The 56,951-nt window shown below is 69.9% G+C and carries 46 protein-coding genes (2 of these 46 cut by a window edge); 21 read left to right on the forward strand and 25 right to left on the reverse strand.

Translation table 11 applies throughout. The features are described 5' to 3' along the window. The 5 genes from IAE24_RS02210 to IAE24_RS02230 form a co-directional block, all read left to right on the forward strand. Positions 1-292, forward strand: partial view of an SDR family NAD(P)-dependent oxidoreductase gene (locus IAE24_RS02210; protein WP_013800088.1) — the end only. It extends 626 nt beyond the left edge of the window; only the last 292 of its 918 coding nucleotides appear in the window; the start codon falls outside the window, past its left edge; the stop codon is at positions 290-292. A 13-nt stretch (positions 293-305) separates the two neighbouring features. Beyond that, entirely contained in the window at positions 306-1,199 is an 894-nt protein-coding gene (locus IAE24_RS02215; protein WP_199958833.1) for a MaoC family dehydratase, read from the forward strand. 212 nt (positions 1,200-1,411) lie between these two features. Further along, the gene (locus IAE24_RS02220) at positions 1,412-2,221 is read left to right on the forward strand and encodes an enoyl-CoA hydratase/isomerase family protein (RefSeq protein WP_013800086.1); all 810 of its coding nucleotides are present in this window, start codon (positions 1,412-1,414) and stop codon (positions 2,219-2,221) included. Then, the gene (locus IAE24_RS02225; RefSeq protein WP_199958832.1) at positions 2,218-3,519 is read left to right on the forward strand and encodes an acetyl-CoA hydrolase/transferase family protein; all 1,302 of its coding nucleotides are present in this window, start codon (positions 2,218-2,220) and stop codon (positions 3,517-3,519) included. The genes IAE24_RS02220 and IAE24_RS02225 overlap by 4 nt, the downstream gene beginning before the upstream one ends. Before the next feature lie 59 nt (positions 3,520-3,578). Beyond that, the gene (locus IAE24_RS02230) at positions 3,579-4,787 is read left to right on the forward strand and encodes an acetyl-CoA C-acetyltransferase (RefSeq protein ID WP_013800084.1); all 1,209 of its coding nucleotides are present in this window, start codon (positions 3,579-3,581) and stop codon (positions 4,785-4,787) included. A gap of 10 nt (positions 4,788-4,797) precedes the next feature. Here the strand turns inward: IAE24_RS02230 and IAE24_RS02235 are convergent, their stop codons facing one another. The 3 genes from IAE24_RS02235 to IAE24_RS02245 are packed head-to-tail and all read right to left on the reverse strand — an operon-like array spanning position 4,798 to position 8,089. Beyond that, positions 4,798-5,805, reverse strand: coding sequence for a Bug family tripartite tricarboxylate transporter substrate binding protein (locus IAE24_RS02235; protein ID WP_034397674.1), 1,008 nt, complete (start codon positions 5,803-5,805; stop codon positions 4,798-4,800). Continuing rightward, on the reverse strand, positions 5,802-6,821 hold the full coding sequence (locus IAE24_RS02240) for an NADPH:quinone oxidoreductase family protein (RefSeq protein WP_071957006.1): 1,020 nt from the start codon (positions 6,819-6,821) through the stop codon (positions 5,802-5,804). Before IAE24_RS02240 ends, IAE24_RS02235 begins: the two co-directional genes overlap by 4 nt. Before the next feature lie 44 nt (positions 6,822-6,865). Further along, the gene (locus IAE24_RS02245; protein ID WP_199958831.1) at positions 6,866-8,089 is read right to left on the reverse strand and encodes a CaiB/BaiF CoA transferase family protein; all 1,224 of its coding nucleotides are present in this window, start codon (positions 8,087-8,089) and stop codon (positions 6,866-6,868) included. Between the two features lie 99 nt (positions 8,090-8,188). Here IAE24_RS02245 and IAE24_RS02250 point away from each other — a divergent pair, with 99 nt between their 5' ends. From IAE24_RS02250 to IAE24_RS02275, 6 genes are all read left to right on the forward strand, one after another. Then, positions 8,189-9,184 carry a LysR family transcriptional regulator gene (locus IAE24_RS02250; RefSeq protein WP_013800081.1) on the forward strand — a complete coding sequence of 332 codons (996 nt, stop codon included), beginning with the start codon at positions 8,189-8,191 and terminating at the stop codon, positions 9,182-9,184. Between the two features lie 155 nt (positions 9,185-9,339). Continuing rightward, a complete protein-coding gene (locus IAE24_RS02255) occupies positions 9,340-10,347 on the forward strand; it encodes a Bug family tripartite tricarboxylate transporter substrate binding protein (RefSeq protein ID WP_088166689.1) in 1,008 nt (335 codons plus the stop codon). 14 nt (positions 10,348-10,361) lie between these two features. Beyond that, positions 10,362-11,873 carry a class I adenylate-forming enzyme family protein gene (locus tag IAE24_RS02260; RefSeq protein ID WP_199958830.1) on the forward strand — a complete coding sequence of 504 codons (1,512 nt, stop codon included), beginning with the start codon at positions 10,362-10,364 and terminating at the stop codon, positions 11,871-11,873. Positions 11,874-12,228: 355 nt separating this feature from the next. After that, positions 12,229-13,200: a tripartite tricarboxylate transporter substrate binding protein gene (locus IAE24_RS02265; protein ID WP_199958829.1), complete on the forward strand. Its 972-nt coding sequence runs from the start codon at positions 12,229-12,231 to the stop codon at positions 13,198-13,200. Beyond that, positions 13,178-13,438 (forward strand): hypothetical protein, encoded by a 261-nt coding sequence (locus tag IAE24_RS02270; RefSeq protein ID WP_013800077.1) that lies wholly within the window; start codon positions 13,178-13,180, stop codon positions 13,436-13,438. Before IAE24_RS02265 ends, IAE24_RS02270 begins: the two co-directional genes overlap by 23 nt. Then, positions 13,422-14,813 carry an amidase gene (locus IAE24_RS02275; RefSeq protein ID WP_199958827.1) on the forward strand — a complete coding sequence of 464 codons (1,392 nt, stop codon included), beginning with the start codon at positions 13,422-13,424 and terminating at the stop codon, positions 14,811-14,813. Before IAE24_RS02270 ends, IAE24_RS02275 begins: the two co-directional genes overlap by 17 nt. Positions 14,814-14,881: 68 nt before the next feature. Here the strand turns inward: IAE24_RS02275 and IAE24_RS02280 are convergent, their stop codons facing one another. From IAE24_RS02280 to fmdA, 5 genes are all read right to left on the reverse strand, one after another. Next, positions 14,882-16,012: a zinc-dependent alcohol dehydrogenase family protein gene (locus tag IAE24_RS02280; protein WP_199958825.1), complete on the reverse strand. Its 1,131-nt coding sequence runs from the start codon at positions 16,010-16,012 to the stop codon at positions 14,882-14,884. Beyond that, positions 16,009-17,250: an ABC transporter substrate-binding protein gene (locus IAE24_RS02285; RefSeq protein ID WP_199958823.1), complete on the reverse strand. Its 1,242-nt coding sequence runs from the start codon at positions 17,248-17,250 to the stop codon at positions 16,009-16,011. The genes IAE24_RS02280 and IAE24_RS02285 overlap by 4 nt, the downstream gene beginning before the upstream one ends. Before the next feature lie 146 nt (positions 17,251-17,396). After that, positions 17,397-18,422 (reverse strand): tripartite tricarboxylate transporter substrate binding protein, encoded by a 1,026-nt coding sequence (locus tag IAE24_RS02290; RefSeq protein WP_034397659.1) that lies wholly within the window; start codon positions 18,420-18,422, stop codon positions 17,397-17,399. Positions 18,423-18,568: 146 nt separating this feature from the next. After that, positions 18,569-18,922 (reverse strand): zinc ribbon domain-containing protein, encoded by a 354-nt coding sequence (locus IAE24_RS02295; protein WP_013800072.1) that lies wholly within the window; start codon positions 18,920-18,922, stop codon positions 18,569-18,571. Positions 18,923-18,939: 17 nt separating this feature from the next. After that, positions 18,940-20,172, reverse strand: a complete 1,233-nt coding sequence (gene fmdA / locus IAE24_RS02300; protein WP_013800071.1) for a formamidase — start codon at positions 20,170-20,172, stop codon at positions 18,940-18,942. A 364-nt stretch (positions 20,173-20,536) separates the two neighbouring features. Here fmdA and IAE24_RS02305 point away from each other — a divergent pair, with 364 nt between their 5' ends. From IAE24_RS02305 to IAE24_RS02320, 4 genes are read left to right on the forward strand one after another with little or no spacing between them, the layout of a single operon-like run. Beyond that, positions 20,537-20,941 (forward strand): Zn-ribbon domain-containing OB-fold protein, encoded by a 405-nt coding sequence (locus tag IAE24_RS02305; RefSeq protein ID WP_034365598.1) that lies wholly within the window; start codon positions 20,537-20,539, stop codon positions 20,939-20,941. Further along, a complete protein-coding gene (locus IAE24_RS02310) occupies positions 20,938-22,149 on the forward strand; it encodes a thiolase (protein WP_013800069.1) in 1,212 nt (403 codons plus the stop codon). The genes IAE24_RS02305 and IAE24_RS02310 overlap by 4 nt, the downstream gene beginning before the upstream one ends. Before the next feature lie 25 nt (positions 22,150-22,174). Beyond that, on the forward strand, positions 22,175-23,332 hold the full coding sequence (locus IAE24_RS02315; RefSeq protein WP_013800068.1) for an acyl-CoA dehydrogenase family protein: 1,158 nt from the start codon (positions 22,175-22,177) through the stop codon (positions 23,330-23,332). Between the two features lie 5 nt (positions 23,333-23,337). Continuing rightward, a complete protein-coding gene (locus IAE24_RS02320) occupies positions 23,338-23,766 on the forward strand; it encodes a PaaI family thioesterase (protein WP_012202114.1) in 429 nt (142 codons plus the stop codon). 36 nt (positions 23,767-23,802) lie between these two features. Here the strand turns inward: IAE24_RS02320 and IAE24_RS02325 are convergent, their stop codons facing one another. Then, on the reverse strand, positions 23,803-24,717 hold the full coding sequence (locus IAE24_RS02325) for a LysR family transcriptional regulator (RefSeq protein ID WP_012202113.1): 915 nt from the start codon (positions 24,715-24,717) through the stop codon (positions 23,803-23,805). Between the two features lie 162 nt (positions 24,718-24,879). Between IAE24_RS02325 and IAE24_RS02330 the strand changes: the two genes are divergently transcribed. Together IAE24_RS02330 and IAE24_RS02335 are read left to right on the forward strand one after the other, a co-directional pair. Beyond that, entirely contained in the window at positions 24,880-26,181 is a 1,302-nt protein-coding gene (locus tag IAE24_RS02330) for a CaiB/BaiF CoA transferase family protein (protein ID WP_088166499.1), read from the forward strand. A gap of 595 nt (positions 26,182-26,776) precedes the next feature. Then, a complete protein-coding gene (locus tag IAE24_RS02335; protein WP_071953894.1) occupies positions 26,777-28,429 on the forward strand; it encodes a methyl-accepting chemotaxis protein in 1,653 nt (550 codons plus the stop codon). On the opposite strand, the gene IAE24_RS02340 is transcribed toward IAE24_RS02335, so the two are convergent. From IAE24_RS02340 to IAE24_RS02380, 9 genes are all read right to left on the reverse strand, one after another. Continuing rightward, a complete protein-coding gene (locus IAE24_RS02340) occupies positions 28,430-29,428 on the reverse strand; it encodes a porin (RefSeq protein WP_012202110.1) in 999 nt (332 codons plus the stop codon). Positions 29,429-29,747: 319 nt separating this feature from the next. Further along, a complete protein-coding gene (locus IAE24_RS02345; RefSeq protein WP_199958821.1) occupies positions 29,748-31,130 on the reverse strand; it encodes a Fe-S oxidoreductase in 1,383 nt (460 codons plus the stop codon). Positions 31,131-31,152: 22 nt separating this feature from the next. Beyond that, complete coding sequence (locus IAE24_RS02350; RefSeq protein ID WP_034397648.1) at positions 31,153-32,217, reverse strand: homocysteine S-methyltransferase family protein; 1,065 nt, start codon at positions 32,215-32,217, stop codon at positions 31,153-31,155. Between the two features lie 233 nt (positions 32,218-32,450). Beyond that, positions 32,451-33,134 (reverse strand): helix-turn-helix domain-containing protein, encoded by a 684-nt coding sequence (locus IAE24_RS02355; RefSeq protein WP_185750967.1) that lies wholly within the window; start codon positions 33,132-33,134, stop codon positions 32,451-32,453. A gap of 53 nt (positions 33,135-33,187) precedes the next feature. After that, positions 33,188-34,273, reverse strand: a complete 1,086-nt coding sequence (locus IAE24_RS02360; protein WP_012202106.1) for a YkvI family membrane protein — start codon at positions 34,271-34,273, stop codon at positions 33,188-33,190. Positions 34,274-34,334: 61 nt separating this feature from the next. Then, entirely contained in the window at positions 34,335-35,489 is a 1,155-nt protein-coding gene (locus IAE24_RS02365) for an NAD(P)/FAD-dependent oxidoreductase (protein WP_013800060.1), read from the reverse strand. Positions 35,490-35,640: 151 nt separating this feature from the next. Next, complete coding sequence (locus IAE24_RS02370; protein WP_043823460.1) at positions 35,641-37,074, reverse strand: efflux transporter outer membrane subunit; 1,434 nt, start codon at positions 37,072-37,074, stop codon at positions 35,641-35,643. Continuing rightward, positions 37,067-40,261: an efflux RND transporter permease subunit gene (locus tag IAE24_RS02375; protein ID WP_034397640.1), complete on the reverse strand. Its 3,195-nt coding sequence runs from the start codon at positions 40,259-40,261 to the stop codon at positions 37,067-37,069. Before IAE24_RS02375 ends, IAE24_RS02370 begins: the two co-directional genes overlap by 8 nt. Positions 40,262-40,274: 13 nt before the next feature. After that, positions 40,275-41,489 carry an efflux RND transporter periplasmic adaptor subunit gene (locus IAE24_RS02380; protein WP_199958819.1) on the reverse strand — a complete coding sequence of 405 codons (1,215 nt, stop codon included), beginning with the start codon at positions 41,487-41,489 and terminating at the stop codon, positions 40,275-40,277. A 449-nt stretch (positions 41,490-41,938) separates the two neighbouring features. On the opposite strand from IAE24_RS02380, the gene IAE24_RS02385 reads away from it, so the two are divergent. The 3 genes from IAE24_RS02385 to IAE24_RS02395 all read left to right on the forward strand — a co-directional run bounded on the left by IAE24_RS02385 (position 41,939) and on the right by IAE24_RS02395 (position 49,122). Then, positions 41,939-45,082 (forward strand): hypothetical protein, encoded by a 3,144-nt coding sequence (locus IAE24_RS02385; RefSeq protein ID WP_199958817.1) that lies wholly within the window; start codon positions 41,939-41,941, stop codon positions 45,080-45,082. Between the two features lie 31 nt (positions 45,083-45,113). Further along, entirely contained in the window at positions 45,114-46,841 is a 1,728-nt protein-coding gene (locus IAE24_RS02390; RefSeq protein ID WP_199958816.1) for an SWIM zinc finger family protein, read from the forward strand. A 307-nt stretch (positions 46,842-47,148) separates the two neighbouring features. After that, positions 47,149-49,122, forward strand: a complete 1,974-nt coding sequence (locus IAE24_RS02395) for a reverse transcriptase family protein (RefSeq protein WP_199958814.1) — start codon at positions 47,149-47,151, stop codon at positions 49,120-49,122. A gap of 20 nt (positions 49,123-49,142) precedes the next feature. On the opposite strand, the gene IAE24_RS02400 is transcribed toward IAE24_RS02395, so the two are convergent. Both IAE24_RS02400 and IAE24_RS02405 read right to left on the reverse strand, forming a co-directional pair. Continuing rightward, positions 49,143-49,976: a helix-turn-helix domain-containing protein gene (locus IAE24_RS02400; RefSeq protein ID WP_013800053.1), complete on the reverse strand. Its 834-nt coding sequence runs from the start codon at positions 49,974-49,976 to the stop codon at positions 49,143-49,145. Between the two features lie 31 nt (positions 49,977-50,007). Continuing rightward, positions 50,008-50,391 carry a hypothetical protein gene (locus IAE24_RS02405; RefSeq protein ID WP_199958812.1) on the reverse strand — a complete coding sequence of 128 codons (384 nt, stop codon included), beginning with the start codon at positions 50,389-50,391 and terminating at the stop codon, positions 50,008-50,010. Positions 50,392-50,614: 223 nt separating this feature from the next. Between IAE24_RS02405 and soxR the strand changes: the two genes are divergently transcribed. Continuing rightward, the gene (soxR, locus tag IAE24_RS02410) at positions 50,615-51,118 is read left to right on the forward strand and encodes a redox-sensitive transcriptional activator SoxR (protein WP_088166487.1); all 504 of its coding nucleotides are present in this window, start codon (positions 50,615-50,617) and stop codon (positions 51,116-51,118) included. Here the strand turns inward: soxR and hutG are convergent, their stop codons facing one another. The 5 genes in view from hutG to hutI are tightly spaced (at most 14 nt apart) and all read right to left on the reverse strand, a layout consistent with a single transcriptional unit that may run on beyond the window. Then, entirely contained in the window at positions 51,119-51,982 is an 864-nt protein-coding gene (gene hutG / locus IAE24_RS02415; RefSeq protein WP_051941033.1) for an N-formylglutamate deformylase, read from the reverse strand. A 14-nt stretch (positions 51,983-51,996) separates the two neighbouring features. Further along, entirely contained in the window at positions 51,997-53,397 is a 1,401-nt protein-coding gene (locus IAE24_RS02420; protein WP_199958803.1) for a formimidoylglutamate deiminase, read from the reverse strand. Then, a complete protein-coding gene (locus IAE24_RS02425) occupies positions 53,394-54,539 on the reverse strand; it encodes a histidinol-phosphate transaminase (RefSeq protein WP_199958801.1) in 1,146 nt (381 codons plus the stop codon). Before IAE24_RS02425 ends, IAE24_RS02420 begins: the two co-directional genes overlap by 4 nt. Further along, a complete protein-coding gene (locus IAE24_RS02430) occupies positions 54,536-55,924 on the reverse strand; it encodes an FAD-binding oxidoreductase (protein WP_199958799.1) in 1,389 nt (462 codons plus the stop codon). Before IAE24_RS02430 ends, IAE24_RS02425 begins: the two co-directional genes overlap by 4 nt. Positions 55,925-55,935: 11 nt before the next feature. Next, positions 55,936-56,951: the 3' portion of an imidazolonepropionase gene (hutI, locus tag IAE24_RS02435; protein WP_199958797.1), read on the reverse strand. 280 nt of this gene lie beyond the right edge of the window; only the last 1,016 of its 1,296 coding nucleotides appear in the window; the start codon falls outside the window, past its right edge; its stop codon occupies positions 55,936-55,938.

Genomic DNA, 56,951 nt, shown 5'->3' on the forward strand with positions numbered 1-56,951 from the left:
CACGCCCGAGCAGCAGGCGCGCGTGGCCAAGATCCAGCAGATGACGCCCAACAAGATTGCCCCGCTGGCCGTCTACCTGCTGTCCGACGCGGCCCGCGACGTGAACGCCCAGGTCTTCGCCGTGCGCAACAACGAGATCTTCGTCATGAGCCAGCCGCGCCCGCTGCGCTCGGTGCACCGCAGCGAGGGCTGGTCGCCCCAGTTCATTGCCGAGCACGGCATGCCTGCGCTCAAGGCATCGTTCGTCCCCCTGGACCGCTCGGCAGATGTCTTCAGCTGGGACCCGATCTGACCGGAGCTGATTCATGGCCATCAGTTACCAGCACCTGAAACAGCGCCCCTTCGAGCCCGTGCGCCAGCACTATGGCGAACGCGACACCATGCTCTATGCATTGAGCCTGGGCCTGGGCAGCGACCCGCTGTGCGCCGACGCCCTGCCCTTTTTCTACGAAGGAGCGCCTGGCGGGCTGCGCGCCCTGCCCTCGCAGGCCGTGGTGCTGGGCTACCCGGGCTTCTGGGCGCGCGAGGCCGATACGGGCATCGACTGGGTGAAGCTGCTGCATGGCGAGCAGCGCATGCGGCTGCACCGCCCGCTGCCGGCCAGCGCCGACGTGGTGGGCCACAACCGCATCACGCACCTGACGGACAAGGGCGAAGGCAAGGGCGCCATCATGGTCACCGAGCGGCGCCTGGAGACCGCCGGCGGCGAGCTGCTGGCCACCGTGCAGCAGGTCAGCTTTCTGCGCGGCGATGGCGGCTACAGCCTGCTGGACGGCGGCCAGCCCAGCGACGCGCCCCTGGCGCCGCTGCGCCCCACGCCGGAGGACCGCGCACCCGACTTCACCGACACCCAGGCCATACGCCCCGAGGCCGCGCTGCTGTACCGCCTGATGGGCGACTACAACCCGCTGCATGCCGACCCGGCCGTGGCGCGCAAGGCCGGCTTCGAGCGGCCCATCCTGCATGGCCTGGCCAGCTACGGCCTGGTGGCCCATGCCGTGCTGCGCCAATGCGGCGACCGCAATCCCGCGCGCCTGAAGGCGCTGGATGTGCGCTTCACCTCGCCCGTCTATCCCGGCGAAACCCTGGTCACCGAGATCTGGCGCACGCCCGACCAGCCCTGCCAGCTGCAGTTGCGCGCCCGCGTGCTGGAGCGCGACAAGATCGTGCTGAGCCACGGCTACGCCGAACTCGCTTGAATGGATCACCCCCTGAGTCGCTGTGCGCCTTCCCCCTCTCTCGCTTCGCGGGAGGGGGACGACACCCTCGCTGCGGGGCGGCGCGGCCGGCCCAGGCCCTTGCTCGGTGTCCCTGGCTTGGGACATGCCGATTTGGACGCCTCGTCAAAGGTGCGCATAGGAGCAAGCAAGACATTCCAGCTTTTGACCTCAAAGAATCCAACCTCGGCACCATGACTACATCACCTGAAACCTCCCCCGTATTGACCTCCGTCCAGGACGGCATAGGCACGATCACGCTGAACCGGCCCGAGGCCCGCAACGCGCTCAACCAGGCCATGCGCCCGGCCCTGGCCGCCGCCGTGGCGCAGATGCGCGATGACGCGCAGGTGCACACCGTCATCCTCACGGGCGCGGGTGGCGCCTTCTGCTCGGGCGGCGATATCAGCCAGATGATGGATGCCAGCCAGGCCGGCCTGCCCTGGCGCCAGCGCATGCGCAGCCTGCACCAGTGGTTTCCCGAGTTGGTCAACCTCGAAAAGCCCGTGATCGCCGCCGTGGACGGCCCGGCCTTCGGCGCGGGCCTGAGCCTGGCGCTGGCCGCCGACTTCGTGCTGTGCACGCGGCGCGCGAAGTTCTGCGCCGTGTTCGGCCGCATCGGCCTGGTGCCCGACCTGGGCGCCATGCACATGCTGCCGCGCATCGTGGGCCTGCAAAAGGCCAAGGAGCTGGTCTTCACCGCGCGCACCGTGCAGGCCGAGGAAGCCAGGTCGCTGGGCATGGTCTACGAGATCGTGGAGGACGGCGAGGCCCTGCAGGCCGCCGCCGTGGCACTGGCGCGGCGCTTCGGCGAGGCATCCACGGCCGCCATCGGCATGGCCAAGACGGCCATGAACCAGGCCTTCGAGCTGGACGCACGCGCCATGGCCGAGCTGGAAGCCTATGCCCAGACGATGTGCCGTGGCTCCGACTACCACCAGGAGGCGGTGCAGCGCTTCAAGGACAAGCAGCCCACGCGCTTCGACTGGGACCGCGCGCCATGAGCGTGCTGTCGCCGGACACCCTGCAAGAAAGGCTGCAGGCCCTGATCCGCCCCGGCGACACCCTGTGGTGGGGCCAGGCCACGGCCGAGCCGCTGACGCTCACGCGCGCCGTGGTCGCGCAGCGCCATGCACTGGCCCGGCACGGTGGCCAGGGCCGGCTGCGCGTCTTCGTGGGCATGGGCGCATCGGACACGCTGCAACCGGCGCATGCCGACGCCATCGACTTCTTCGGTTACGCGGCCGGCGGCCCCCACCGCGCGCTGGCCCAGGCGGGCGTGCTGGACATCCTGCCCAGCCACTACTCCCACCTGCCCGGCCTGATCGACGAGGGCCTGCTGCCTGCCGACGTGGTGCTGCTCCAGGTCTCGCCACCCGATGCACAAGGCCGCTACAGCCTGGGCCTGGTCCATGAATACCTGCCGGCCGCCATACGCAAGGCGCGCGTGCTGATCGGCGAAGTCAACCCCGCCATTCCGTGGACGCACGGCAGCCTGCACCTGCAGGCCGGCGACTTCGCCCTGCTGGTCGATGCCGAACACCCTCCGCTGGACCAGGCGCGCAGCGCGCCCGGCCCTGCCGAACAGGCCATTGCCGGCCATGTGGCCGCCCTCATCGAAGACGGCGCCACGCTGCAGGTGGGCGTGGGCAACCTGCCCGAGGCCGTGCTCGCCGCCCTGCACGGCCACCGCGACCTGGGCCTGCACAGCGGCGCCGTGGGCGACGGCATTGCAGCCCTGGCCGAAGCCGGCGTGCTGACCCACGCGCGCAAGAGCCAGGACCGCGGCGTGGGCATCGGCGGCATCCTCATGGGCGGCGAATCGCTCAGGCGCTGGGCCCACCGCAACCCCGCCCTGCAACTGCGCGAGACGCGCTACACGCACGACCCCGAGGTGCTGGCCGCCAGCCACAGGCTGGCCGCCATCAATTCGGCGGTGGAAGTGGACCTCACGGGCCAGATCAATTCCGAAGTGGCGGGCGGCGTCTACGTGGGCGCCGTGGGGGGCGCCGTGGACTTTCTGCGCGGCGCGGCACGCAGCCGCGGCGGCCTGCCCATCATCGCCCTGCCCGCCACGGCCAGGGGGGCCACGCGCATCGTTGCGCGGCTGTCCGGCCCCGTCAGCACGCCGCGCAGCGATGCCGGCCTCATCGTCACCGAACACGGCGTGGCCGACCTGCGCGGCCAGACGCTGTCGCGCCGCGTGAAACGGCTGATCGACATCGCGGCACCGGAGCACCGCGCCGACCTGGAACAACAGGCACATACCCTGCTGCGCCAATGCGGCGCAGCCTTTTCCTGATCCACTGATCCACTGATCCACTGATCCACTGATCCACTGATTCCCAAGGAGACAACACCATGCGCAGAGCCGCCATCGTCACCCCCCTTCGCACGCCCGTGGGCACCTTCGGCGGCAGCCTGCGGCCGGTATCGGTCGAGGAGCTGGCCGCCACCACGGTGCGCGCCGTGGTCGAGAAAAGCGGCATCGACCCCGCACGCATCGACGACGTGGTCTTCGCCCAGTCCTACGCCAGCAGCGAGACGCCCTGCGTGGGCCGCTGGGCCGCGCTGCAGGCCGGCCTGCCGGTGACGGTGCCGGGCATGCAGCTGGACCGGCGCTGCGGCGGCGGCCTGCAGGCCGTGGCCACGGCGGCCATGATGGTGCAAAGCGGCGCCGCCGACGTGGTGATCGCAGGCGGCGTGGAGAGCATGAGCAACATCGAGTACTACAGCACCGACATGCGCTGGGGCGCGCGCTCGGGCAATGTGCGCTTCTACGACCGCCTGGACCGCGGCCGCGAGCGCTCCCAGCCCGTGGAGCGCTTCGGCAAGATCTCGGGAATGATCGAGACCGCCGAGAACCTGGCGCGTGACTACGGCATCAGCCGCGAGGCAGCCGACGCCTATGCCGTGCGCAGCCACCAGCGCGCCGCCGCCGCCTGGGAGGCGGGCCGCTTCGCCGACGAGATCGTCCCCGTCAAGGTGCCCCAGCGCAAGGGCGACCCCGTGCTGTTCACGCGCGACGAAGGCTTTCGCGCCGACGCCACCACCGACAGCATGGGCAAGCTGCGCGTGCTCATGCCCAATGGAACGGTCACGGCCGGCAACGCCAGCCAGCAGAATGACGCCAGCGCCGCCTGCCTGATCGTGGCCGAGGACCGGCTGGCCGAACTGGGCCTCACCCCCATGGCCACCCTGGTGGGCTGGGCCGCCGCAGGCTGCGAGCCCTCGCACATGGGCATAGGCCCCGTGCCCGCCGTCAAGAAACTGCTGGCGCGCCTGAACCTCACGCTGGACCAGATGGACCTGGTCGAACTCAACGAAGCCTTTGCCTGCCAGGTGCTGTCCGTGCTCAAGGGCTGGGAGTGGAACGACCAGGGCGCCATAGACCACAAGCTCAACGTCAACGGCTCCGGCATCTCCCTGGGCCACCCCATCGGCGCCACCGGCGTGCGCATCCTGGCCACCCTGCTGCACGAGCTGGAGCGCCGCAAGGGCCGCTATGGGCTGGAGACCATGTGCATAGGCGGCGGCCAGGGGATTGCGGCGGTGTTCGAGCGGGTGTGAGCTTCCCGCCTCAATCCGCCCGCGCTCCCGACGCCTTCACGATCTCTTCCCACTTGCGGGCTTCGGCCTGGATGTAGCGCGCGAACTCGGCGGGCGTGGAGCCCACGGGCTCGGCGCCCAGGCGGCGGTATTGCGCTGCGATCTGGGGTTCGGCAAGCACGCGGCGGGACTCGGTCCACAGTTTCTGCACCACGTCCTGGGGCGTGTTCTTCGGCGCCCACAGTCCGTACCAGGTGCTGGTGCGAAAGCCCGGCATGCCGGCCTCTTCCATGGTGGGCACATCGGGCAGGGAGGGTGAGCGACTGGCCGAGGTAACGGCCAGCGCACGCAGCCGGCCCGAGGCGATGAAGGGCATGGCCGAGGGCATGGAGTCGAACATGAGCTGGATCTGCCCGCCCATCAGGTCGGTCAGGGCCGGCGAGCTGCCCTTGTAGGGCACATGCTGCATCTGCGCGCCGGTCTTCAGGCGGAACAGCTCGCCCGACAGGTGCTGTGACGACGCATTGCCGGCAGAGCCGAAGTTCACCTGCCCGGGATGGGCCTTGGCCCAGGCGATCAGCTCCTGCACATTGCGCACCGGAAGCTGGCTGCCCACGACCAGCACCAGCGGCACATCGACCAGCTGCGTGACCGGCTCGAAATCGCGGAAGGCGTCATAGGGCGCGCTGGCATAGACGTAGGGGTTGATGACGTGGATGGAGGCATTGACCAGCAGCGTGTAGCCGTCGGCCGGCGCCTTGGCCACCAGGGCCGCGCCGACCATGCCGCTGGCGCCGGCCTTGTTGTCCACCACCAGCGGCTGGCCCAGCGCCTCGCCCAGCCGCGTGGTGACCACGCGCCCGACCACGTCGGTAGGCCCGCCGGGTGGATAGGGCACGACGACGCGGATGGGCGCCTTGGGATAGCCCTGGGCCCCGGCGGATGGCTGCGCGCCTGCGGTTCTCCATGCGGCCAGCGCCGCCGCGGCGCCCAGCAGGGTGCGGCGGGAAAGCGCGGGGCCTGTGCGTTGCGTTGTCATACCTTGTCTCCTTGAATGGCGAGTGCGAGCTTGCCGGTCACGTTGCGGCCGTGCAGCGCATCCAGCGCAGCCGGCAGTTCATGCATGGCGAAGACCTGGCTGACCTGGGGATGGATGCATCCCCGGGCAGCCCAGTCGAGCAGCTTGGCAATGACGGGCTGCAGCTGCGCCGCGAAGGCCTGGCGTTCGTCGGCCGGCGTCCAGCCGATGTAGCGGCCGTAGAAGAAGCCGTGCAGCGTGAGGTTCTTGACCAGGGCCAGGTTCATGGGCACGGCAGGGATGGTGCCGCTGGCAAAGCCCACGCTCAGCAGCTGCGCGTTCTGCGCGGCCGCGCGCAGTGCCTGCAGCAGCAGATCGCCGCCCACGGGGTCGAAGACGACGGAGGCGCCCCGGCCCTGCGTGGCCTGCTTGACCTGGGCGGCCAGGTCCTGCGGGGTGACTGCCTGGTGCGCGCCACGGCGCAGCGCATCGGCGCGCTTGGCCTCGGTGCTGGCGCAGGCGATGACCTGCACGCCGGGCGTCTGCCGGGCCACTTCCACCGCCGCGGCGCCCACGCCGGACCCGGCGCCCAGCACCAGCACCACATCGCCTTCCTGCAGGCGCGCGCGCCAGTGCAGGGCCGTGTAGGCCGTGCCGTAGGACAGGGGAATGGGCAGGGCCTGCAGCCAGGGCATGCCCGCAGGCAGGCGGTAGACGGTGGATGCATGCACCACCGTTTCCTGCGCAAAGGCACCCCAGTCGGCAATGAAGGCCACGGCATCGCCGGGCTGCAGGTGCTGCACCGCGCTGCCGCATTCCAGCACGCGCCCCACGCCTTCGGTGCCGGGCACGAAGGGCAGCGGCGGGCGCCGCTGGTAGCGGCCCTCGATCAGCAGGCCCGTGGCGTGGCTGACGTTGGCGTAGGCCACGGCAATCCGCGCCTGGTGCGCGCCCAGGGGTTGGCCGGGCCGGTCCATGGACTGCAGGCTGACCACCTCGTGCGGCGCGCCGAATTGATGGCAGACCAGGGCCTGCATGGAGGTGACCGGGGAGGTGGGTGTGAACGTGGATATGGAAGCGCTCATGCCATGACCTCCTGCGCGCACTGGTGCACCACGCCGCTGGCCATCCATTGCTCCATCTCCTGCGGCGTGCAGCCGGCCTCGGCCAGGATCTGGCGCGTGTGCTCGCCCGTGCGCGGCGCGGCGCCAAGGGATGCACCGGAGGCTGCTGCGTCTGCCGGCCAGGGTGAAGCCGCATACAGCAGCGGCCCGAACCCGGGCTGCGCCAGCGTGGCGAACGATGCGCGGTGCACGGCCTGGGGATGCGCCACCACATCGGCCAGCGTGCGCACGCCCGCATGCAGGGCGCCCTGCGCTGCCAGGCGCTGCTCCCAGTGGGCGCGCGGCTGCTGCGCCAGCAAGGCCTGCAGCCCGGCATGCAGGACATGGCGGTGGGCCATGCGGCCCGCATTGGAGGCAAAGCGCGCGTCCTGCAGCCAGTGCGGCAGGTCCAGCGCGCGGCACAGCCGCTCGAACTGGTCGTTGTTCAGGGCCAGCACGGTGATGAAGCCATCGGCCGTGGCGAACACGCCGTTGGGAGCGCTCACCCCTTCGGCGGGCAGGCCGCCGCGCAGCGTGTCTTCGGCCAGCACCGTGGATTGCAGGGCGCAGCAGACCTCGAACAGATTGAGCTCCACATGGCGCCCGCGCCCGCTGCGCGCCTTGCCCAGCAGGGCCGCCGTGCAGGCCTGTGCGGCATAGACGCCGGCCGCGATGTCGGCCAGCAGCAGGCCCACGCGCTGGGGCTGGCCCTGCGCGTCTCGGTTGCTGGTCATCAAGCCCGTGTCCGCCTGCATGACGGAGTCGGTGGCGGGCCGGTCCGCATACGGCCCCGTGGGTCCGTAGCCGCTGATGGAGACGTACACCGGGTCCAGGCCGGCCGCGCGCAGGCTGTCGTAGTCCACGCCCATGCGCTGCACGACCTGGGGGCGGAAGTTCTGCACCACGATGTCGGCCTCGCGCGCCAGCCGCAGCAGCAGCGCGCGCCCCTGGGCCTGGCGCGCATCGACGGCAATGCTGCGCTTGCCCGCGTTGTAGGTGGCCGACAGGCTGCTGTGCCCATCGCGCGAGATGCCCACGTGGCGCGCCCAGTCGCCTTCGGGCGGATCGACCTTGATCACCTCGGCGCCCTGGCGCGAAAGCAGGTGGGTGCAGTAGGGGCCGGCCACGCCCTGGCTCAGATCGAGCACACGGTAGTGCGCCAGGGGCACCGGCGGCGCGGTTTGCAAAGCTTCTTGGTTCACGGTCAGCGGCCTTTCGCCATGGTTTCCTCCATGCTAGGGAGGCAGGGCAGGCGCCACAATCCTCGCCAGCAGGCCAGGCCTGGTGACTCCCGATCAACAATGGCCGGCCCCGGCCCTGCAAAGAATGCCGAGATGGACCTGAACCTGTGCCGCGTCTTCATCGACATCGCCGAGGCCAAGAGCCTCACGCGGGCGGCCGAGCGCGGCGGCATGACGCGCTCCAACGTCTCGCGCCGGCTGCGTGCGCTGGAGACCGAGATGGGCGCGCAGCTGCTGCGCCGCACCACGCGCAATGTGGAGCTCACCCAGGCCGGCCAGCTGCTGTACCGGCGCTGCCTGGCCATGATGGAGGAGCTGCAGCGCGCCCGCGATGCCATCCACCAGTTGCGCTCCACCGTGAGCGGCGAGGTGGGCGTGCGCGTGCCCACCGGCTTCGGGCATTTCTATCTCAAGCCGCTGATCCTGGGCTTTTGCCGCGAGCATCCCGACATCCGCCTGCGCCTGCTGATCAACGACCAGATGGCCGACCTCGTGGCCTCCAAGGTCGATCTGGCGGTGCAGATCACCTCCGCGCCGCTGGACGATCTGGTGGCCACGCGGCTTTGCGATGTGCGCTGGAACTTCGTGGCCACGCCCGCCTGCCTGCAGGCGCTGGAGCAGTCGCTGGGCCGGCCCCTGCGCGCACCTGCCGACCTGCTGCAGGCCCGCCTCATCCTGCCGCTGGCCATGGGCGGCAGGCTGGCCTGGCTGGCCGGCAGCGGCGACGATGGCGTCGCCGCTGCCCTCGATGTGCTGCCCTCGCTGCAATCGGGCGACTACCGCCTGCTGTACGACGCCGTGCTGGACGGCCTGGGCCTGGCCCTGCTGCCCGACTACGTGACCTCGGCCGCGCTGGCCGGCGGCACGCTGGTGGCCGTGCTGGACCAGGTGGTGTTCTCCGGCCTGGGCAACGCCATGTACCTGGTGCGCATGCCCGACCGCCAGCCCACCATGGCGGCCCGCGCCTTCCAGCAGTTCCTGCGCGAGGCCATCGTCACCGCCGCGCCCAGCTGGCAGGCGGGCGCCGAGGAGGCGGGCGCGGACCTGTCTTCCTAGGACGTCCTAACAGCCGGCAAACCCCGGCTTAGGCAAAAGCAGATTCCCAAGAAGCGCCGGCGTGCGCACCATTGCCTGCATGTCCGGCGCAGACCGGGCGCGCCGCCGTGCAGGCCACGGCAGCGCTTCATTCATTTTTTGCAGGAGACATGCACATGCCCGCCCAACACCGCCGCAAGGCCCTGGCCACCCTGGCCCATGCCCCGCTTCTGGCGTCCCTGGTGACCGCCCTAGCCACCCTGACCGCCCTCCCCGCCGCCGCGCAGGACGCGCAGCCCGTGCGCCTCATCGTGGGCTACTCGGCCGGTGGCCCCGTGGACCAGGGCGCCCGCCTGCTCAGCGTGGCGCTGACCAAGGAGCTGGGCGCCTCGGTGGTGGTGGAGAACAAGCCCGGCGCCAACGCCACCATGGCCGGCAGCGAGGTCGTGCGCGCCAGGCCCGACGGCCTCACGCTGTGGTTCGCGGCCAGCCCCACCATCACCATCAGCCCCAACGTGATGAGCAAGATGTCCTTCGACCCGGCCCGTGACCTCACGCCCGTGGCGCCCGTGCTCAGCTACTACAACGTGCTGGTGGTCAACAACAACGAGCCCTACAAGACCACGGCCGAGCTCGTGGCCTATGCCAAGGCCCATCCGCAAAAGCTCAACTACGGCTCGGCCGGCGTCGGCGGCTCCAACCACCTGGGCGCGCTGCTGTTCGCGCGGCGCAGCGGCATCGAGATGAACCACATCCCCTACAAGGGCAACGCACCCGCCATGACCGACGTGATCGGCGGCCAGCTGAGCATGATGCTGGACATCATCAGCACCGCCAGCACCTACATCCAGAGCGGCAAGGTGCGCGCCGTGGCCGTGACTTCCCCACAGCGCAATGCCTCGCTGCCCGATGTGCCCACCTTTGCCGAGTCCGGCATCGAAGGCCTCAAGGGCTTCGACGTGGGCGGCTGGTATGGCGTCTACGGCCCCAAGGGCATGTCGCCTGAACTCGTGGCCCGCCTGAACAAGTCCATCAACGCCGCCCTGGCCCAGCCGGAGCTGCGCAAGCGCCTCAAGGAACTGGGCTACGAAGAGTGGACCGGCGCACCCCAGAAACTAGCCGAGCGCGGTGCAAAAGAACGCGCGATGTGGGCCACCGTCACCCAAGGCATTGTGGTGGACTGAGGGATAAGCGGAGCATGAATCAACGAATACACCATCTGCTGGACCGCTGGCTGGCCGAAGCGCCGCAGCGTCCCTTCATCCACCTGCCCGACGGCAGCAGCCTGAGCTTTGCCGACCTGGGCGCGCTGGCGGACACGGCCGAGGCCGAGCTGCGCGCGCTGCAGGTGCGGCCCGGCGACCGCGTGCTGGTCGTGGCCGAGAACTGCCCCGAGCATGCGGCGCTGATCCTGGCCTGCAGCCGCGTGGGCGCCTGGTCCTGCGGCGTGAATGCGCGCATGGCGCCCGGCGAGATCGATGCCTTTGCGGCCAAGGCCGATGCGCGCGTGGTGTATTTCACCTCGGCCGCATCGGACAGCGCCAGCGGCCACGCGCGGCGCTTTGGCGCAGGCGACTCGGCCCTGGCCGGCATGCAGCACAGCCCGGTGCGCGCAGAGGCGGTGGCCGAATCCGGCGCGCTGCAGGACGAGGTGGCGGCGCTGATCTTCACCTCGGGCACCACGGGCACGCCCAAGGGCGTGATGGTGGGGCATGACGCGCTGACGCTGTTCGCTCGCGTCTCGGCCGCATCGCGCGGCCTGGGTCCGCAGGACCGCAGCTATGCCTTCGTGCCCATGACCCATATCTTCGGGCTGGGCACGGTGCTGCTGGCCTCGCTGCATGCGGGCGCGCAGATGGTGATGCGCCCGCAGTTCGACCCCGCCGATCTTCTGGATGCGCTGGCCCGCCACGGCATCTCCCAGCTGCAGGGGCCGCCTGCGCTGTACGCACGCCTGCTGGCCTATCTGCAGGAGCAGGGCATTGCCCACCCGCAGGCGCCTGCGCTGCGCTATGTCTATACCGGCGCAGGCCCGCTGGACCTGACGCTGAAAAAGCGCGTGGAGGCCGCCTTCGGCCAGGCGCTGCACCATGGCTACGGCCTGTCGGAATACGCAGGGTCGGTCCACCTCACACGACAGGGCGAGCAGCGGCCCGACACCAGCGCGGGCTACGTGGTGGAAGGCGCCGAGGTGCGCGCCGTGGACCCGGCCACGGGCCGCAGCCTGCCGGTGGGCGAGCGCGGCGAGCTGTGGATACGCGGGCGCGGCCTGATGCACGGCTACTTCCGCGATGACCAGGCCACGGCCGCCGTGATGCGCGAGGGCGGCTGGTACGCCAGCGGCGACCTGGGCGAGCTGCATGCCGACGGCGCGCTCTTCGTGGTGGGGCGGCTCAAGGAAATGATCATCCGCTCAGGCTTCAACGTCTATCCGGCCGAGGTGGAACTGGCGCTCAACGAGCTGCCCGGCGTGCAGCGCAGCGCCGTGGTCGGGCGGCCCGAGGGCGATGGCAACGAGGAGGTCATCGCCTTTGTCGAGCTGCAGCCCGGCGCCACGCTGGACAGCGCCGCAGCGCGCTCCCACCTGCGCGAACGGCTGGCGCCCTACAAGCTGCCCGCCCGCATCGTGCCCCTGGCCGAGCTGCCCACCAGCCCCAACGGCAAGGTGCTCAAGCGCCTGCTGCAGGAACAGGCGCTGCGCGTTTCCTGAGCCCGGGCCGCACAGCAGTTGCGCCGGCCACCGCTGCCGGTGCAACCTTTGTCTTGCCTGCCCCTTCCCTGCCCCATGTCCGGATGTGCGCACGCGCCACTGCCTTCCGGAACCGGCCTCTGCAGCATGGACGCAACACCCCTACATTGCGCATCCGCAGGCCTTGCACCCCATCCTTCATGATGTAAAACTATGGCACTCAATGTTTCAATAGTTTTAACAAATTCATTATTTTTTCGCCTGCCTTGGCCTTGGCTGCAGTTACCGGATCCATCGTGAGATGCATCCCGGCGTGTCGGCCCGGATCTGCACAGGGCATGCATCCTCACCCCCCGCAACCACATGAATCAAGCCCATGAAAAGAATCCTCAGCCTGTTTCTCGGAGGTATTTTCCTGGTCGCTGCCAGCCTGGTTCATGCGGCCTGGCCAGACCGGCAGATAACGCTGGTTGTACCTTTCCCGGCAGGCGGTGGCACTGATGTCGTGGGGCGCATCATCGCCAAGGAGCTTGCACAACGCCTGCGCGTCAACGTGGTGGTGGAAAACCGCCCTGGCGCCTCGGGCAACATCGGGGCGCGCCAGGTCTCCAAGGCCAGTCCCGATGGATATACGCTGCTGATCTGCACCACGGCCCAGACCATCTCGGGCGCGCTGTACACGCAGGCCGGGTATGACGTGGCCAGCGACCTGGAAGCCATCTCCACCATCAACGACAGTCCTCTGGTGCTCATCACACGCCCGGGCCTGCAGCTGTCGTCGGTGCAGGAGCTGATCGAGCTGGCGCGGCGCAGCCCCGGCAAGCTGACCTATGCCACGCCGGGCTATGGCAGCGCGGGCCACATGGCGGCCGAGGCCCTGAGCCTGGCCGCCGACATACGCATGCTGCACATTCCCTACCAGGGCGCCGCGCCCATGATGGCCGACCTGGTCAGCGGCCAGGTCGATATCGCCTTCGACCTGCTGATCACGGCCAAGCAGTATGTGAACCAGGGCAAGGTCAATCGCGTGGGCGTGGCCACGCGCGAGCGCTCGCCCCTCATGCCCGACTGGCAGACGCTCAGCGAGCAAAGCCCGGCCCGGCTCGGCAATTTCAACGAGACCTCATGGAATGTGCTCATGGCACCCAAGGGCACGCCGGCCGCGATAGTGAACGCCATCAATGCACAGATGAAAAATATCCTGGCCGATGAAAAGGTGCAGCGCAAATTCATGGAGCTTGGCAGCATTCCCCTTTGGAAATCCGTGGACAGCACCAAGGCATTCGTATCCGACGACGCCAGAAAATGGAGAAAGGTGGTCAGTGATGCCGGCATCGCGAAAATCTGAAATACCCCCTTCGCCGCAGAAACTGGCAGGGCCCGATGTCAATGCGCTGCACGAATTGCTCAATGCGCTGAAAAAGCACGGCATCGACATCCCCTTCGAGCGGCTGGGACCCATCCTGGCGGAGCACCAGCTGCTGATGGAGCACCGCGGCCTCGTCAACGAACTGGCGCATGAGGCGGGTCCCTCGCACATCCACACCACCATTTCCCGTCAGAGCAACCATGCGCGGCAGTCCTGAACTTTCCATACGGCAGATGGCCAGCGCGCTGCGCGCCGGCAAGACCACCTCGGAGATGCTGACCCGGGCGGCGCTGGGACGCATCCGCGCCATGGACATCGACATCCATGCCTTCACCAATCTCGATGCCAGCGGTGCCATGGAGGCTGCGCGCGGCGCAGACATGGCGCGCGCCGAAAGCGCCGACCTGCCGCTGCTCCACGGCATTGCCGTGGCCATCAAGGACGTCTACGACGTGGCCGGCCTGCCGACCACCTGCCAGTCCTGGCTGAGCCTGGACTATGTGCCCGAGGAGGATTCCACGCCGGTGCGGCGCCTGCGCGATGCGGGCGCCATCATCCTGGGCAAGCTGGCCACGCACGAGTTCGCCATCGGCGCGCCCAGCCCCGACCTGCCGTTTCCCGCGGCCCGCAATCCCTGGGACCTGGCCCATATTCCGGGCGGATCGTCGTCGGGCTCGGGCGCCGCCATTGCGGCGGGCTTCACGCGGCTGGCCCTGGGCACCTGCACGGGCGGCTCCATCCTCATACCGGCCGCCTGGTGCGGTGCCGTGGGGCTGAAACCCACCTACGGCCGCGTCTCCAAGCACGGCGTGTTTCCGCTGGCCTGGACGCTGGACCACTGCGGCCCGCTGTCGCGCAGCGTGGAGGATGCGGCCATCGCGCTGCAGGTGCTGGCCGGTCATGACCCGCTGGACCCGGCCAGCTCCACCGAACCCGTGGACGACTACTGCACGGGGCTTGAGCAGGGCGTGAAGGGCCTGACCATCGGCGTGCCGCAGGACCACTTCCAGTCGTCGCCCCAGGCGTCGCCCACGTTCCTTTCGGCCTTCGATCGCACGGCCGCGCTGCTGGCCGAGGCCGGCGCCCGCCCCATCCACGTGAGCCTGCCCCACAGCCAGCAGTTCCTGGCGGCCGGCCGCGTCATCCTCAGTGCCGAGATGTTCACCATCCATGCGCAGGACCTGCGCTCGCGCCCGCTGGACTATGGCGAACTCACGGCGGCGCGGCTGCTGCTGGGCGCCACCGTGTCCTCGGAGGACTACCTGAACGCCCTGCGCGTGCGCCGCATGCTGGCGGCCCGCGTGGACGCGGCCCTGGACCGCTGCGACGTGCTGCTGACCGCCATCACCCTGGATACGGCGCCGCGCTTCGATCCCATGCCGCATTTCCGCCACTGGCCGGTGCAGACCCATGCCTTCAACGTGACCGGGCACCCGGCCATCAGCGTGCCGGTGGGCCTGTCGCCGCAAGGCCTGCCGCTGGCCGTGCAGGTGGTGGGACGCTACTTCGACGAGGCCCGCATCCTGCAGGTGGCCCGGGCCATCGAGCAGCTGACCGGCTGGGAAAACCAGCTGCTGCCCGACGGCACCTGACCGCCGTGCTTGGCTTGGGCTCAGCGGCAGCAGCAGCCCCGGTACTCGCTGATCAGCCTGACCTCCTATCAGGCCTCCATGCGGATGATCTGGCGTATGGCCTCGCCACGCGCCAGGCGGTCGAAGCCCTCGTTGATCTGGTCCAGCGTCAGGTGGCCGGTGACCAGGCGGTCCACCGGCAGCTTGCCGGCCGCATGCAGGGCCAGGTAGCGGTCGATGTCGCGGCGCGGCACGCAGCTGCCCATGTAGCAGCCCTTGAGCGTGCGCTCCTCTGCCACCAGGTGCCAGACCGGCAGGCTGATGGCCTGGGCGCTGGAGGGCAGGCCCGCCGTCACGGTCTGGCCGCCGCGCCGCGTGATGCGGTAGGCCATCTCCAGTGCCTTGGCCGATCCCACCATCTCGAAGGCATGGTCCACGCCGCCGCCCGTCAGCGCCCGCACCTGCTTGACGGCATCCTCGTCGCCGGCATTGACGGTGTCGGTGGCGCCGAAATCGCGCGCCATGGCCAGCTTGTCGGCATTGAGGTCCACGGCCACCACGCGGGCCGCACCCGCCGCCGCCGCGCCCATCACCGAGGACAGGCCCACGCCGCCCAGCCCCACCACGGCCACGCTCTGGCCGGGGCTCACTCTGGCGGTATTGGCCACCGCGCCCACGCCGGTAATCACGGCGCAGCCGAACAGCGCGGCCAGCTCCAGCGGCACCGACTTGTCGATGCGGTGCACGCCGCGGCGCGAGAGCACGGCATGCTCGGCAAAGGCCGAGACGCCGACGAAGTGCGAGATGGGCTGGCCATTGCGCGACAGCCGCCTGGCGCCCGACAGCAGGGTGCCCGCCACGCCGGGCTGGCCTGCGGGCTCGCACAGCACGGGCCGGCCTTCGGCGCAGGGCAGGCAGTTGCCGCAGCCGGGCACGAAGAGCATGACCACGTGGTCGCCCACCTCCAGGTCGGTCACGCCCTCGCCGAGGGCCTGGATCACGCCTGCGGCCTCATGGCCGAGCACGATGGGCGTATCGCGCGGACGGTCGCCGTTGATGATGGACAGGTCGGAGTGGCACACGCCTGCGGCGGCCACCTTGACCAGCACCTCGCCGGGGCCGGGCGGCGCCAGGTCCACCTCCCAGATCTCCAGCGGGCGGCTGTCGGCATAGGGCGCGGCTGCGCCCGTTCTCGTGAGTACAGCGGCGCGTGTCTTCATGATGTCTTCACCAGCTTGCAGCTGCTCTTGGACAGCGGGCGGAAGGCCTCGTCACCGGGAATGGTGGAGAGCACCTTGTAGTAGTCCCAGGGGTATCTGGATTCCTCGGGCTTCTTGATCTGCACCAGGTACATGTCGTGCACCATGCGGCCGTCCTCGCGCACCTTGCCGTTCTGGGCGAAGAAGTCCTCGATGGGCATCTGCTTGAGCTGGCGCGCCACCGCGTTGCCGTCGTCGCCCCTGGTGGCCTGCACGGCCTTGAGGTAGTTGGTGACGGCCGAGTAGGCGCCCGCATGGATCATGGAGGGCATCTTCTTCATCTTCTCGAAGAAGCGCCGTGACCAGGCGCGCGTGGCCTCGGTGCGGTCCCAGTAAAAGCCCGTGGTCAGCACCATGCCCTGCCCGTAGCGCAGGCCCAGCGCATGCACGTCGTTGATGAACAGCAGGCTGGGCACCAGGGTCTGCCTGGGCGCGATGCCGAACTCGTGCGCAGCCTTGATGGCGTTGACCGTGTCGCTGGTGGCATTGGCCAGGTTGATCACCGAGGCCTTGGACGCCTGGGCCTGCAGCAGGAAGGACGAGAAATCACTGGCGTTGAGCGGATGGAAGGTGGTGCCCACCAGCTTGCCGCCGCCGTCTTTCAGGAAGTCGGTCACATTGGCCGTCATGGCCTTGCCGAAGGCATAGTCCACGCCCAGGATGAACCAGTCCTTCTTGCCCTGGGCCAGGATGCCGCGCACCGCGCCATTGGCCAGCGCATAGCTGTCGTAGGTGTAGTGGATGGCCGTGGGCGCGCAGTGCTCGTTGGTGAGGATGTCCGAGGCGCCGCCGGTGTTGATCACCATCTTGCCGCGCTCGCGCGCCAGGTTGTTGACGGCGATGGCGACGGCCGTGTTGTTGATGTCCACGATCAGGTCCACGCCGTCGCGGTCGAACCAGGTGCGCGCATGGGTGGCGCCCACGTCGGCCTTGTTCTGGTGGTCGGCCCAGACCACCTCGATCTTCCTGCCCAGCACCTGGCCGCCGAAGTCGGCCACGGCCATCTTCGCGGCCTCGACGGAGCCGCGCCCCGCCGTGTCCGCATACAGGCCCGACATGTCGCTGAGCACGCCGATGCGCACCACATCGTCCGATATCTGCTGCGCCTGCGCCGCCGCCGTCCACAGCAGGCCGACGCCCAGCGCGCAGCCGGCAGCGCGCGCCTTGGTCAAGCCGCCTCGCATCAAGCCTTTCCGCATATCCGTCTCCTTGTCTCGGGGTTGTTTTTCTGGATACCGAAGGCAAGCCTAAGCAGGCCATGGCGGCCCGCCTATGCGCGATTGCGAAAGGCGGGGTTGCAGCGCTGCGAAGCCGGGTTTGTCCCGACTCCGGCCCGCCGCCGCGCTCAGTCCGCCTGGATGCCGGCCACCTTGACCACCTGGGCCCATTTGCGCAGCTCGCTGCTCAGGCGCTCGCGCATCTGCTGCTGGGTGCCGGGGTCGGCCTCGGCGCCCGCCGTCAGCAGGCGCTGGCGCACGGCGGCATCGCGCAGCGCGGTGTTGAAGTCGGCGTTGATGCGCGCCAGCACGGCGGGCGGCGTGCGGGCCGGCGCAAACAGCGCGGCCCAGGAATAGGCCTCGTATTCGGGCAGGCCCGACTCGGCAATGGTGGGCACCTCGGGCAGCATGGCCGAGCGCTGGCGGCTGGCCACGCCCAGCACCTTGATGCGGCCGGACTTGATGTGCTGCAGCGCGCTGGGCGCATCGGCAAACATCAGCTGCACCTGGCCGCCCAGCAGGTCGTTCATGGCCGGCGCGCTGCCCTTGTAGGGAATGTGCTGCAGCTTGATGCCTGCATGCATGTTGAACAGCTCGCCGGCCAGGTGCGTGCCGCCGCCATTGCCCGAGGAGCCGAAGCTCAGGCCGTTGCCGGACTTGGCCAGCGCGATCAGCTCGCGCACATTGCTGGCGGGCACCGAGGGATGGGCCACCAGGAAGACCGGGAACATGGCCGCAAAGCTCACGGGCGCGAAGTCGCGCTCTATGTCGTAGGTCATCTTCGGCTGCAGCGCCGGGTTCACCGCATGGTGGATGGAGCCCACGAACAGCGTGTAGCCGTCGGCAGGCTCCTTGGCCGCAAGGGCCGCGCCCACCATGCCGCCGGCGCCCGCGCGGTTGTCCACCAGGTTGGGCTGCTGCCAGATCTCGCCCAGCTTCTGGGTGAAGGCGCGCGCCGTGGTGTCCACGGGACCGCCGGGCGGAAAGGGCACGATGAAGCGCACGGGCCGCGTGGGCCAGGCATCGGCCGCATGGGCCACCCGGGCTGCGGGAAACAGGCTGCTGGCAGCCAGCGCGCCGCCGGCGGACAGCAGGCGGCGGCGCTGCGACGAAAAGGAAGACGGGCAAGAGGATGGGAGGGAAGACGGGGGCATGGCGAAACTCCGGGCAACGGGCGGCGGCTTGCCGCGCGGCCCATTCTGGGCAAGCCGGCCTGCGCCGTGTTTCGCGAATATGGAAGGCGCGCTTCCAGGGCTCCCAAGCGGTGGAAACCCTGGGAAGCGGTCCACTCCGATGCAGCCTAGTGGCTGATCATCCAGGGCCGCCGCGAGGGCGCGGACTTTGCGCCGTTGGGTGCCGTCACCGTGGCGCTGCGCCGCCCCGATCCGCAGCAGCCGCAGCCTGCCGGGTGCTTGAAGCGCGCATAGCCATGGTCATAGTCGCGCGAGCTGGCGGGCTCGTGGCGCGCGCGCTCGTTGGTGTCCATGGCGCGGCGCGTGCCGTCGGCCATCAGCGCCAGCCGGGGCGCGGCGGCCAGCACGCGCGCAGCAGCCGTGCCGCAGCCGGGGCAGGCCGCAGGCTCGTCGCGCAGGCGCAGCGGCCGCAGGGCCTCGAAGCCGCCGCATTGCACGCAGTCATAGTCGTAGGTGGGCATGGGCGGACTCCTTGGCGTCAGCGCAGGTCGGGGGACAGGGGCATGTCGATGCTGCCGTCGAACTGGACGACCGGCCCCGCCGCGTTGGGGTTGATGTCGAAGTCGAAGATGCCCGTGGGCAGCCACAGCGTGGCGCAGGAGTTGGGCACGTCCACCACGCCGCTGATATGGCCCTGCACGGGCGCCGTGCCCAGGATGGAATACGCCTGGGCGCCGCTGTAGCCGAATTTCTTCAGGTATTCGATGGCGTTCAGGCAGGCCTGGCGGTAGGCCACGTTGACATCCAGGTAGTGCTGCCTGCCGCTCTCGTCCACCGAGATTCCCTCGAAGATCAGGTAGTCGTCATAGCGCGGCGTGATGGGGCTGGGCTTGAAGATGGGGTTCTTGATGCCGTACTTGGCCATGCCGCCCTTGATCAGCGAGACCTTCATGTGCACCCAGCCGGCCATCTCGATGGCGCCGCAGAAGGTGATCTCGCCGTCGCCCTGGCTGAAGTGCAGGTCACCCACGCTCAGGCCGGCGCCGTCCACATAGACAGGGAAGAACACCTTGGCGCCGCGCGAGAGGTCCTTGATGTCGCAGTTGCCGCCATGCTCGCGCGGCGGCACGGTGCGTGCGCCTTCGGCGGCGGCCTTGTCGCGCGCTTCGCCGCGCATCTGGCCCATGTGGGCCGTGCCGGCCGACGGCGGGTTGGCCAGGCCGGGCACGCGTTCGGGGTCGGTGGCGATCAGGGCGCGCTCGCGCTCGTTCCACATCTCCAGCATGGGCCGGTCAGGCAGGCAGCCGATGAGGCCGGGATGGATGAGGCCGGGGAAGTTCACGCCCGGGATATGGCGCGAGCTGGTGAACATGCCCTTGAAGTCCCAGATCGATTTCTGGGCCGAGGGGAAATGGTCGGTCAGGAAGCCGCCGCCATTGTTTTTGGAGAAAAAGCCGTTGAAGCCCCAGAGGCTGTCGGGCTTGGCGCCGATGTCCAGCAGGTCCACCACCAGCAGGTCGCCGGGCTGGGCGCCCTTCACGCCCACGGGGCCGGACAGGTAGTGCACCGTGGTCAGGTCGATGTCGCGCACATCGTCGGCGCTGTCGTTGTTCTTGATGAAGCCGCCGGTCCAGTCGTAGGTCTCCAGGATGAAGTCGTCGCCGGGCTGGACCCAGCAGGCCATGGGAATGTCCGGGTGCCAGCGGTTGTGGACTCTTTCGTTGTCGGTGGGCGGGCGGTTCAGGTCAACCTTGATCAGCGTATCCGTCATGTGCAAAAACCTCCTGGGTGGGTGGGGATCGACAGCGGAGAACGGGCCGGGGTGCGGCGCGCCATTGCCGGCCTTCCTGTGGCGCCACGCTGTGCCAAAGCGGCGGCGCGCCCTCGGTGCGCCGGCAGGCGGCGCAGGGCGGGTATGAAGAAAAGGCCGGGAATGCATAAACGCCATAGCAGCCGCGCCCGCCGGCCCGCCTAGGCAGCAACCCTGGGTTGACAGCCGGGCGCCGGCACTGGTGAAGCCACCCTTCCAGATTGGCGAATTGAAGCGACCCCGCGATGCGGGCATGCTGGCGGACAGCCGCTGCGCCCGCGTGCCGGGTGCAGCGCCAAGAACACCGAGAACGGAAACACCGCCCATGCACCTGAGCGCACAGACCCACTACCAGGCCGAACTCGATGCCGGCCGCTTCTGCATACAGCAGTGCCCGCAATGCACGCGCCATGTCTTCACCCCGCGCGAGCTGTGCCCGCACTGCGGCGCAAGCCCGCTGCGCTGGGTGCGCGCCAGCGGCCAGGGCACGGTCTACTCCACCAGCACCGTCGCGCGCAAGAGCGATGCCGGTGGCGACTACAACGTGGCCCTGATCGACCTGGACGAAGGCGTGCGCATGATGGGCCGCGTCGAAGGCATTGCGCCGGCCGACGTGCGCATAGGCCAGCGCGTGAGCGCCCATGTGGCGAGCAAGGACGGACGCGGCCTGGTGCTTTTCCAGCCCGCGCTGCAACCGGCTCCACAGGCTTCCCATGGAGGTGCAGCATGAACACCCGCATCCCCCAATCCACCCTGGACGCCGCCGCCGTGAACCGCCCGCTGCGCGGGCGCGTGGCCATTGCCGGCGCCGCCACCTATGGCTGCGGCGAGGCACCCGGCATGGACGACATGACCCTGCTGGTGCGCGCCGCCCATGCGGCCGTGGCCGATGCGGGCCTGACCATGCAGGACATCGACGGCCTGGCCACCTGCAGCGTCAACGCCAGCATGTGGACCATGCCCGTGATCGAGCACCTGGGCATCAACCCGACCTATGTGGACGGCACGATGATCGGCGGCAGCAGCTTCATCGCCCACCTGCTGCCCGCCATCCGCGCGCTGGAGGCCGGCCAGTGCAAGGCCGTGCTGGTGTGCTACGGCAGCGCCCAGCGCTCGGCCACCTTCGGCCGCAAGGAAGGCCAGGCGGCGCGGCGTTTCCTGGACCCGCAGCCCTACGAGTTCCCCTACGAGCCCGTGCTGCCCGTGACCGCCTATGCGCTGGCGGCCGCGCGCCACATGCACGAGTTCGGCACCACGCGCGAGCAACTGGCCGAGGTGGCCGTGGCCGCGCGTGCCTGGGCCCAGCTCAACCCCGAAGCTTTCATGCGCGACCCGCTGACCATCGAGGACGTGCTCTCGGCCCGCCCCATCGCCAGCCCCTTGAGCGTGCGCGACTGCTGCCTGGTGACGGACGGCGCGGGCGCCATCGTGCTGGTGCGCGGCGAGCGCGCCCGCGACCTGCCGCGCCCCCCCGTCTACGTGCTGGGCAATGCCACGGCCATCTGGAACCGCCAGATCTCCTGCATGCCCGACCTCACCACCACGGCCGCCGCGCAGTCCGGCGCCCAGGCCTTTGCCATGGCGGGGCTCACCGCTGCCGACATGGACATGGCCCAGGTCTACGACGCCTTCACCATCAACACCCTGCTGTTCCTGGAGGACCTGGGCTTTTGCGCCAAGGGCGAGGGCGGCGCCTTCGTGTCCAAGGGCGGCATCGCGCCTGGCGGGCGACTGGCCGTCAACACCAACGGCGGCGGCCTGTCCTGCGTGCACCCGGGCATGTACGGCATCTTTGCGCTTATCGAGGCCGTGCGCCAGCTGCGCGGCGAGGCCGGCCAGCGCCAGCTGGGACGCCACCGCACGGCCGTGGTCCATGGCAATGGCGGCACCCTTTCCAGCCAGTCCACGGCTGTGCTGGGTACGGCCGAAGCGCTTTGATTCCGTAGAGAGAAAGAACACCGCAATGATCCGCGACCAAGAAACCCTCGAAGCCCTGCTGGACAGCGTGCGCCGCTTTGTGCGCGAGCGCCTGGTGCCCGCCGAGAACGAAGTGGCCGAGACCGACGAGATCCCCGAGTCCATCGTGCAGGAGATGCGCAACCTGGGCCTGTTCGGCATGACCATCCCCGAGCAGTTCGGCGGGCTGGAGCTGACCATGGAGGAAGAGGTGCGCGTGCTCTTCGAGCTGTGCCAGACCGCGCCGGCCTTCCGCTCGGTGATCGGCACGACCGTGGGCATAGGCTCGCAGGGCATCCTCATCGACGGCACGCCCGAGCAGCAGGCTGCCTGGCTGCCCAAGCTGGCCACGGGCGAGATCATGGCCTCGTTCGCGCTGACCGAGCCCGAGGCGGGCTCGGACGCGGCCTCGCTGCGCACCACCGCCATCAGGGATGGGGACCACTATGTGGTCAACGGCAACAAGCGCTTCATCACCAATGCTCCGCATGCGGGCATGTTCACGCTGATGGCGCGCACCGACCCGGCCAACAAGGGCGCGGGCGGCGTCTCGGCCTTCATCGTCGATGCGAAGTCGCCGGGCATCAGCTTCGGCAAGAACGACGTGAAGATGGGCCAGAAGGGCGCGCACACCTGCGACGTGTTCTTCGACAACGTGCGCGTGCCGGCGGCCAACCTCATCGGCCTGAAGGAAGGCCAGGGCTTCAAGACCGCCATGAAGGTGCTGGACAAGGGCCGCATCCACATCGCGGCCGTGAGCGTGGGCGTGGCGCAGCGCATCCTGCGCGACGCGCTGAACTATGCGCTGGAGCGCAAGCAGTTCGGCCAGCCCATCTGCGAGTTCCAGCTGGTGCAGGCCATGCTGGCCGACAGCCAGGCCGAGCTGTATGCGGCCGAGTGCATGGTGATCGACGCCGCGCGCCGCCGCGACGAGGGCCGCAACGTCTCCACCGAGGCCTCGTGCTGCAAGATGTTCGCCACCGAGATGGTGGGCCGCGTGGCCGACCGCGCCGTGCAGATCCTGGGCGGCTCGGGCTACCTGGCCGAGTTCGGCATCGAGCGCTTCTACCGCGACGTGCGGCTGTTCCGCCTGTACGAAGGCACGACCCAGATCCAGCAGGTCATCATCGCGCGCAACATGGTGCGCGAGGCGCGCGCCGCATGAGCCGCATGAGCGCACCGGCCCCCGACCGCAATGCCTTCATGCGGCTGATCGGCGCCTCGCAGGTGCCCGCGCCGCCCGGCAAGGTCCATGTGCGCCTGCCCCACATGCGCGAGGAACTGCTCAACCAGCTGCCCGCCGCGCACGGCGGCGTGCTCATGACGCTGCTGGACTCCGTGATGTCGCGCGCCGCGGGCGAGCTGCCCGGTGCGCCATCGCAGACCGCCGTGACGGTGGAGATGAGCAGCCGCTTCCACCGTCCGGGCAAGGGCGCGCTGCTGGCCGAAGGCTGGGTGGTGCACGCCAGCCGCAGCCTGTGCAGCTGCGCGGCGCAGTTGCTCGATGAAGACGGAAAGCTGGTGGCCACGGCCACCGGCACTTTCAAGTACTGGCTGGCACCGACCACGCTGGACCGGGACACGGCCCAGGCCGACTGAACGGGCAGCGGTCGGCGGGCTGCTGTTGGCCGGCGGCTACTCCAGCGTGAGCCGGCCCTGTGCGTCGGCCACCAGCAGCTCCACCAGCTCCTGGGCGAAGGACGGCAGGGCCTCCAGGCTGCGCACGCAGATCTGCATCTCGCGCACCGACCAGGCATCGGACAGCGGCACGATGGCGATGTCCATGGAATGCGCATGGCGGCTGGCGGCCGATTCGGGCAGCACGCCCACGCCCACGCCGGACTCGATCATGCGGCAGGCCGTCTCGAAGTTGCCCACCTGGATGCGCTGCTTGATGGGCCGGTGCAGCTGGTCGCTGGCCTGGCGCAGGAAGGCGTGGATGGCACTGGATTCGTGCAGGCCCACATGGTCCAGGTCCAGCGTGTCGGCAAAGGCCATCTGCATCTCGCCATCGAGCGCATGGCCGCGCGGCACCACCAGCACCAGGCGGTCCCGGCGGTAGGGCAGGGTCTCCAGGTTCTCGGTGCGCACCAGGCCGGCGACGATGCCGATGTCGGTCTGTCCCTCGGTCACGGCGCGCACGATGTCGTGCGACAGGCGCTCACGCAGGTCGATGTTCACGTCGGGATTGCGGCGCAGGTAATGGCGCAGCACGGGCGGCAGGAACTCGCCCAGCGAGGTGGTGTTGGCAAACACCCGCACATGGCCCTTGATGCCGCGCACGTACTCCTGCATGTCGCCGCGCAGGTGCTCGATCTGGCCCAGCACCATGCGCGCATGGGTGACGAAGGCCTGGCCCGGCGGCGTCAGCGTCACGCCCTGGCTGGTGCGGTACAGCAGCTTGGTGCCGATGCTCTCCTCCAGGTTCTTGATGCGCGTGCTGGCCGCCGGGAGGGAAATGAAGGAAAGTTCCGCGCCACGCGTCATGCTGTTGGCGTCGGCGATGTGCACCATAAGGCGCAGATCCACAAGATCGAAATGCATGGCCATCCGGCATTGTAGAAAGCCGCAGGCTCCGGCACTGAGCCGCGCGCGTCAGTACAAACCGCAGTGCCGGCCCGTGCGCGAACGCGCGCTTTCACAAATGCGAAGCCGCAGCAGGCCCGCGCGCCGTAGCATGGGCCCATCTGCCCGGGATAGCCGCCTCAGCCCATGAACCACACAGAAACCCCCTCCCCCAGCCCCATCCACAACACGGCCACCCAGACCGCAGGAGCGCTGGGCCATCTGCGCGTGCTCGACCTCTCGCGCGTGCTGGCCGGCCCCTGGTGCACCCAGAACCTGGCCGACATGGGGGCCGACGTGATCAAGATCGAAAAGCCCGGCGAGGGCGACGACACGCGCCACTGGGGCCCGCCCTTCTTTCCCGATGCGCAAGGCAATCCCTCGGACAACGCCGTGTACTTCGCGGCCTGCAACCGCAACAAGCGATCGGTCACCGTGGACATGGCCACGGCCGAGGGCCAGCAGCTGATCCGCGAGCTGGCCATGCAAAGCGATGTGGTGGTGGAGAACTTCAAGACTGGAGGCCTCAAGCGCTACGGCCTGGACTACGCCTCGCTGAGCGCGCTGAACCCGCGCCTGATCTACTGCTCGGTCACGGGCTTCGGCCAGACCGGGCCCTATGCGCCGCGCGCCGGCTACGACCTGCTGGTGCAGGCCATGAGCGGCCTCATGAGCATCACGGGCCGCGCCGACAGCGAGCCCGGCGGCGGCCCGCTGCGCGTGGGCGTGGCCGTGATCGACCTCTTCACCGGCATGTATGCGACCACCGCCATCCTGGGCGCCGTGGAGGCGCGCCACCACACGGGCCGGGGCCAGCACATCGACATGGCCTTGCTGGACGTGGCCATGGCCGTGCTGGCCAACCAGGGCGCGGGCTTCCTGAACACCGGCCATGTGCCGGGCCGCCAGGGCAACACCCACCCCAGCGTCGTGCCCTACCAGGACTTCCCCACGGCCGACGGCCGCATGCTGCTGGCCATCGGCAACGACGGCCAGTTCGCGCGCTTTTGCGGGGCGGCCGGCGTGGACTGGGCGCGCGACGAGCGCTTTGCCACCAATGCCGGCCGCGTCATCCACCGCGACGCGCTGATCCCGCTGATGGCCGAACTCACGCGCGGCCGGCCCACGGCCGAGTGGATCGCGCTGCTGGAGGACAAGGCCGTGCCCTGCGGCCCCATCAACCACATCGGCCAGGCCTTCGACGATGCCCAGGTGCGCGCGCGCGGCCTGCGCGTGGAGCAGGAGCGCTATCCGGGCGCCACGCCGCCTGCGGGCGAGACCATCAACCGCGTGGTGACCACGGCCAGCCCGCTGCGCCTGTCGGACACGCCCACCACGCTGCGCCATGCACCGCCCGCCCTGGGCCAGCACACGGACGAGGTGCTGCGCGAGCGCCTGGGCCTGGACGCGCAGCAGCTGCAGGCCCTGCGCGGCAAGGGCGTGGTCTGAGCGACTGGCGACAGACGCCGGTCGCCTTGATGCGCTGAAGTTTCCGATGCCTTGAAGCCGGCCATCCGCGGACGCGGATGGCTTGGCTGCGGGCCTGCAAACGGCTTTTAGGACACGTCCTATCCAAAATCAGATGGTGGGCATCCTCATCCTCAGACGGTGCGGAAATAATTCCCACCACAGATGCAGATAGCCACTTTTTCCCTGTCCGAAGTCCCTAGGACAACTACCCGCAATGCCCGCCCCCAGCGCGCGGCAGCCGCCGCCGAACGCCTGGCTGCAGCGGGTATCCGCGTGCCAAACGGTGCAGGCGGATGGTTCGCAATCCTCTGCATCTTCCCCGCTGCTGCGGCATGCCCGCGAAGCGCCCGCCGCAGCGCAGGCGCACGGACAGGGCCTGCGCCATGAGGCCCCGCATCAAGGGCCGCATCTGCCGGACCTCGGGCTGGTTCCCCCCCTGAGCGGGCACTGCGGCCCTCGTTTTCTCTTTCGCTGATACCCGTTCCACCTTGCTCTGCACGGCAGGCAAGGTGCGCCCTGCTGCACGCCTTTTTTCCCCCTTGCCGTTCAAGGGACACGCCTACAGGACTTCGCCATGCAAGCCTTTCGCAATCTCAAGATCTCCTCCAAGCTGCTGCTGGCCTTCGTGGCCGTCCTGGCGCTGACCACCTTCGTGGGCCTCTATGCCGTGCTGCAGCTCAGCCGGATCAACCAGGCCTCCATCGATATCGCCACGCGCTGGATGCCTTCATCACGCATGTTGCTCGACATCCGCGCCACCACGGCCCGCTACCGCGTCAACGAGCTGCAGTACCTGATATCCACCAGCGAGCAGGACATCGGTGCCTTCGACAGGATCATGGGCGAGCTGTGGAAGAAGACCCAGACCAGCTACGACAACTACGCCAGCTTCATCAGCTCCGCGCCGGAGAAGGCCGCCTACGACGAACTGGGCCGGCTGCGCAACGAGTACGCCAAGGAGCACGCCATGGTCATGGCCCTGGCGCGCAATGACCGCAAGGACGAAGCCCTGGTGCTGGCCCAGGGCGAATCGCTGGAGCTGAGCCGACGCCTGTATGACCAGATCGACCGCATGGTGCAGATCGACCACGAAGGCGGACAGCAGGCCAACGACCACGCCAATGCCCTCTACCGCAGCGCACGCATCTGGGTGGTCGGCCTGCTGGGAGCCAGCATTTTGCTGGGGCTGGCCCTGGCGCTCACGCTGGCGCGCATCGTGGCGCGTCCGCTGAACGAGGCCCTGGGCGTGGCCCAGGCCGTGGCCGAAGGCGACCTGACGCGCCGCATCCAGGCCACCACCACCGACGAAACAGGCCAGCTGCTGCACGCACTGCACCGCATGGACCAGAGCCTCATCCACATCGTCCGGCAGGTGCGCAGTGGCACGGACTCGATCGCCACGGCCTCCAGCCAGATCGCCTCGGGCAACAACGATCTTTCGGTGCGCACCGAGCACCAGGCCAGCTCGCTGGAAGAAACCGCTGCCTCCATGGAGCAGCTCACCGTCACGGTGCGTCAGAACACCGACAACGCGCGCCAGGCCAACCAGCTGGCGGCCTCGGCCTCGGCCGTCGCCCAGCAAGGCGGCGAGGTGGTCTCCCAGGTGGTGGACACCATGGGCGCCATCCATGCCTCCTCGCGCAAGATCGCCGACATCATCGGCGTGATCGACGCCATCGCCTTTCAGACCAACATCCTCGCGCTCAACGCGGCCGTGGAAGCCGCGCGTGCGGGCGAGCAGGGCCGGGGCTTTGCCGTCGTTGCGGCCGAAGTGCGCGCCCTGGCGCGGCGCTGCGCCGATGCGGCCAAGGAGATCAAGCTGCTCATCGAGGACTCCAACGGCAAGGTCAGCACCGGATCGGCCCTGGTGGCGCAGGCCGGGCAGACCATGCAGAACATCGTCAGCAGCGTGCGCAACGTGACCGACATCATGGGAGAGATCACGGCCGCCAGCGTCGAGCAGACGGCGGGCCTGGAGCAGATCAACCAGGCCATCTCGCAGATGGACCAGGTCACCCAGCAGAACGCCGCCCTGGTCGAGGAAGCCGCCGCCGCCGCCCAGTCCCTGCAGGAGCAGGCCTATGGCCTGCAGCAGGCCGTGAGCGTCTTCAAGCTGGAGCAAGGCCTGGAACTCACCGCCCTGCCCGCAACCCCTCAGCCCATGCCGGCTCCAGGCCTGGCCAGGATCACCAGCGCTGCCCAGTCAGGCCGCTGGGAAGCGCATTGATCAGAAGGAATGGGCCATGCCCACGCCGAAGGCCGTGCGCGAGCTCTGGTTCTCGTAGCGCTGGTGTCCCAGGCTGGTGTAGAGCATGGTGCGCTTGGACAGCGCGTACTCGGCGCCCAGCGACAGCATGTTGTTGGTATCGCGGTCCAGGCGCTGGCGTGCATAGCTGGCCTTGAGCGTGGTCGCCCCGATGCCGTAGGTGGCGCCCAGCGAGACCATGCGCGACTTGTCGGGCCCCGTGCCGGGCGTGCCCGACTTGCTGCGGTCATAGGCCAGCATCACCGCTGCCGTGCCGATGCGGTACTTGCCGCCCATGTACAGGTCGGTGTCGCCGCTGCCGTTGCGCTCGTGCGCCAGCATGGCCGCCACCGCGCCCTGGTCGTAGTTGACCGACACCGAGCGCGCACGGCCCTGGCGGCCCGGCGCCTCGGTGCGCTCGGGAGAGGCGCTCAGGTGCAGCGAAAAGCCGCCGAACTTGGGCGAGTCGTAGAACACGCCGTTGGACATGCGGCCGTACTCGGGCGAGCCGTTGTTGCTGGCGCGGTCGGTCGGCGTCAGGTAGTGGGCCATGTGCCAGGCCGGCGAGGCGATGCGGTTGAAGTTGCCCCAGGGATCGAACTGCCACTCCTGGCTCCACATGGCGCTGAGCGCGCGGCCCAGACGCAGATGGCCCCAGCTGCCCTGCAGGCCCACGGTGGACTCGTCATGCCAGAAGGGCTTCTTCGGATAGTCCTCGGTCAGGCCCGTGTCCAGGTCGAAACGCGTGCTCAGCCGGAAGGTGGCCTTCAGGCCACCGCCCAGGTCCTCGAAACCGGCAATCGCCAGGTTGCTGCGCTGAATCGTGCCCAGCTTGCTGGTCTTGTCGAAATCCCGGAACACGCCAGCGTCGAGATAACCGCTGATGGTGACGTTGGAGCCTGTGGCAGATGACTGGGCAGCCACCGGCAGGGCAGCCGCAACGGCGAGAGAAGCAAGGGTCAAGCGGGAGGTACAACGCATCCTGAACGGGTTCCTGGAAATGAAAGATGGCACAACACCGGCGCGGCCCGGGGGCATGCGCAAACGGCGACGGGGGTTGCCACGACAGAGGTGGCTGGAAGGTGCGCGGCGGGCTGGTGGCTTGCAGCGACTTGGAGGCAGCCAGGATGCAGATCGCAGCATGATCGCTGCACATTCATTGCACATCCCGGCCAAAGACGTCATCCGCGCAGATGGCGAACGACAGCCGGCATTATGAAAGCTGGGGCCGGCGATGACCACGCCACCGTCAGGCCCGGTCAGTTTCGTAGCGTGGCGGCCCCGGGCCGGGGCCAGGTCGTCAGCGGCTGCGCTCGGTGCGCGACACGTCCCAGAGACGGTTCATCTCGCTGCAAAAAGGCTGGGCGCAGGGTGCGCGGCCCTCGTACTGGCAGCCTTCGGTGGTGCAGAAATGCGACTGGTGCTCGAAGGCGCGGCGCTCGCGCGGCAAGGCACCCGAGGCCTGGGCCGCCGCCATGTGCAGCCAGGGATCGTTGCGCTGCTGCAGCATCTGCTGCACCTCCTGCGCAAGCGCAGGCGACAGCGAAGCCACCGAGGCCAGGCCGGCCGGCGACGCCATGGCGCCGCCTGGCTGGCGCAGCGGCTGCAGCTCCAGCAGCAGCAGGGCGCTGGTGCGCAGCGCATCGGCGCCACGCGGCTGCACCACCACGGCCACCGGCCCCGAGGCCAGCGACTGCAGCGAGGCATCCAGCGGCAGGCGCAGGCCCGGCTCCGTGGCCTGCGCGCCCGCCAAGGGCAGCGCAGCGCCCGCAGGCAGTGCCGCCGCCGTGAAAGGGGCCGCACCCGGCGCGGAAGCCGATGCGGCCGCCAGCGCCATGGCCGCGCCCTGCGCCTGGGCCCAGGCCTGGGGCACCTGCAGGCTCAGCGTGAAGCCGCGCTCGCCCTGGGGCGTCAGCAGCGTGCCCTGCTGCACCCACCAGCTTTGCAGCGCGGGCAGGGTCTGGGTGGCGCCGCCTGCAACACCTCCAGGCGCGCTGGCACCGGCCTGCGGCGCCAGGCCCGATCCGGCCAGCAGCGCATCCACCACCTTGGCCTTGGCGGCTGCCACGGCCAGCGTCACTGCGGCAGCAGAGGGCTGCAGGGAGGCTGCGGCCTGCAGTGCAGGCGAGGAAGACGCCGCCTGCGGCGCGGCGCCGGCCTGGGCAGAGGCTGATGCCGCTGTCTGCGGACTCTGCGATGGCTGCGCTTGCCCTCCGGCCGCCGCTGTACCAGCTGTCGTGCCAGTGGCCAGCGCCTGCAGCAACGCGGCCGATCCGGGCTGGGCCGCGAGCAACTGCAGGGCCTGGCCCTGCTGGGGACCTACTTGGGCCAGCAAGGCCTCCAGCAGCCGGCCCAGCGCCTCGGACACGCCGCTGGCGGGCCACTGCGGCGCGGGCGCGCCGGGGCTGGACTGGACCTGGCGCGCCAGCTGGGCCACCAATTGCTCGAAGGCCTGCAGGCGCAGGCTTTGCAGCATCTCGGGCGACCAGCGCACGGCCGTGGCCGCTGGCGGCGTGACGGGAATGGAGGGTGAGGCGGGGGAAGCGGGTGAGGCCGGCGCCACCGCAGCGGACGGAGCCTGTGGCGCCACCGGCGCGCCAGCGGCCGGGCCGGAGACAGGCGCCGCCACGGGCAGCGGCAGCCCTGCGGCAGGGGACGGGACGGGCGGCAGCGGCGAACTCATGTCAGAGGCTCCGCCCGGGCCATCAGGCCGATTCCGGGTAGAACAGGCGGCGCGTGGGCGTGCTGCCCACGGCCTTGGCGATGGCGCCGATGTGGTCCGGCGTGGTGCCGCAGCAGCCGCCCACGATGTTGACCAGGCCTTCGGACGCGAATTCGTGCACCAGGCGGCTGGTGACCTCGGGCGTTTCGTCGAAGCCCGTGTCGCTCATGGGATTGGGCAGGCCGGCGTTGGGGTAGCAGCTGATGAAGGTCTCGGGCGCGGCCTTGTTCAGTTCCTGGACGTAGGGGCGCATCAGCGCCGCGCCCAGCGCGCAGTTCAGGCCGATGGACAGCGGGTTGGCATGGCGCACGCTGTGCCAGAAGGCCGTCACCGTCTGCCCGGACAGGATGCGGCCCGAGGCATCGGTCACCGTGCCGCTGATCATGATGGGCAGGCATTCGCCGCTTTGCTCGAAGGCCTCGTCCACCGCGAACAGCGCGGCCTTGGCGTTGAGCGTGTCGAAGATGGTCTCGACCAGGATGACGTCGGAGCCGCCCTCGATCAGCGCCAGCGTCTGCTCCAGGTAGGCCTGGCGCAGCTGCTCGAAATTCACGTTGCGCGCGCCCGGATCGTTCACGTCGGGGCTGATGCTGGCCGTCTTGGGCGTGGGGCCCAGGGCACCGGCCACGTAGCGCGGATGGCCGGGCGTGCTGTACTTGTCGCAGGCCGCGCGGGCCAGCTGGGCGCTCTTGAGATTCATCTCGCGCGCCAGATCGGCCATGTGGTAGTCGTCCTGCGCAATCGTGGTCGCGCCGAAGGTGTTGGTCTCGATCAGGTCGGCGCCGGCGGCCAGGTACTTCTCATGGATGTCGCGGATCACGTCGGGGCGGGTGAGCGACAGCAGCTCGTTGTTGCCCTTGACGTCATGCGGGAAGTCCTTGAAGCGGTCGCCCACGCTGCCGGGGCCCGTGTAGCCCTGGCCCCGGTACTGGGCTTCGCCCAGCTTGAAGCGCTGGATCATGGTGCCCATGGCGCCGTCAAGAATGACGAGGCGCTTGGCAAGGATGGCGGGAAGCTCTTTGGCGCGGGTGTACTGGGGCAGGCTCATGGGCAGCGATTGTAGGAACTCCGGGGCGGCCGTGCCGGGCACGAGGATTCCCCCAGAAAAACTGTCTGCGCCCCAAACAAGAGGCGCGACCTATGAAACTAGCGCACCCCCACGCCAGAGACACCGAGGAAGGGCCTATGCCGGCCGCGCCGCCCCGCACCGAGGGTGTCGTCCCCCTCCCGCGTAGCGAGAGAGGGGGAAGCGGCGCAGCCGCTCAGGGGGTGCTAACCATTTCAGCTGCAGACAGAGACGACTTGAGCCGGCTGGCGGCTCAGGCTCACATACACATGGCCCACGCCGCTGTCGAAATATGCGGCCTCGTGGCGGCCCAGTTCCACCGATTCGCCGTTCTCGAACAGGATGCGCACCCGGCCCGAGAGCACCATCACGAACTCCTGGCCCGCATGGCGGATGGTCTCCGAGAATTCCCCGGCCTCGCGCGCATTGATCACGGCCACCAGGGGCTGCATCTTCTTGCCCGGGAAGGCGCCGCACAGCACGCTGTAGAGGTACTGGTCGGTCTCGTAGCGCTGCACGTCCTCGAAGCAGTCCTTGACCACGGTGGGCGTGTCGCCGGCCGCCTGCTGGGCGTCCCCGACCATGAACAGCCGTGTCATGTCGATGTCCAGCGCGTTGCCCAGCATGAGCACCTTCTCGTAACTCAGCGCGATCTGGCCGCGCTCGGCCTTGGAGATGGTGGACACGGCCAGCCCGCTGCTTTCGGCCACCTGCTGCAGCGTCAGGCCGCGCTCCTTGCGCGCCTTGCGCAGCTTGGCGCCCACTTCGTGCTTGCCCGCAGGCATGGCGGCGGCCGTGCGGGCGCCCGGCAGCACGGCGGCGAGGACCTGGTCTGGCGTGGGGAGAGTGCTGGACCTGGGGCTGGACCTGGGGCTGGATCTGGTGCGGGGGCTGGGCATGAAGCGGGCGATCGGGGCTGGCGACCGCCCGATTCTAGGGTCAGGCCCGGCCGTCAGGCGCCGCGCAGGCCGGCCCCGGGCGCCTGCCTGCGGCCCATGCGCAGCCAGCCCACCAGCGCGCAGGCCATGAGGGCGAAGCCGATGTAGCCATAGACCGGGTAGACCATGCCCACCAGCGTGATGAAGCCCGCGAAGCTGCCGCCCAGGGCCAGCACGCCCGCCACGCCCGTGCCCCAGCGAAAACGCGGCGTGCCGGCCGGCAGGATGCGGGCCACGAAGGCATAGAGCATGCCCACGGCCGTGTTGAGGATCATGCCGAAGATGACCAGCGACATCAGGTGCCCCAGCCAGGGCGAGATCTGCGTGGCCAGCGACAGCATGGGCATGGACAGGCCGCCCAGCGTGTCCATGCGCCAGTACATCGCGGCCGCGATCATCAGCATCAGCAGGCCCAGCAGCAGCCCGCCCGCCACGCCGCCCCACAGCGCCACGCGGCGCGAGCTGGCCTGCCCGCCCATGATCACCAGGAAGGGCATGCCCGCCACCACGTTGTAGGAGACATAGAGCAGCGCCGCCACCAGCCAGTGGCCCGCGCCCCGGGGCTGGGAGGCGGCGGCGGCCTCCAGCGCGGCCATGTCGCCGTGGGGCGTCAGCAGCACGTAGCCGGCGACCACCACGGTCATGAACACCAGCAGCGGCGTGACGGCGCCGATGAAGGCGATCACCCGGCCCACGTCCAGGCAGACGATGAGCACCGTGGCGACGGTGGCCAGCACGCTGCCCCAGACCTCGGGCAGGCCCAGCCACTGGTGCAGCAGCGAGCCCGCGCCCGCCAGCATGACCACCGTGATGGCAAACAGGAAGAAGGTGATCAGCACATCGAACACCATGCCCACATGCCGGCCCAGCAGGGCCTGCACCACTTCCTTGTGCGAGCCAGCCTGCAGGCGCTGGCCCATGGTGGAGAACGCCATGGACAGGAAGACGAAGGCCAGGGCCGCCACCAGGCAGCCTGCCAGGCCGATGGCGCCAAAGCCCGCGAAGAACTGCAATATCTCCTGCCCCGAGGCGAAGCCCGCCCCGACGATGACGCCGACGAAGGCGCCGGCAATCCTGCTCACTTCCTTGAATGCACCCATGCCTGTCTCCTTGGATTGTTGTGTGTTGCGAGGGCTGAAAAGGTGAAAAAGCGATGACGGGTCAGGCCGCGAAGCGCGCCGGACTCAGCCGCAGGGCATCGACGCCTTGGGCCAGCAGCTCGGCGGGCAGCGGCTCGCGCATCAGCAGCGCGGCCGCGGCGGCCGAGGCGCCGGCTGCCGTCTGTATGCCGTAGCCGCCCTGCCCGGCCAGCCAGAAAAAGCCCTCGCGCTGCGCATCCCAGCCGATCACGAAGTCGTCGTCGGGCGCAAAGCTGCGCAGCCCGGCCCAGACATGGCGCGGCCGGCGTATGCGCAGGCGGGTCAGTGTCTCGATGCGGTCTATGCCCATGGCCACGTCCAGCTCCTCGGCCACCACGTCGTGCGGCGGCACGGGATCGGCATTGGCGGGCGAGCCCAGCAACTGGCCTGCATCGGGCTTGAAGTAGAAGCTCTCGTCCACGCCGATCACGGCAGGCCAGCCGTGGATGTCCTCGCCCTCGGGTGCGGCAAAGGTGAAGGCCGAGCGGCGCCGGGGCTCGATGCCCAGCGGCCGCGCGCCGCACAGCCGGGCCACGGCATCGGCCCAGGCGCCTGCGGCATTGACCACGGCGCGGGCGCGGACCTGCGACCCGTCCTGCAGCACCAGGGTCCACAGGCCCTGGCCATCACCATCCACCTCACGCTCGGCGCCGGACAGTTCGGCGCCGCAGCGCAGCCGCGCACCGGCACGCGCCATGCCGCGCAGAAAGCCCTGGTGCAGTTCGGCCACGTCGATGTCCATGGCGTCCAGGTCATGCACGGCGCCCACGAGCAGGCTCTCCTGCAGGCAGGGCACCAGGGCGCAGGCCTGGCGCGCGTCGATGCGCTCGGCGCGCAGGCCGTCGCGGCGGTACATGGCCAGGGCCTCGTCCAGCTGGGGTTCCTGGCCGGCCGTTCCTATGTAGAGCACGCTGCGCGGCTGCAGCAGCGCGTGCTCGCAAAAACCTTCGGGCGGCGCGCTGTAGAAGCCACGGCTGGCGCGTGTCAGCGCGCGTATCTGCGCGGTGCCGTAGCTCTCCATGAACATGGCGGCCGAGCGGCCCGTGGCGTGGTATCCGGGCTGCGGCTCGCGTTCCAGCACCACCACCGAGGCGCCACCCCCGGCCAGCCGCCAGGCCACCGAGGCACCGGCCATGCCGCCACCGATCACCGCGAAATCCAGAACCTGGCTTTCCATCATCCATCGCTCCATTTTTTTCCAATGAGAAAATTATCCAATAAGAAAAAAATGAGGCAAGCCCCTGGTCCTCGTGGTTTTCACCGGGGGCGCCGCACAAGAAAAAAGGGACGGCGCCTGGCCGTCCCTTGTGGCAATGCGCGCCGCACGCTCAGGCCGGCGGCAGCTTTCCGTCCCAGCCACCGGCCAGGGCCTGATACAGCGCCACGGCGGCGCGCAGGCCGCGCGCACGGCTGTCGGCGGCCGCGTCCTGGGCCGCATACAGGTCGCGCTGCGCATCCAGCACTTCGTACAGGCCCACGCTGCCCAGCTGGTAGCGGCGCTGCGCCAGTTGTTCGGCACGCTGGCGCTGCTCGGCGGCCTGCGCCAGGTGGGCGTCTTCGCTGCGCGTGCGCTGCAGGCGCACCAGGGCGTTCTCCGTGTCCTCCAGCGCCAGCAGCACGGTCTGCTGGTACTGCGCGAGCGCGGCCTGGGCGCCGGCCTCGCTGGCCGCGATGCGCGCCCGCACGCGGCCCACATCAAGAAAGGACCAGTCCACGCCCAGGAACACGCTGCTGCGGGCACTGGCGCCCTCGAACAGCGCGCCGCCGTGCAATGCCGTGCTGCCCAGCAGCCCACCCAGCGACAGGCGCGGGAACAGGTCGGCCGTGGCCACGCCGATGCGTGCCGTGGCCGCATGCAGCCGTGCCTCGGCCACGGCCACGTCCGGGCGCCGGCGCAGCAGGCCGGCCGGCGTGCCGGGGTCGATGGCCGGCGGCAGCTGCGGCAGGGCAGCAGGCACATCCAGCGCGGCAATCAGCGCCTCGGGCACCTGGCCCGTGAGCACGGCCAGCCGGTGCTGCGCCATGGCGATCTGCGCCTGCAGCGCGGGAATGCGCGAGCGCGTGGCCTCCAGCTGGGCCTGGGCGCGCGCCAGATCGAACTCGGTGCCGCTGCCGTGCGCCAGGCGCAGCTGCACCAGGCGCAGCGTGTCCTGCTGGTTGGCCGCGTTGGCCTGCGCCAAGGCAAGGCGCTGCTGCCAGCCGCGCAGGTCGGCGTAGCTGCCCGCCACCTGGGCCGCAATGGCCACCTGCAGGGCCGCCAGGTCGGCCGCATCGGCGCGCAGGTCGGCATGCCGCGCCTCGATGCTGCGCCTCACGCGGCCGAACACGTCGATCTCCCAGCTGGCGGCCAATCCGGCGGTGTAGCTGCGCTGGCTGCGCGGGCCATAGAAGGCCTCGCTCTCGCTGAGCTTTTGCTGCGTGGCCCGGCCCGACATCGTGACCGTGGGCAGCTGGTCGAAGCGGCTTTCGCGCAGCAGCGCCTGGGCACCGTCCAGCCGCGCCAGCGCCACCTGCAGGTCCTGGTTGTCGCCCAGCGCGCGCTCCACCAGCTGCGTCAGCTGCGGGTCCTGGAACTGGCGCCAGAAGGCGGCGTCGGGCTCGGCCTGCGGGGTGGCCGGTGCAGGCTCGGCCCGCGCGAACTGCGCTGCGGCCCGCGGCGCCGCAGGCGCCTTGAAGTCGGGGCCGACCGCGCAGCCGCCCACCAGGGCGGCGGATGCCAGCGCCAGCGCGTGGCGGCTCAGGGACTTGCGTATCTCAGGCATGTGGGGACTCCAGGGAGGCGGGCTGGGCAGGCCCGGTGGAATGCGCAGGCGCATGCCCCGTCAGCGCGCGGCCCGAAAGCCGGCGCAGCGTGACGTAGAACACCGGCGTGAGGAACAGGCCGAACAGGGTCACGCCCAGCATTCCCGAGAACACCGTCACGCCCGTGGCCGCGCGCACCTCGCTGCCCGCGCCGCCACCGATGAGCAGGGGCACGGCCCCCGCGATGAAGGCGATCGAGGTCATGACGATGGGCCGCAGCCGCAGGCGGCAGGCCTGCAGCGCGGCATCGACGATGCCCACGCCGCGCAGCTCCAGCTCGCGTGCGAATTCCACGATCAGGATGGCGTTCTTGCAGGCCAGCCCCATCAGCACCACCAGCCCCACCTGCACGAAGACGTTGTTGTCGCCGCCGGCCAGCCAGACGCCGAACAGCGCCGCGCAGATGCACACGGGCACGATGAGGATCACGGCCAGCGGCAGCGTCCAGCTTTCGTAGAGCGCGGCCAGCACCAGGAAGACCAGCATCACGGCAATGGCGAAGACCACGGCCGCGGCGTTGCTCTGCTCCACCTGCTGGTAGCTCAGGTCGGTCCAGGCCAGCTCGATGCCGCGCGGCAGCGTGCGCTGCGCGATCTCCTGGAGCTTGGCCAGCACCTCGCCCGAGGACAGCACGCGCGGGTCGGAGTCGCCGATCAGATCGGCCGCCGGGAAGCCGTTGTAGCGCAGCACCGGGTCGGGCCCGAAGCTGGGCACCACGGTGACCATGGAGCCTATGGGCACCATCTCGCCGCGCGCATTGCGCGTGCGCAGACTGGCGATGTCCTCCACGGTCTGGCGGTGGTCCGCGTCGGCCTGCAGCATCACGCGCCAGACGCGGCCGAAGGCGTTGAAGTCGTTGACGTAGACCGATCCCAGGTAGGCCTGCAGCGTCTGGAACAGGTCGGTCAGCGCCACGCCCTGGGCCTTGGCCTTGGTGCGGTCCACCTTGACTTCCAGCTGCGGGATGTTGGACTGGTAGCTGCTGACCGGGTAGGTCATGCCCGGCGTTTTGGCGATCTCGGCCTGGAAGGCCTGCAGCGCCTGCTGCAGCGCCGCGTAGCCCAGGCCCGCGCGGTCCTGCAGGAACAGCGAGTAGCCCGAGCCGTTGCCCAGGCCCTGGATGGGCGGGGGCATCAGCGCATAGGCGAAGCCGCCCTCGATCTGCGAGAACTTCGCGCCCAGCTCGGCATTGATGGCCTCGGCGCTGCGCGTGCGCTCGCCGAAGGGCTTGAGCATGATGTAGGCGCTGGTCAGGTTGGGCGTGGTGGTGGACTGCAGCGCGTTGAAGCCCGCGAAGGCGGCGACCATGTCCACGCCTTCCACGCTTTTGGCGGCATCGACCATCTGGCGCGTGACCGCATCCGTGCGGTTCAGCGAAGCCCCCTCGGGCAGCTTGGCGCCGCCGAACAGGTACAGCTTGTCCTGCAGCGGAATGAAGCCGCCCGGCACGGCCTGGAACAGCACGGCCGTGCCCGCCAGCAGCGCCGCATAGACCGCGAACACCAGGCCCCGGCGGCGCAGCGAATGCCCCACCGAGTTCTGGTAGCCGTGGGCACTGCGGTCGAAGAAGCGGTTGAAGGGCCGGAAGAGCCAGCCCAGGCTGCGGTCCAGCCCGCGCGCCAGCGGATCGCGCGGCGCGCCGCGCGGCTGCAGCAGCTTGGCCGCCAGTGCGGGCGACAGCGTCAGCGAGTTGATGGCCGAGATCACCGTGGAGATGGCAATCGTCACGGCGAACTGCTTGTAGAACTGACCCGTCACGCCGCTGAGAAAGGCCATGGGCACGAAGACCGCGCACAGCACCAGGGCGATGGCGATGATGGGGCCCGAGACCTCCTTCATCGCCAGGTGCGCCGCCTCCAGGGGCGTGTGCCCTTCCTCGATGTAGCGCTCCACGTTCTCCACCACCACGATGGCGTCGTCCACCACGATGCCGATGGCCAGCACCAGGCCGAACAGGGTCAGCGTGTTGATGGAGTAGCCCAGCAGGTACAGCCCCGCGAAGGTGCCGACGATGGACACGGGCACGGCCAGCAGCGGAATGATGGAGGCGCGCCAGGTCTGCAGGAAGACGATGACCACCAGCACCACGAGGATGACGGCCTCGATCAGCGTGCTCTGCACCGCCTTGATGGAGTCGCGCACGAAGACCGTGGGGTCCCAGACCGTCTCGAAGGCCACGCCCTCGGGCAGGTCCTGGGACAGCTTGTCCATGGCCGCGTAGACCTGCTCGGCCACGCCCAGCGCATTGGCGCCGGGCGACAGGAAGATGCCGACGGCCGCCATGTTCTTCTTGTCGCTCCACGAGCGCAGCGTGTAGTCGCTGGCGCCCAGCTCGATGCGCGCCACGTCGGCCAGGCGCACGACCTGGCCGTCCGCGCCGCCCTTGAGCACAATGCTGCCGAATTCCTCGGGCGTCTTCAGCCGCCCGCGCACGTTGATGGACAGCAGCTTGTCCGCGCTCTGCGGACTGGGCTGCGCGCCCAACTGCCCGGCCGAGACCTGGATGTTCTGCTCGCGGATGGCGGCAATCACCTCGGGCGCCGTGAGCTGGCGCGCGGCCACCTTGTCCGGGTCCAGCCACACGCGCATGGCGTAGTCGCCCGCGCCGTAGATGCCCACGTCGCCAATGCCCGGAATGCGTGCCAGCACGTCCTTGATCTTGAGCGTGACGTAGTTGCGCAGGTACAGCGCGTCATGCTGGCCGTCCTGGGAGACCAGGCCCACGTACATCAGCGGCGTGGACGACTGCTTTTGCGTGGTCACGCCGAACTGGCGCACCTCCTCGGGCAGACGGCTCTGGGCCTGGCTGACGCGGTTTTGCACGCGCACGGCGGCCGTGTCGGGATCGACGTCGGGGCGGAAGGTGGAGACCACCTGCAGGCTGCCGTCGGACGCCGCGACCGACTTCATGTACATCAGGCCTTCGACGCCGTTGATGGCCTCCTCCAGCGGCACGGCCACCGACTCGGCGACCTCCTTGGGATTGGCGCCCGGATAGGTGGCGCGCACCACCACGCTGGGCGGCACGACCTCGGGATACTCGCCCACGGGCAGCTGCGGAATCGCGACCAGCCCCACGGCGAACAGGATGATGGAGAGCACGACCGCGAAGATCGGCCGGTCTATGAAGAATTTGGAGAAGTCCATGGTGCTTCCCGGTTCACTGCGCGGCCACGGCCGGCGCCTTGGCCACCGCCGCCTGCCCGTCGCCGGGCGCAGGCTTGGGGCTGATCGGCATGCCGGGGTAGTAGATGCGCTGCAGGCCGCCGACCACGAGGTGGTCGCCCGCTGCCAGCCCCTTGTCCACCACGCGTCGGCCATCGACCATGCGGCCCAGCACCAGGTCACGGCGCTCGGCCTTGTTGCCCTCACCCACCACATACACGTACTTGCGGTCCTGGTCGGTGAGCACGGCCTTGTCGTCGATCAGCAGCGTCTGCCGCTCGCCGCCCAGGCCCTGCGCGTCTTGCAGTTGCACACGCGCGAACAGGCCCGGCGTCAGCAGGCGGTCGGGATTGGGCAGGCGGGCGCGCATGCGCACCGTGCCCGTGCCCGCGTTGAGCTGGTTGTCGGTGAAGTCCAGGCTGCCCGCATGCGGAAAGCCTTCGTCGCCAGCCAGCCCCACACGCACGGGCCGCTGCACGCCGGGCCGCCCCTTGGTGTCCTTGGCGGCCTGCTGCTGCCGCAGGAAGCTGTGCTCATCCGCATCGAAGTAGACATACACCGGGTCCTGCGAAACCACGGTGGTCAGCACGCTCTGGTCGGCCTGGGCCAGGTTGCCCACGGTGAGCAGGGCGCGGCCCGCGCGGCCGGAGACCGGCGCGCGCACCTCGGTGAAATCCAGGTTGAGCCGGGCTGCCGCCAGCGCGGCCTCGGCGGCACGCACCTGGGCGGCGCTCTGGGCCAGGGCGCCGGCGCGCGTATCGGCTTCCTCGCGCGAGACGGCATGCTCGGCAACCAGCTGGCGGGCGCGCTGGTCCTGGGTGCGGGCCAGCGCGGCGCCTGCACGCGTGCGCTCCAGCTCGGCCTCGGCGCTGGCCAGGGCGGCACGGTAGGGCCGCTGGTCGATCACGAACAGCAACTGGCCCTTCCTGACCTCCTGCCCCTCGCTGAAGGCAATGCGCTCGATATAGCCCGACACGCGCGGGCGCAGTTGGACCGACTCCACGGCATCGATGCGGCCGTTGAACTCGTCCCAGACACGCACGCTGGCCGGCACGACCTCGCTCACCAGCACCTCGGGCGCAGGCGGCGGGCCGTCGCTGGCGTGGGCATCGCCCACGGCCTGCGGGCGGCAGCCGGCAAGCAGGGCCAGCGCCGCCAGGGCGCCTCCGAACAGGGCACGCCGCAACGGCGGCGGTGGAAGAACGGGCATGGATCGACTCTCCTTGAGGGGGATGGGCAAGGCCCTGCTGCCGGGGCTGCGGCGGGGCCGGAAAAAGGGGCGGGACCGCAGGCACTGGAGGCCTTCCAGGCGGTTGCTCACAATGGGTTGCATTCTTCAAGTTCAAGTGAACTTGAAGTCAAGATCCGCGCGCAAAGACACCACGAAAATTGAGGACGGTTTGCCGGGGACATCGCTGGCCGGATCGGACAAGCGCAGCGGCAATTGACCAGGAACGACCTGAGAAGACCTGGACAGGCGCGCACAGACGGACACACGCGCGTTGCCGCACCTGCAGGACGCCACCACTACACTGCAAGGCCATCTGACCCAGGGTGGCGGCCAGGCATTGCCAGGAACCGCCAGGTACCGCCAAAAAACGCCGACGAACGCCGACGAACGCCGACACCCTCCATGGAAAAGCACTGGATGCCTGCCGCATGAATCTGCTTGCTCACGCCACACTGTCCCGGCCACAGGGACGCAACGAACGCATCAGCACCGTGAGGGTGCTGGCCCTGGAGATGCCGGGCGGCGACACCACGGCCACCGCAGCGCGCCATGTCGTGACCTTGCAGGTCACGCAATTGAAGGCCGGCGTCGTCGCGCAGGTCGATGACAGCACGCTCACCCCCTTGCCCCAGGCGCTGGAGCCTGCACGCCAGCGCGCGCTGGCCTACCTGCGCCAGCGCCTGGGCGCGGGCGATGTGCTGCAGTCCCATGAGGGCTTTGCGGAGCTGGATGCTGAAGCAGGCCCGGCGCCCTCCCCCAGCCCGGCCCGGGAACAGGCCACGGTGCCGCCAGGCCTGCCGGAGTCGGCCCTGCAGGCCGGCGCCATTTCCGCCCTGTGCAAACGCCTGGACGGCAGCGCCTGGCGGCTGATGCCCTCGGGCCAGCAGGCCCGGCTGGTGTGGCGGCTGGCCGAGTATGCGGACCCCGCGCGCGGCGGCGCCGCCCAGCGCCTGCTGCATGCCCAGGTTCCACGCCTGGTGGCACTGCTGGGCACGGGGGACGATCTGCTCGACTACTGCCTGGCCTACCTCATCGGGCGCCTGGGCGATGGCGGCGCGGCGGTGGCCCTGCAGGCGCTGTCGCAACGCGGCACCAGCGAGGCCACGCGCGATCTGGCGCACCAGGCCTGGCTGGCCCTGCTCGCGCCGCAGGAACGCCAGGCGGCGCTGCAGGAGTACCAGGCGCAGTGGGCCGGGATCCCCCCGCAGGAAAACGGCCCGAAAGAGGACGGACCGCAGGCCGAACAGGCCTTCTTCCAGGCACTTGGGCCACAGGCGCTGCTGGCGGCCGATGCGCTGGGCGCGCACGACGGCGCCGTCCACCAGCAGCTGCTGGCCTGGATGGAGCGCATCCCCTTCACGCGCGCCTGGTGGCCGGCCCTGCGGCGCATCCACAAGCGTGCCGAGTGGCGGCGCGACCACGCCCTGCTGGCCGTGCTGCATGCGCGCTTCGATGGCCCGCGCGACGAGGGTGCCGTCTTCAGCCGCGACACCTCGCTGTACCTGCGCCTGCGCGGCTGGCGCCAGCTGCGGCGCATGGCCTCGGCCGACCACAGCGAAAGCGCCGCCCATGCCGCAGCCCTGCTCCAGGCCATGGACCGCTGCTGCGCGGGCCAGCCTGCCTCGCGCTCCGGCCGCCTGCCCGAATCGCGCTGGCTGCTCGCCGCCCGGCTGCTGTTGCCACGCTGGCCGCAACTGCATGCCTCGGCCCGCGCCCACACCTGGTACACCGACGAGCCGCTGGACCTGCAGCAGCTGCCCGCGCAGCGCGTGGAAGGGCTTTCGGCCATGTGGGACGCCCACCCCGGGCAACTGCTGCAACTGGTGGGCCGTTCGCAGTCCACGCTGCTGCTGTGGTCGCTCACGCGCGCCCTGCAGGACCAGAAGGCCTTTCTGGACGGCCTCGATGCAGCGGCCACCGCGCCGCTGCTGCACAAAACCTATGCACCGGCGGCTGCGCTGGGCCTTCAGATCGCGCAGCAGCGCATGGTCTCGCTGACCGACGATGCGGCACGCCGGCCCTGGCTGCTGGCGCTTGCGCAATGCGGCGACGGGCCTGCCGCCAGCTACCTGGGCGCCTGGCTGTCGCGTGACCGCGCAGGCGCCGCGCGCGATGCCGAACTGGTGGCCGCCCTGCTGCTGTCACCGGCCGCCAGCTCGCGCACCCAGGGCCTGGCCCTGCTGTTTTATGCCGATGGTGCAGCCGTGGCCCTGGGCTTGCTGGCGGCGCTGCCCACGCTGGACGCCGAAAGCCCCGCGCTGGCCGATATCCGCGATGCCGTGCAGGCGCTGTTCGATGGCAACGGCCCGCTGGCTGCGCAGGCCGCCAACGTCCCGGCCCCGCCGCTGCACCACCTGCTGGCGCATTCGGTGACGGCGCTGGTGGAGATGGCCACCACCTGGCTGCTGGCGCATCCGCAGGGCCTGCGGAGCCTGCCCCCGGCGGCGTTGCGCGGGCTGCTGGAGTCCGAGGAACCTGCGCGCATGGCCTGCGGCATCCGGCTCATGGGCAGCCTGGCCGATGACCTGCTGTGCGAGCAGGCCGCCATGCTGGCCGAATTCGCCGTATCACCGCATGCCGCCTTGCGTGCAGCGGCAGCGCCCCTGGTCGAGCGCCTGGCCGGCATCCCCCTCTACAACACGCGCTGCAACGCCCAGATCGCCGAACGCCTGCACGAAGTGCTGTTCCGCGCGGAAAAGGCCGAAGGCGTGCACGACGCGGCGCTGCGGCTGCTCACCGGCCCGCTGGCCGCCGTGGCCCCGGCCCGCGATGCCTCGGGCATCTGGCGCGCCCTGCAGGCGCAGGCCAAGGGCGCACAGCGCTACGGCGCCTGGGGCCTGAAGGCGCTGGACCTGCAGGCCTACACGCTGCGCCAGTGGTCCACGCTGGCACGGCATGCCGATGCCGACGTGCGCGCCTTGAGCCGCCAGAGCATCGATGCGCAGCTCACCCCCATGGACCGGACCCTGCCCGAGCAGGCCGAACAGCTGCTGCCGCTGGCCGACGCCCTGTTTGCCGACACGCAGCAGTACGCACGCGAGATGTTCGGCCAGCGGTTGCCGGACGGCGCCCTGTCGCCGCAGCTGCTGCTCGGCTGGGTCGATCACGCCCAGCCCTGGGTGCAGGCCCTGGGCCGCCAGCGGCTCGCGCAGCACATGAGCGCGCCCGAGGCCAGCCTCTTCCTCACGCGCCTGGCCCAGCACCCCGCCACCAGCGTGCAGCTGTTCGTCACGCAATGGCTGCTCGCCCTGCCCGACGAGCCCGCACCGCAGCGCGCGGCGCGCCTGCAGGAGCTGCAGCCCTACTTCCTGGCCGTGCTCAGCCAGGTGCACCGCGCGCGCGCCAGCAAGACGCGCGTGCTGCATTTCCTGCGCAGCCAGGTGCAGGCGCCCGAGACCGCCGCCGTGGTGGCGGCCATCTTTGCGCGGCAGGTGGTCAGCGCCAGCCATGCCGACCAGCCCGACTATGTGGCCGGGCTGCGCGACATCGTGCAACGCCATCCCCAGCTGGCGCAAAGCTTCATGCAGCCCCTGGCGGCGGAGCGGCGCGGCCAGGCCCCGTCTTCAACCTGAGCGACGCAACAAGGCACGGAGTCGATCGGACATGGAATTTCGCTATCAGTACTACGGCAGCACGCAGGTCAACGACACGGCGGCCGAGCAGGCCTTCTCCTTCGCGCCCGACCTGCTGCGCCCACCCACGCGCTTCGACGGCCTGCTCCGGCGCGACGGCCCGGCCTACCTGCAGGTGCGCGAAGGGCTGTCCGCGCTGCACAGCGTGGTGGTCAGCGACTTGCGCACGCGCGGCCGCGACAAGACGGCCTACCGCGAATGGCTGCAGGAGCACGAAGCGCAAATGCTGGCCACCTTCATGGCCGACACCGGCGGCGCCCAGGCGCGCGCCAAGGAAATCAGCGCCGAACTCAAGAACCTGCGCGAGACCCGCAACCAGGTGCTCTCCCCCTTCTACAAGGCCCAGCGCAAGTACTTCGACTGGCTGTTCGTGGCCAACCGCGATGCCTGGTATGTGCTGGACCCCGTGATCACCGTGCACCCGGACCGGCTGCTGTTCGAGGCCTTCAGCCAGGACGAATCGAGCTACTGCGCGGTCAGCATCCGGCACGAGGCCTTCGAGCATGCGGGCGAGCGCATCTGCGGCACGACCAACATCGATTACTCGGCCAGCCTCTACGAAGAATTCCAGAAGATCCGCAACTACCGGGACACGCGGCTGACACTGGACCCGGCAGGCTTTGCCGTGCAGGTGGGCGGCGACCCCGCGCTGCGCGAGGAAAAGATCGACCTGCCAGACAGCTGGCTGCGCGGCTTCGTGCAGGTCTCCAGCGCCATGGCCCTGCCTGCCACCGTGCTGGAGCTGCACCCCATGGACCTGTTCAACATCTGCGCGCGGCTGCGTGCCCGGCGCGAGCGCCATGGCCCGCGCGCGCTGCGCTTCGAGCTGGCGCCGGGACAGCCGCCCACCGTGGTCTTCGAGCCCTGGGAGGAACGCCTGGCCACCCGGCGCTCGCACGTCGTCAGCGATGCCATGGGCACGGGCGGCGGCACCATCCGCCTGTGGGGGCGCCGCCGCCTGCTCACGCTGGAGCGGCTGATCTCCCAGGCCACGCGCGTGCGCGTGCACCTGCTGGGCAGCGGCATGCCCAGCTTCTGGGTGATCGAGCTGGGCCTGGTCACGGTCACGCTGGGCCTGTCGGGCTGGAGTGCCAACGACTGGGCCGCCAGCGCACGCTTTCACCTGATGGCGCCGCAGGCCGAGGTCACGCCCGCCCAGGTCGAGGCCGTGGGCCGGCAGCTGCAGTCGTGCTGGCAGGCCGGCGCGCAGGAACTGGCCCAGGCCACGGGCCTGTCCACTGCCCAGGTGCACACGGCCATGACACGCTGGATGCAGGCCGGGCGCGCGGTCTACGACCTGGACGCCGGGCGCTACGCCTGGCGCGAGCTGCTGCGCGAGCCGCTGACGGCGCAGCAATTGCAGCCCGCCAACCCCGAGCAAGACAAGGCGCTGGCCCTGGTGCGCGGCAAGGCCATTGCCCCGCCGCGCATCGACCGCAAGGACGGGTTCAGCCGCATCACCGGCCAGATCCCGCGCGCCGACGGCAAGCGCCTGTTCGACACCCAGCTCGAACTCGATGCCGACGAGCGCCTGACCGATGCGCGCTGCAGCTGCAACGACTACCAGCAGTACCGGCTGCGCCAGGGGCCCTGCGAGCACATGATTGCGCTGCGCCTGGTGGCGCAGCCCCAGCTCGATGCCGCCCGCCAGCCGACCGGCCCGCAGATGAAGGCCGCAGGACAAGGAGAAATCGCGTGAACCGCTTCAATTGCTCTACACTGCCACGCGGAGCGACGCGCAGGCTCTTGCAATCCGGGTGGTGTTTCGCCACCCTTGTGAACTGCCGTTTCATGCACCACGGGCGCCGTTTTCACTGTGCCACCCCAGCGACGGTATGCGTTTTCCTGAGTGGCTTGCTACAAGCGAAACACGCATACCGTCGCGGGGTGGCGTCGAGCGAACAGCTCCCGTCCCGTGAGCCCTGCGGGCTCTTCGACGAGAAGCGCGTCGCTCCATTTCTTTGCCCGCCGCACAGCGGCCGGGCCCGCCTTGCCGGGGTGGCCGCATGAGCCAGCCGCAACCCACACGCGCCGAGATCTACGAGCGCATCAAGGCCTCTAGCAAACAGGAAGTCATCCTCGACGAGATGCAGCGCCTGGGCTTCTGGCCCAAGGACGAGGGACAGCCGCAGCTGGCCGCCGCCCACATCCAGCGCGAGGGCGAGCTGCAGCGCGAGCTGGCCGAGCTGCGCCAGCAGATCGCCGTGCGCCACAACCCCGAGCGCGCATTGCGCCAGATGCGCAAGGAGCGCATGCAAAAGGCGCTGGCCCAGCGCGAGGAAACCAAACGCCGCCAGGCCCAGGAGCGCCACGACAAGGCGCTGGCCTGGCATGCGAAGCGGGCCACGCACGTGGGCTATCTGGGCCCCGGCGTCTCCGCTGCCCTGCAGGGACCGCAGGCCGGTGAGGCACAGCCTGCTGCCGGGGAACGCCGGCAGGCCGACCCGCAAAGGCTGGCCCGGCATGGCCTGCCGGAACTTGCCGATGCGGCGCAACTGGCCGATGCCATGGGCATCACCGTGGCCGAGCTGCGTTTCCTGGGCTTTCACCGCGAGGTGGCCCGCACCCACCACTACCACTCGTTCACCCTGCCCAAGAAGACCGGCGGCGAGCGGCTGATCTCCGCACCCATGCCGCGCCTCAAGCGCGCGCAGTACTGGGTGCTGGACAACATCCTCGCCAAGGTGCCCGCGCACGATGCCGCGCACGGCTTCCTGGCCGGCCGCTCCATCGTGAGCAATGCCGCGCCGCATGCGGGCCACGACGTGGTCATCAACCTGGACGTGAAGGACTTCTTTCCCAGCATTGCCTTCGGCCGCATCAAGGGCGTGTTCCGGCATCTGGGCTATGGCGAGGCCATGGCCACCCTCCTGGCCCTGCTGTGCAGCGAAAACCGCGCCCAGGCCTGGCAGGTGGATGGCGAGAAGCTCTTCGTCGGCGGCAAGGCGCGCGAGCGCGTGCTGCCCCAGGGCGCGCCCACCAGCCCCATGCTCACCAACCTGCTGTGCCGCCGCCTGGACCGGCGCCTGCTGGGCCTGGCCAGGCAGCTGGGCTTTGTGTACACGCGCTATGCGGACGACCTGACCTTCTCCGCCTCGGGCGAGGCCGCGCGCGACAACGTGGGCCGGCTGCTGGGCCGCGTGCGCTGGATACTGCGCGACGAAGGCTTCACGCCCCACCCCGACAAGGAGCGCGTGATGCGCAAGGGCCGCCGCCAGGAGGTCACGGGGCTGGTGGTGAACGCGGACAAGCCCGGCGTATCGCGCGAGACGCGCAGGCGCCTGCGCGCCGCCCTGCACCGCGCCACGCAGGCCAGCGCCGGCAAGCCGGCGCACTGGCAGGGGCAGGCAGCCCAGCCCTCGCAATTGCTGGGACTGGCGCAGTTCGTGTACCAGGTCGACCCCGTGCAGGGCGGCCCGCTGCTGGGCCAGGCCCGCCAGCTCACACGCAGCCCCATCGACCGCGCCAACGATGCCCTGCTGCAGGCCAGCCGGCAGGACCGCGCGGCGGCGCGTGCGCAGCCGCCCGCAAGCGCACAGTTCCGGCGTCTGGCCGCCAGCGGGCAGGCGCCTGCGCTGGCCAGCGGCAAGACGTGGTGGCAGCCGGCCGAGCCGGCGGCACCCGTGATCGAGAAAACCGACCAGCAGCGGCGCGAACAGCGGCTGCAAGAGCGCGAGGCCGCACGCGCCCAGGCAGCTGCGGCCGCACGGCCGGCCGTGGACACGCCGCAGCAGCCCGCACAGGCGCCGAGCCCCGACGCCCAGGCACCCGGCCCATCGCCGATGCCCGGCCTGCTGACCTACTGGACGCAGATCGTGATCTGCTTCTTGCTGGGCACGGTGTTCCAGGCACGCCTGATCACGCTGATCGGCATCGTGCTGGTCCTGCTCCTGCGCTACCGGCGCATACGGCGCTGGGATGTCTTTGCCGCTGCGATGGTGGTGGCCGTGCTGCTGGGCCTGGGGCTGCGGCTGTCGTGATGTTCACGGGGCCGCAGGCCTCAGAGGCCTGCGCCGCCGCCCGCCAAGGGTGCGCTGCGCAGCGCCAGGAAGCGGCGCGGCGAAGTGCCCACCGCCTTGCGGAACATGGTCACGAAGGCGGGTGCGCTCTCGTAGCCCAGGGCATCTGCCACGGTCTGTATGCGCAGCCCCTCGGACAGCTTTTGCAGTGCGGTGAGCACATGCAGCTGGCGGCGCCACTGGTTGACCGTAAGCCCGGTCTCGGCCAGGAACAGCCGCGTCATGCTGCGCTCGCTCATGCCGATGCGCTGGGCCCAGTCGGCCAGCCGTGCCTGCAGCTGCGGCTGCTCGCACAGGGCGTTGGTCATGCGGCGCAGGCGCCGGTCGTGCGGCAGGGGCAGGTGCAGTCCTTCGGGCTGCGCCGCCTGGATCTCGTCGAGCAGCACCTGCATGAGCCGGCCATCGCCGCTGTCGGGCTCGTAGTCCTGCGGCAGGCCCTGCACGCGGTCCAGCAGCGCACTGAGAAAGGGCGAGACGGCCAGCGCATGGCAAGGTCCGGGCACGGGGCGCACGGCCCCTGCCTCGACAAAGACCACGTAGCCGCTGGCCGCACCGCTGCAGCTGACGCGGTGCAGCGTGCCGCCCGGAATCCAGGCTGCGCTGCGCGGCGGCACCACGCAGACGCCCGCATCGGTCTCCAGCGTGATCAGCCCCGCATGGGTGACCATGAGCTGGCTCTTGCGGTGGGCATGGAAGTTCATCCCCCAGTCGCCGGGGCCCGACCGCATGGGCAGGACGATCACGGGACGGTCCACATGGTCGGGGTCCCACCTCTCGGGCAGGACTTTGAGCAGGGCTGAATCCACGGCATTCATGGTGTTTCTCTCAGTTCATGTCAATCGGTCATCAATCGGACCCGAGCAGCTCCCGTGCACGCTGCTGCGCCTCCTCGGGGGAGGCCACCAGCAGCATGGGATAGCCCCAGGCCTTGCCGAACATCTGTGCGAAGGCCTCGGCCTCGGCGCGCTTTCGCGCATCGGGCTCGGCGTGGACCAGGGCGCGCACCAGGCTTTTGAGCTCGGGGCGGCGGGCCTTCATCCACAGCACGACCTGCTTGCGCTCCTCGGGCGAGCGCTCCTCCTGGGACATGTCGCCGTCGCTGAAGAAGACAAAGGCCTGGCCGCGGGCCAGCAGGGCCGAGAAATCCTCCAGCAAGCGGTCCACGGGCACGGCCTTGTCGCGCTCGTAGCCCATGCGGACCAGGGGAAAGCTGCTGCTGTCGATATACATGGAAACCTCCGGCCGATGCCATTCAATACAAATGAGACCCATTACTGTATGAATGAACGGCAGCTGCGTCATTGCAGCACTCAGCCAAAGAATTTCGCAGTCCGGCCAGGACGCTCGCATGGGCGGTACAGACCCGGTTGCCCTGTTCCTGCGCTTTCGCTCAGAATGGCCGCATTCTTCGAGTTCAAGTGAACTTGAAGTCAAGCCACAAAGGAAAGCCACCATGAAAACCGAGGATGATCCGCTGCTCAGCATCGGCGACGTGGCGCAGCGCAGCGGGGTCAAGGCCTCGGCGCTGCGCTTTTACGAGTCGCTGAACCTGATCGAGTCCGTGCGCAGCGCCAGCGGCCACCGGCGCTACCACCGCTCGTCGCTGCGGCGCATCGCCTTCGTGGTGTTCGCCCAGCGCATCGGCTTCACGCTGGAGGAGATCGCCGTGCAGCTAGCCAAGCTGCCCAGCCGCCATGTCCCCACGGGCGGGGACTGGCAGAAGATGTCGCGGGTCTGGAAGCAGCGGCTGGACGACCGCATAGGCGAGCTGCAGCGGCTCAGCGAGAGCCTGGACCAGTGCATTGGCTGCGGTTGCCTGTCGCTGCGCCACTGCGTGCTGCACAACCCCGGCGACCTGTGCGCACAGAATGGCCCCGGGCCGCGCCGCTGGCTGGGCGACCCGCCGCCCGTGGCCATGGGCGGACCCTGCCCGGGCCACTGCCACGACGAAGGCTGATCAGGACACGCGCCGTGTCGTGACGAAGTCCAGCACCGCCTGCAGCATGCGCTGCAGCGTGGGCTGGATCTGTTCGGCGCGCTCGGGCAGGTAGTCGAAGGGCAGGGCTTCCTGCATGTAGCTGCACTGCGTCATCTCCAGCTGCACGGCGTGGATGCCGGCCTCGGGCTGGCCGTAGTGGCGCGTGATGTAGCCGCCCGTGAAGCGGCCGTTGAGTATGGCGGTGTGGCCCGGCGCAGTCTGCGCAATGGCCAGCAGATGCTCGGCCAGCTCCAGCGCGCAGCTCGTGCCCTTGCCGGTGCCCAGGTTCAGGTCGGGCAGCTTGCCTTCGAAGAAACGCGGCAGCACCGAGCGGATGGAGTGCGCGTCCCACAGCGCCACGGTGCCGTGCACGGCCTTGAGGCGGTCCAGTTCGGCGCGCAGCTGTGCGTGGTACGGGCCCCAGATGGCTTCGCGGCGCGCGGCGATCTCGGCGTCTGCGGGCACATCGGCCGGGTCGGCGTACAGCGGCGTGTCGTCGAAGGTGTCCACGGGGCACAGGCCGGTGACGCTCTGGCCCGGGTAGAGGCTGGCGCCATCGGGCGGACGGTTCAGGTCCACCACATAGCGCGAATGCGTGGCCACGAGGATGGAGGCGCCCATGGCCTTGGCGAACTCGTACAGGCGCGGCAGGTGCCAGTCGGTGTCGGGCACGTGGCGGGCTTCCTCGGTCAGGCGCGCGGCGATGTCGGGCGGCACATGGGTGCCCGCATGCGGCATGGAGATCAGCAGTGGCGCCGTGCCCTGGTGGAAGACGAAGGGAGGGGGAGCGGTATCGGTCATGGTGTGATTCTGGAACGTTTCTGGCGGATTTTGCGGGCCCATGGCATGCGGGTGCCTCAGGATTGCAGGGTGGCCGTGCGGGCCGCGACAAAGCCATGGGCTGCCGCCTCGTGCAGCGCATGCCGTCCAGCCTGCACGCGGCGCTCGCCGCCCACCCAGAGGCTGTGCAGGGCGCTGCTGCGGTGGCTGCCGAAGACATGGGCCGAGACCATGGCCTGCACCGGCAGGCCGGCCAGTGCCACATGGCCTGCATCCAGCGCCAGGAAGTCGGCCTGCTGGCCCACGGCCAGCCCGGCCACGGGGCGGCCTGCGGCCTGGGCGCCGCCCTGCACGGCGGCGGTCCACAGCGCGGTGCCCACCTGCGGGTCGGGGCCTGCCAGCACATTGCGCTGGCGCAGCGACAGGCGCTGGCTGTATTCGAGCATCAGCAGTTCCTCGGCCGCGTTGACGCAGGCATGGCTGTCCGAGCCCACGCCCCAGGCGCCGCCGTGGCCCAGCCATTGCGGCATGTCGAAGATGCCATCGCCCAGGTTGGCCTCGGTGGTGGGGCAGATGCCCGCCACGGCGCCGCTGCGCGCGGCGCCCGCGTATTCACCGGGCGTCATGTGGGTGGCATGGACCAGGCACCAGCGCGCGTCCACGGGGGCATGCTCCAGCAGCCATTGCACGGGGCGCTGGCCGCTCCAGGCCAGGCAGTCGTCCACCTCCTGGGTCTGCTCGGCAATGTGGATGTGGACGGGCGCGCGCGCGTCCAGCGCCGTCAGGCCCTCCACGGCCACGCGCAGACTGTCGGGCGGCACGGCGCGCAGCGAGTGCGGCGCCAGGCCCAGGGCCGCGCCCTGGGCACGGGCCTCGGGCAGCAGACGCTGCAGCAGGGCCAGCATGTTGTCGGTGCTGCGGATGAAGCGCGCCTGGTCGGCGCGCGGCGGCTTGCCGCCGAAGCCGCTGGTCTGGTAGAGCACGGGCAGCAGGGTGATGCCCATGCCGGCCTTGCGCGCGGCGCGCAGCAGGGCCAGGGACAGCGTGGCGTCTTCGGCATAGGGCCGGCCATCCCGGTCGTGGTGCACGTAATGGAATTCGCAGACCGAGGTGTAGCCGGCCTCCAGCATCTCCACGTACAGCCAGGTGGCGATGGCCTCCAGCGACTCGGGCGTGATGCGCGCGGCAAAGCGGTACATGAGGTCGCGCCAGCTCCAGAAGCTGTCCTGGGCCTCGGCGCGGTATTCGGTCAGGCCCGCAAAGGCGCGCTGGAAGGCATGCGAGTGCAGGTTGGGCATGCCAGGCAGCACGGGGCCGGGCGCGCGCGGCGCGCTGCCCGGCTGTGCGTCGGCCTGTACGGCCTGCAGGCTTCCTGCGCCATCCCAGCGCAGCAGCACATTGCGCGCCCAGCCCGTGGGCAGCAGCGCGTGCTCGGCGAACAGCGTGCGGCTGTCGGGTGTCGGGTCGATGCCGCTCATTGCCCGGCCTCCAGGATGTCGGCCAGCGCGCGCACGAAGCGTTCGTTGTCGGCCTCGGTGCCCACGGAGACGCGGATGAAGTGCTCGAAGCCCGGCTCCTTCCAGGGCTTGGTGATGATGCCCCGGGCCAGCAGCGCCTCGTTCACGGGGCCGTTGGGACGGCCGATGTCGATGAACAGGAAGTTGGCCGCCGAAGGCGCCATACGAAGTGCGGGCAGTGCAGGCAGGGCGGCCAGCCGCTGCGCCAGCACATCGCGCAGGCGCACGGTCTCGGCCACGCCGCGCTGCATGAAGCCCTCATCGCCCCAGGCAGCCAGCGCCGCCGCCTGGGCCGCCTGGTTGACGTTGAAGGGCGTGCGCACGCGGTCCAGCAGTTGCACCAGGGCCGCGTCGCTGGCCAGGCCATAGCCCACGCGCAGGCCGGCCAGGCCCCAGGCCTTGGAGAAGGTGCGCAGCACGATCCAGGGCATGGCGCGGCCGCGCAGCAGGGCCAGCACGTCGGGGTAGCCGTCGGCGTGCAGGGCGTACTCGTAGTAGGCCTCGTCCACCACCAGCAGGGTCTGCGGCGGCGTGGCGTCCAGCAGGCGCGCGAAATCGCCGGCGCTGAACATGCAGCCCACGGGATTGGAGGGATTGGCCAGCATGGCGATCTTGGGGCCGCGCGCCAGCGCCTGGCACCAGGCAGCGACATCGAAGTCCAGCGCGGGCGTCAGCTCCAGCAGCTCGACGCGGGCGCCCATCATGCGCGGGTAGATCTCGTGCAGGCCGAAGGCCGGGCGCTGGGTGAGCACGCGGTCGCCGGGCGAGAGAAACGCCTGGCACAGCATCTGCAGGATGTCCTCGGAGCCGTTGCCCACGGCAATGGCCTCGGCCGGCACGCCGGTGCGCGCCGCGATGGCCGCGCGCAGCGCCGTGCATTGCGCATCGGGATAGGTGCCCACATGCAGGGCCAGGTCGGCCAGGGCGCGGGCCACGGCAGGGCTGGCGCCAAAGGGGTTCTCGTTGCTCGCCAGCCGCGAGATCTCGGTGACGCCGTAGCGCGCCCGCACGGCCTCGGAGGACAGGCCTGCGTTGTACGGCGGCAGCGGCGGCACTTCGGGGCGTGCCAGGGTGTGGATCGCGTGGATGGCGGGAGCGTTCATAGGTCGAATACCTTGCCGGGGTTGAACAGATGCAGGGGGTCCAGCGCCTGCTTGATGGCGCGCATCACGGCCAGTTCGGCCGGCGTGCGGCTGGCGCCGAGATAGGGCTTCTTGTGCAGGCCGATGCCGTGCTCGGCCGAGACGCTGCCGCCGAACTCGCCGACCAGGTGGTACAGCGCGGCCTCGACGCCTTCGCAGTCGCCGTTGGCGGTGGCACCGTCCACCGAGACATGCAGGTTGCCGTCGCCCACATGGCCGAAGAACAGCGAGTGGTGGCCGGGCCAGCGCGCGTCGAACGCGGCGCGGCAGGCATCGGCGAAGCGGCCGATGTCGGCCTGGGGCAGGCTGACGTCGAAGTTGACGGGCGGATGCATGTTCGTGTTGAGCTCGGCCGGCGCCTCGCGCAGCTTCCACAGCTGGCGCGCCTGTGCCACGGACTGGGCGATGACGGCATCGGCCACCTCGCCGGCCTCCATGGCCTCGCCCAAGGCCTCTTCCACGTCGGCGCGCAGCGTGGCCTCGTCCTTGCCGTCCACATCGATCAGGGCCAGCAGCGCATGCGCCTGGCCAAAGGGCGGCTGCAGCTTCTGCCAGCGGATGGAGGCCTGGATGAAGCTGTCCCACATCAGCTCGAAGGCCGCCACGCCATTGCCGAAGCGCGACTGCATGCGCGAGAGCACGGACAGCGCCGCATCGAAGTCCGGCACGGCCACCAGGGCCGTGGCGCGGGCCTGGGGCGCGGGACGCAGGCGCAGCAGCACGCGCGTGACGATGCCCAGCGTGCCCTCCGAGCCGATGAAGAACTGCTTGAGGTCGTAGCCCGTGTTGTTCTTGAGCATGGGGCGCAGCATGGGCAGCACCGTGCCGTCGGCCAGCACCACCTCCAGGCCCAGCACCTGCTCGCGCATCATGCCGTGCTGCAGCACGCCGTTGCCGCCCGCATTGGTGGCCACGTTGCCGCCGATCTGGCAGCTGCCGCGCGCGCCCAGGTCCACGCCGAAGACCATGCCTGCGGCCACGGCCGCCTCCTGCACGGCCTGCAGCGTGGCGCCGGCCTGCACGGTCATCAGCGCGGTGCGCGCGTTCACGTCCTCGATGGCGTTCATGCGCTCCATGGAGACGGCCACGGCACCCGCCACGGGCACGGCCGCGCCGGCCAGGCCCGTGAGCCCGCCCTGGGGCACGACAGGCACGCGGTGGGCCGTGCACAGGCGCATGAGCGCGCTGACCTCGTCGGTGCTGCGCGGGCGCACCAGGGCCAGCGGGCGCTGGGGCGGCGTGCCGCTCCAGTCGGTGTGGTAGCGCGCGGGCACATCGTCGCCGCGCTGCGCCACTTCGGCGCCCAGGGTGGAAATCAATTCATCGAGAAACAGTGCATGGGGCATGGGACAGGCTTTCAGTGGCTCCCCTGCCCGCGGGTCCGCACGATGCGGCCCTGGCGCACGATGGTGCAGTCAGGCTTGCTGCCGAACCAGTAGGCCAGCTCGGCCGCATGGCGCACGGGCCAGAGCACGAAGTGGGCGGGACGGCCGGCCGCGATCAGGCCATGCTCGTCCTGCAGGCCCAGGGCGCGCGCGGCATGGCGGGTGATGCCCGCCAGGGCCTCGGGCACGGTGAGCCGGAACAGGGTGCAGGCCATGTTGGCCATGAGCAAAAGGCTCAGGCAGGGGGAGGTGCCCGGATTGTGATCGGTAGAGACGGCCATGGGAACGCCCGCGGCGCGCAGGCCCGCGATGGGCGGCATGTGGGTGTCGCGCAGCGTGTAGTAGGCGCCGGGCAGCAGCACGGCCACGGAACCCGCGCCGCGCATGGCGGTGATGCCGGATTCGGACAGGTGCTCGATGTGGTCGCAGGACAGCGCGCCATAGCGGGCCGCGAGGGCCGCCCCCTCCATGTTCGACAGCTGCTCGGCATGCAGCTTGACGGGCAGGCCCAGGCGGCGTGCGGCCTGGAAGACCTGCTCGGTCTCGGCCAGCGAGAAGGCGATGCGCTCGCAGAACACATCGACCGCATCGACCAGGCCCTCGGCCGCCAGCGCGGGCAGCATGGTGCCGGCGACCAGGTCGATGTAGTCCTGGCTGCGCCCTGCGTACTCGGGCGGCAGCGCATGCGCGCCCAGGAAGGTGGTGCGCACGGTCACGCCCAGGGCCTGGCCCAGGCGCCGGGCCACGCGCAGCTGCTTGCGCTCGTGCTCCAGCGCCAGGCCGTAGCCCGACTTGATCTCGATGGCGCAGACGCCCTCGTCCAGCAGCTGCTGCAGGCGCGGCAGGGCCTGGGCGAACAGCTCGTCCTCGCTGGCCTCGCGCGTGGCACGCACGCTGGAGACGATGCCGCCGCCGGCGCGTGCCACTTCCTCGTAGCTGGCGCCGTCCAGGCGCATGGCGAATTCGTTGGCGCGCTCGCCGCCATAGA

It is taken from the genome of Delftia sp. S65 (assembly GCF_016516495.1).
Lineage (GTDB): Bacteria > Pseudomonadota > Gammaproteobacteria > Burkholderiales > Burkholderiaceae_C > Comamonas > Comamonas acidovorans.

What these genes read in the sequence shown, in the direction of transcription:
- IAE24_RS02225 (WP_199958832.1), top strand. Translation starts at nt 2,218, where the DNA reads ATGAGCGTGCTGTCGCCGGACACCCTGCAAGAAAGGCTGCAGGCCCTG.
- IAE24_RS02335 (WP_071953894.1), top strand. Translation starts at nt 26,777, where the DNA reads ATGCAAGCCTTTCGCAATCTCAAGATCTCCTCCAAGCTGCTGCTGGCC.
- IAE24_RS02305 (WP_034365598.1), top strand. Translation starts at nt 20,537, where the DNA reads ATGCACCTGAGCGCACAGACCCACTACCAGGCCGAACTCGATGCCGGC.
- IAE24_RS02290 (WP_034397659.1), bottom strand. Translation starts at nt 18,422, where the DNA reads ATGCCCCCGTCTTCCCTCCCATCCTCTTGCCCGTCTTCCTTTTCGTCG.
- IAE24_RS02360 (WP_012202106.1), bottom strand. Translation starts at nt 34,273, where the DNA reads ATGGGTGCATTCAAGGAAGTGAGCAGGATTGCCGGCGCCTTCGTCGGC.
- IAE24_RS02285 (WP_199958823.1), bottom strand. Translation starts at nt 17,250, where the DNA reads ATGCGGAAAGGCTTGATGCGAGGCGGCTTGACCAAGGCGCGCGCTGCC.
- IAE24_RS02400 (WP_013800053.1), bottom strand. Translation starts at nt 49,976, where the DNA reads ATGAATGCCGTGGATTCAGCCCTGCTCAAAGTCCTGCCCGAGAGGTGG.
- IAE24_RS02365 (WP_013800060.1), bottom strand. Translation starts at nt 35,489, where the DNA reads ATGGAAAGCCAGGTTCTGGATTTCGCGGTGATCGGTGGCGGCATGGCC.
- IAE24_RS02350 (WP_034397648.1), bottom strand. Translation starts at nt 32,217, where the DNA reads ATGAGCCTGCCCCAGTACACCCGCGCCAAAGAGCTTCCCGCCATCCTT.
- IAE24_RS02390 (WP_199958816.1), top strand. Translation starts at nt 45,114, where the DNA reads ATGGAATTTCGCTATCAGTACTACGGCAGCACGCAGGTCAACGACACG.
- IAE24_RS02385 (WP_199958817.1), top strand. Translation starts at nt 41,939, where the DNA reads ATGAATCTGCTTGCTCACGCCACACTGTCCCGGCCACAGGGACGCAAC.
- IAE24_RS02375 (WP_034397640.1), bottom strand. Translation starts at nt 40,261, where the DNA reads ATGGACTTCTCCAAATTCTTCATAGACCGGCCGATCTTCGCGGTCGTG.
- IAE24_RS02430 (WP_199958799.1), bottom strand. Translation starts at nt 55,924, where the DNA reads ATGCCCCATGCACTGTTTCTCGATGAATTGATTTCCACCCTGGGCGCC.
- hutG (WP_051941033.1), bottom strand. Translation starts at nt 51,982, where the DNA reads ATGGGCCCGCAAAATCCGCCAGAAACGTTCCAGAATCACACCATGACC.
- IAE24_RS02220 (WP_013800086.1), top strand. Translation starts at nt 1,412, where the DNA reads ATGACTACATCACCTGAAACCTCCCCCGTATTGACCTCCGTCCAGGAC.
- IAE24_RS02345 (WP_199958821.1), bottom strand. Translation starts at nt 31,130, where the DNA reads ATGAGTTCGCCGCTGCCGCCCGTCCCGTCCCCTGCCGCAGGGCTGCCG.
- IAE24_RS02315 (WP_013800068.1), top strand. Translation starts at nt 22,175, where the DNA reads ATGATCCGCGACCAAGAAACCCTCGAAGCCCTGCTGGACAGCGTGCGC.
- IAE24_RS02370 (WP_043823460.1), bottom strand. Translation starts at nt 37,074, where the DNA reads ATGCCTGAGATACGCAAGTCCCTGAGCCGCCACGCGCTGGCGCTGGCA.
- IAE24_RS02355 (WP_185750967.1), bottom strand. Translation starts at nt 33,134, where the DNA reads ATGCCCAGCCCCCGCACCAGATCCAGCCCCAGGTCCAGCCCCAGGTCC.
- IAE24_RS02280 (WP_199958825.1), bottom strand. Translation starts at nt 16,012, where the DNA reads ATGAAGACACGCGCCGCTGTACTCACGAGAACGGGCGCAGCCGCGCCC.
- IAE24_RS02260 (WP_199958830.1), top strand. Translation starts at nt 10,362, where the DNA reads ATGAATCAACGAATACACCATCTGCTGGACCGCTGGCTGGCCGAAGCG.
- soxR (WP_088166487.1), top strand. Translation starts at nt 50,615, where the DNA reads ATGAAAACCGAGGATGATCCGCTGCTCAGCATCGGCGACGTGGCGCAG.
- IAE24_RS02230 (WP_013800084.1), top strand. Translation starts at nt 3,579, where the DNA reads ATGCGCAGAGCCGCCATCGTCACCCCCCTTCGCACGCCCGTGGGCACC.
- IAE24_RS02330 (WP_088166499.1), top strand. Translation starts at nt 24,880, where the DNA reads ATGAACCACACAGAAACCCCCTCCCCCAGCCCCATCCACAACACGGCC.
- fmdA (WP_013800071.1), bottom strand. Translation starts at nt 20,172, where the DNA reads ATGACGGATACGCTGATCAAGGTTGACCTGAACCGCCCGCCCACCGAC.
- IAE24_RS02405 (WP_199958812.1), bottom strand. Translation starts at nt 50,391, where the DNA reads ATGTATATCGACAGCAGCAGCTTTCCCCTGGTCCGCATGGGCTACGAG.
- IAE24_RS02395 (WP_199958814.1), top strand. Translation starts at nt 47,149, where the DNA reads ATGAGCCAGCCGCAACCCACACGCGCCGAGATCTACGAGCGCATCAAG.
- IAE24_RS02310 (WP_013800069.1), top strand. Translation starts at nt 20,938, where the DNA reads ATGAACACCCGCATCCCCCAATCCACCCTGGACGCCGCCGCCGTGAAC.
- IAE24_RS02250 (WP_013800081.1), top strand. Translation starts at nt 8,189, where the DNA reads ATGGCCGGCCCCGGCCCTGCAAAGAATGCCGAGATGGACCTGAACCTG.
- IAE24_RS02320 (WP_012202114.1), top strand. Translation starts at nt 23,338, where the DNA reads ATGAGCGCACCGGCCCCCGACCGCAATGCCTTCATGCGGCTGATCGGC.
- IAE24_RS02325 (WP_012202113.1), bottom strand. Translation starts at nt 24,717, where the DNA reads ATGGCCATGCATTTCGATCTTGTGGATCTGCGCCTTATGGTGCACATC.
- IAE24_RS02240 (WP_071957006.1), bottom strand. Translation starts at nt 6,821, where the DNA reads ATGCAGGCCCTGGTCTGCCATCAATTCGGCGCGCCGCACGAGGTGGTC.
- IAE24_RS02380 (WP_199958819.1), bottom strand. Translation starts at nt 41,489, where the DNA reads ATGCCCGTTCTTCCACCGCCGCCGTTGCGGCGTGCCCTGTTCGGAGGC.
- IAE24_RS02265 (WP_199958829.1), top strand. Translation starts at nt 12,229, where the DNA reads ATGAAAAGAATCCTCAGCCTGTTTCTCGGAGGTATTTTCCTGGTCGCT.
- IAE24_RS02215 (WP_199958833.1), top strand. Translation starts at nt 306, where the DNA reads ATGGCCATCAGTTACCAGCACCTGAAACAGCGCCCCTTCGAGCCCGTG.
- IAE24_RS02235 (WP_034397674.1), bottom strand. Translation starts at nt 5,805, where the DNA reads ATGACAACGCAACGCACAGGCCCCGCGCTTTCCCGCCGCACCCTGCTG.
- IAE24_RS02340 (WP_012202110.1), bottom strand. Translation starts at nt 29,428, where the DNA reads ATGCGTTGTACCTCCCGCTTGACCCTTGCTTCTCTCGCCGTTGCGGCT.
- IAE24_RS02255 (WP_088166689.1), top strand. Translation starts at nt 9,340, where the DNA reads ATGCCCGCCCAACACCGCCGCAAGGCCCTGGCCACCCTGGCCCATGCC.
- IAE24_RS02275 (WP_199958827.1), top strand. Translation starts at nt 13,422, where the DNA reads ATGCGCGGCAGTCCTGAACTTTCCATACGGCAGATGGCCAGCGCGCTG.
- IAE24_RS02295 (WP_013800072.1), bottom strand. Translation starts at nt 18,922, where the DNA reads ATGCCCACCTACGACTATGACTGCGTGCAATGCGGCGGCTTCGAGGCC.
- IAE24_RS02425 (WP_199958801.1), bottom strand. Translation starts at nt 54,539, where the DNA reads ATGAACGCTCCCGCCATCCACGCGATCCACACCCTGGCACGCCCCGAA.
- IAE24_RS02420 (WP_199958803.1), bottom strand. Translation starts at nt 53,397, where the DNA reads ATGAGCGGCATCGACCCGACACCCGACAGCCGCACGCTGTTCGCCGAG.
- IAE24_RS02270 (WP_013800077.1), top strand. Translation starts at nt 13,178, where the DNA reads ATGCCGGCATCGCGAAAATCTGAAATACCCCCTTCGCCGCAGAAACTG.